The sequence below is a fragment of the Amycolatopsis sp. NPDC049253 genome, from assembly GCF_040678995.1.
In the GTDB taxonomy this organism is placed as follows: domain Bacteria; phylum Actinomycetota; class Actinomycetes; order Mycobacteriales; family Pseudonocardiaceae; genus Amycolatopsis.
In genome coordinates, this window is record NZ_JBFAQX010000025.1 from 57,672 (window position 1) to 115,342 (window position 57,671).

The 57,671-nt window shown below is 71.1% G+C and carries 47 protein-coding genes and 1 pseudogene (1 of these 48 only partly in view); 16 read left to right on the forward strand and 32 right to left on the reverse strand.

From position 1 onward, the window contains the following. The 6 genes in view from AB0K15_RS36965 to AB0K15_RS36990 are tightly spaced (at most 52 nt apart) and all read right to left on the reverse strand, a layout consistent with a single transcriptional unit that may run on beyond the window. On the reverse strand, positions 1-1,306 hold the 5' portion of the coding sequence (locus AB0K15_RS36965; protein WP_364061547.1) for an AMP-binding protein. It extends 275 nt beyond the left edge of the window; 1,306 of the gene's 1,581 nt are visible here — the first part of the coding sequence; its start codon is at positions 1,304-1,306; its stop codon lies beyond the left edge, outside the window. Next, positions 1,303-2,061 (reverse strand): enoyl-CoA hydratase/isomerase family protein, encoded by a 759-nt coding sequence (locus AB0K15_RS36970; protein WP_364061550.1) that lies wholly within the window; start codon positions 2,059-2,061, stop codon positions 1,303-1,305. Before AB0K15_RS36970 ends, AB0K15_RS36965 begins: the two co-directional genes overlap by 4 nt. Further along, entirely contained in the window at positions 2,061-3,248 is a 1,188-nt protein-coding gene (locus tag AB0K15_RS36975) for a CoA transferase (RefSeq protein ID WP_364061553.1), read from the reverse strand. Before AB0K15_RS36975 ends, AB0K15_RS36970 begins: the two co-directional genes overlap by 1 nt. Continuing rightward, positions 3,245-3,970, reverse strand: a complete 726-nt coding sequence (locus AB0K15_RS36980) for an enoyl-CoA hydratase/isomerase family protein (RefSeq protein ID WP_364061556.1) — start codon at positions 3,968-3,970, stop codon at positions 3,245-3,247. The genes AB0K15_RS36975 and AB0K15_RS36980 overlap by 4 nt, the downstream gene beginning before the upstream one ends. Then, entirely contained in the window at positions 3,967-4,905 is a 939-nt protein-coding gene (locus AB0K15_RS36985; RefSeq protein WP_364061559.1) for a hydroxymethylglutaryl-CoA lyase, read from the reverse strand. Before AB0K15_RS36985 ends, AB0K15_RS36980 begins: the two co-directional genes overlap by 4 nt. Positions 4,906-4,957: 52 nt before the next feature. After that, positions 4,958-5,449 (reverse strand): MarR family transcriptional regulator, encoded by a 492-nt coding sequence (locus AB0K15_RS36990; RefSeq protein WP_364061562.1) that lies wholly within the window; start codon positions 5,447-5,449, stop codon positions 4,958-4,960. A gap of 118 nt (positions 5,450-5,567) precedes the next feature. Here AB0K15_RS36990 and AB0K15_RS36995 point away from each other — a divergent pair, with 118 nt between their 5' ends. Further along, positions 5,568-6,911 (forward strand): MFS transporter, encoded by a 1,344-nt coding sequence (locus AB0K15_RS36995; RefSeq protein ID WP_364061564.1) that lies wholly within the window; start codon positions 5,568-5,570, stop codon positions 6,909-6,911. Positions 6,912-7,071: 160 nt separating this feature from the next. Here the strand turns inward: AB0K15_RS36995 and AB0K15_RS37000 are convergent, their stop codons facing one another. The 9 genes from AB0K15_RS37000 to AB0K15_RS37040 all read right to left on the reverse strand — a co-directional run bounded on the left by AB0K15_RS37000 (position 7,072) and on the right by AB0K15_RS37040 (position 18,136). Further along, positions 7,072-9,069 carry a right-handed parallel beta-helix repeat-containing protein gene (locus AB0K15_RS37000; protein ID WP_364061567.1) on the reverse strand — a complete coding sequence of 666 codons (1,998 nt, stop codon included), beginning with the start codon at positions 9,067-9,069 and terminating at the stop codon, positions 7,072-7,074. A gap of 201 nt (positions 9,070-9,270) precedes the next feature. Beyond that, positions 9,271-10,041 carry an SDR family oxidoreductase gene (locus tag AB0K15_RS37005; protein ID WP_364061570.1) on the reverse strand — a complete coding sequence of 257 codons (771 nt, stop codon included), beginning with the start codon at positions 10,039-10,041 and terminating at the stop codon, positions 9,271-9,273. Beyond that, a complete protein-coding gene (locus AB0K15_RS37010) occupies positions 10,038-11,105 on the reverse strand; it encodes an alcohol dehydrogenase catalytic domain-containing protein (RefSeq protein ID WP_364061573.1) in 1,068 nt (355 codons plus the stop codon). The genes AB0K15_RS37005 and AB0K15_RS37010 overlap by 4 nt, the downstream gene beginning before the upstream one ends. Further along, positions 11,102-11,956, reverse strand: a complete 855-nt coding sequence (locus tag AB0K15_RS37015) for an amidohydrolase family protein (protein ID WP_364061576.1) — start codon at positions 11,954-11,956, stop codon at positions 11,102-11,104. The genes AB0K15_RS37010 and AB0K15_RS37015 overlap by 4 nt, the downstream gene beginning before the upstream one ends. Next, positions 11,953-12,897, reverse strand: a complete 945-nt coding sequence (locus AB0K15_RS37020) for an aldo/keto reductase (protein WP_364061579.1) — start codon at positions 12,895-12,897, stop codon at positions 11,953-11,955. The genes AB0K15_RS37015 and AB0K15_RS37020 overlap by 4 nt, the downstream gene beginning before the upstream one ends. Next, on the reverse strand, positions 12,894-14,825 hold the full coding sequence (locus tag AB0K15_RS37025; protein WP_364061582.1) for a hypothetical protein: 1,932 nt from the start codon (positions 14,823-14,825) through the stop codon (positions 12,894-12,896). Before AB0K15_RS37025 ends, AB0K15_RS37020 begins: the two co-directional genes overlap by 4 nt. A 95-nt stretch (positions 14,826-14,920) precedes the next feature. Next, positions 14,921-15,862, reverse strand: coding sequence for a carbohydrate ABC transporter permease (locus tag AB0K15_RS37030; protein WP_364061585.1), 942 nt, complete (start codon positions 15,860-15,862; stop codon positions 14,921-14,923). After that, on the reverse strand, positions 15,852-16,772 hold the full coding sequence (locus tag AB0K15_RS37035; RefSeq protein WP_364061588.1) for a sugar ABC transporter permease: 921 nt from the start codon (positions 16,770-16,772) through the stop codon (positions 15,852-15,854). Before AB0K15_RS37035 ends, AB0K15_RS37030 begins: the two co-directional genes overlap by 11 nt. Next, positions 16,769-18,136 carry a carbohydrate ABC transporter substrate-binding protein gene (locus AB0K15_RS37040; RefSeq protein ID WP_364061591.1) on the reverse strand — a complete coding sequence of 456 codons (1,368 nt, stop codon included), beginning with the start codon at positions 18,134-18,136 and terminating at the stop codon, positions 16,769-16,771. Before AB0K15_RS37040 ends, AB0K15_RS37035 begins: the two co-directional genes overlap by 4 nt. Before the next feature lie 276 nt (positions 18,137-18,412). Here AB0K15_RS37040 and AB0K15_RS37045 point away from each other — a divergent pair, with 276 nt between their 5' ends. Next, positions 18,413-19,192, forward strand: a complete 780-nt coding sequence (locus AB0K15_RS37045; protein WP_364061594.1) for a FadR/GntR family transcriptional regulator — start codon at positions 18,413-18,415, stop codon at positions 19,190-19,192. 401 nt (positions 19,193-19,593) lie between these two features. Further along, positions 19,594-21,255 carry a long-chain fatty acid--CoA ligase gene (locus AB0K15_RS37050; protein WP_364061597.1) on the forward strand — a complete coding sequence of 554 codons (1,662 nt, stop codon included), beginning with the start codon at positions 19,594-19,596 and terminating at the stop codon, positions 21,253-21,255. A 9-nt stretch (positions 21,256-21,264) separates the two neighbouring features. On the opposite strand, the gene AB0K15_RS37055 is transcribed toward AB0K15_RS37050, so the two are convergent. Beyond that, entirely contained in the window at positions 21,265-23,082 is a 1,818-nt protein-coding gene (locus AB0K15_RS37055; RefSeq protein WP_364061600.1) for a GAF domain-containing protein, read from the reverse strand. Positions 23,083-23,185: 103 nt separating this feature from the next. On the opposite strand from AB0K15_RS37055, the gene AB0K15_RS37060 reads away from it, so the two are divergent. Both AB0K15_RS37060 and AB0K15_RS37065 read left to right on the forward strand, forming a co-directional pair. Then, positions 23,186-24,574, forward strand: coding sequence for an MFS transporter (locus AB0K15_RS37060; RefSeq protein WP_364061603.1), 1,389 nt, complete (start codon positions 23,186-23,188; stop codon positions 24,572-24,574). A 12-nt stretch (positions 24,575-24,586) separates the two neighbouring features. Further along, positions 24,587-26,236, forward strand: coding sequence for a tannase/feruloyl esterase family alpha/beta hydrolase (locus AB0K15_RS37065; protein ID WP_364061606.1), 1,650 nt, complete (start codon positions 24,587-24,589; stop codon positions 26,234-26,236). Positions 26,237-26,243: 7 nt separating this feature from the next. On the opposite strand, the pseudogene AB0K15_RS37070 reads toward AB0K15_RS37065, so the two are convergent. The 5 genes and pseudogenes from AB0K15_RS37070 to AB0K15_RS37090 form a co-directional block, all read right to left on the reverse strand. Further along, a pseudogene (locus AB0K15_RS37070) lies at positions 26,244-26,528 on the reverse strand (alpha/beta fold hydrolase); the annotation flags it as partial. Further along, complete coding sequence (locus AB0K15_RS37075) at positions 26,525-27,379, reverse strand: class III extradiol dioxygenase subunit beta (RefSeq protein WP_364061609.1); 855 nt, start codon at positions 27,377-27,379, stop codon at positions 26,525-26,527. The pseudogene AB0K15_RS37070 and the gene AB0K15_RS37075, both read right to left, overlap by 4 nt. Beyond that, a complete protein-coding gene (locus AB0K15_RS37080) occupies positions 27,372-27,716 on the reverse strand; it encodes a protocatechuate 3,4-dioxygenase (RefSeq protein WP_364061612.1) in 345 nt (114 codons plus the stop codon). The genes AB0K15_RS37075 and AB0K15_RS37080 overlap by 8 nt, the downstream gene beginning before the upstream one ends. A 23-nt stretch (positions 27,717-27,739) precedes the next feature. After that, positions 27,740-28,609 carry a formyltetrahydrofolate deformylase gene (purU, locus tag AB0K15_RS37085; protein WP_364061615.1) on the reverse strand — a complete coding sequence of 290 codons (870 nt, stop codon included), beginning with the start codon at positions 28,607-28,609 and terminating at the stop codon, positions 27,740-27,742. Continuing rightward, complete coding sequence (locus AB0K15_RS37090; protein WP_364061618.1) at positions 28,606-29,487, reverse strand: methylenetetrahydrofolate reductase; 882 nt, start codon at positions 29,485-29,487, stop codon at positions 28,606-28,608. The genes purU and AB0K15_RS37090 overlap by 4 nt, the downstream gene beginning before the upstream one ends. Positions 29,488-29,796: 309 nt before the next feature. Here AB0K15_RS37090 and AB0K15_RS37095 point away from each other — a divergent pair, with 309 nt between their 5' ends. The 3 genes from AB0K15_RS37095 (at position 29,797) to AB0K15_RS37105 (ending at position 33,860) form a co-directional block, all read left to right on the forward strand. After that, positions 29,797-31,200, forward strand: coding sequence for an aminomethyl transferase family protein (locus AB0K15_RS37095; RefSeq protein WP_364061621.1), 1,404 nt, complete (start codon positions 29,797-29,799; stop codon positions 31,198-31,200). Positions 31,201-31,346: 146 nt separating this feature from the next. Then, positions 31,347-32,357 carry a LysR family transcriptional regulator gene (locus tag AB0K15_RS37100; protein ID WP_364061624.1) on the forward strand — a complete coding sequence of 337 codons (1,011 nt, stop codon included), beginning with the start codon at positions 31,347-31,349 and terminating at the stop codon, positions 32,355-32,357. 129 nt (positions 32,358-32,486) lie between these two features. Next, positions 32,487-33,860, forward strand: a complete 1,374-nt coding sequence (locus AB0K15_RS37105; RefSeq protein ID WP_364061627.1) for an MFS transporter — start codon at positions 32,487-32,489, stop codon at positions 33,858-33,860. 102 nt (positions 33,861-33,962) lie between these two features. On the opposite strand, the gene AB0K15_RS37110 is transcribed toward AB0K15_RS37105, so the two are convergent. From AB0K15_RS37110 to AB0K15_RS37120, 3 genes are all read right to left on the reverse strand, one after another. Beyond that, on the reverse strand, positions 33,963-34,628 hold the full coding sequence (locus AB0K15_RS37110) for a response regulator transcription factor (protein ID WP_364061630.1): 666 nt from the start codon (positions 34,626-34,628) through the stop codon (positions 33,963-33,965). Next, complete coding sequence (locus tag AB0K15_RS37115) at positions 34,625-36,154, reverse strand: histidine kinase (protein WP_364061633.1); 1,530 nt, start codon at positions 36,152-36,154, stop codon at positions 34,625-34,627. Before AB0K15_RS37115 ends, AB0K15_RS37110 begins: the two co-directional genes overlap by 4 nt. A gap of 68 nt (positions 36,155-36,222) precedes the next feature. Next, positions 36,223-37,542, reverse strand: a complete 1,320-nt coding sequence (locus AB0K15_RS37120; protein WP_364061636.1) for an MFS transporter — start codon at positions 37,540-37,542, stop codon at positions 36,223-36,225. A 279-nt stretch (positions 37,543-37,821) separates the two neighbouring features. Here AB0K15_RS37120 and AB0K15_RS37125 point away from each other — a divergent pair, with 279 nt between their 5' ends. The 4 genes from AB0K15_RS37125 to AB0K15_RS37140 are packed head-to-tail and all read left to right on the forward strand — an operon-like array spanning position 37,822 to position 41,403. Continuing rightward, complete coding sequence (locus tag AB0K15_RS37125; protein WP_364061639.1) at positions 37,822-38,334, forward strand: Rieske 2Fe-2S domain-containing protein; 513 nt, start codon at positions 37,822-37,824, stop codon at positions 38,332-38,334. Continuing rightward, positions 38,331-39,455 (forward strand): amidohydrolase family protein, encoded by a 1,125-nt coding sequence (locus AB0K15_RS37130; RefSeq protein WP_364061642.1) that lies wholly within the window; start codon positions 38,331-38,333, stop codon positions 39,453-39,455. Before AB0K15_RS37125 ends, AB0K15_RS37130 begins: the two co-directional genes overlap by 4 nt. Next, positions 39,452-40,546, forward strand: a complete 1,095-nt coding sequence (locus AB0K15_RS37135; RefSeq protein ID WP_364061645.1) for an amidohydrolase family protein — start codon at positions 39,452-39,454, stop codon at positions 40,544-40,546. The genes AB0K15_RS37130 and AB0K15_RS37135 overlap by 4 nt, the downstream gene beginning before the upstream one ends. Then, on the forward strand, positions 40,543-41,403 hold the full coding sequence (locus tag AB0K15_RS37140; protein ID WP_364061648.1) for an alpha/beta hydrolase: 861 nt from the start codon (positions 40,543-40,545) through the stop codon (positions 41,401-41,403). Before AB0K15_RS37135 ends, AB0K15_RS37140 begins: the two co-directional genes overlap by 4 nt. Positions 41,404-41,529: 126 nt before the next feature. On the opposite strand, the gene AB0K15_RS37145 is transcribed toward AB0K15_RS37140, so the two are convergent. The 5 genes from AB0K15_RS37145 to AB0K15_RS37165 all read right to left on the reverse strand — a co-directional run bounded on the left by AB0K15_RS37145 (position 41,530) and on the right by AB0K15_RS37165 (position 47,496). Further along, positions 41,530-43,116 (reverse strand): MFS transporter, encoded by a 1,587-nt coding sequence (locus tag AB0K15_RS37145; protein ID WP_364061651.1) that lies wholly within the window; start codon positions 43,114-43,116, stop codon positions 41,530-41,532. Positions 43,117-43,147: 31 nt separating this feature from the next. Beyond that, positions 43,148-44,599 carry a UbiD family decarboxylase gene (locus tag AB0K15_RS37150; RefSeq protein ID WP_364061654.1) on the reverse strand — a complete coding sequence of 484 codons (1,452 nt, stop codon included), beginning with the start codon at positions 44,597-44,599 and terminating at the stop codon, positions 43,148-43,150. 205 nt (positions 44,600-44,804) lie between these two features. Further along, positions 44,805-45,581, reverse strand: a complete 777-nt coding sequence (locus AB0K15_RS37155; RefSeq protein ID WP_364061657.1) for a maleylpyruvate isomerase family mycothiol-dependent enzyme — start codon at positions 45,579-45,581, stop codon at positions 44,805-44,807. Then, positions 45,578-46,432 (reverse strand): fumarylacetoacetate hydrolase family protein, encoded by an 855-nt coding sequence (locus AB0K15_RS37160; protein ID WP_364061660.1) that lies wholly within the window; start codon positions 46,430-46,432, stop codon positions 45,578-45,580. Before AB0K15_RS37160 ends, AB0K15_RS37155 begins: the two co-directional genes overlap by 4 nt. Next, entirely contained in the window at positions 46,429-47,496 is a 1,068-nt protein-coding gene (locus tag AB0K15_RS37165) for a cupin domain-containing protein (protein ID WP_364061687.1), read from the reverse strand. The genes AB0K15_RS37160 and AB0K15_RS37165 overlap by 4 nt, the downstream gene beginning before the upstream one ends. 145 nt (positions 47,497-47,641) lie before the next feature. Here AB0K15_RS37165 and AB0K15_RS37170 point away from each other — a divergent pair, with 145 nt between their 5' ends. After that, on the forward strand, positions 47,642-48,406 hold the full coding sequence (locus tag AB0K15_RS37170) for an IclR family transcriptional regulator (protein WP_364061663.1): 765 nt from the start codon (positions 47,642-47,644) through the stop codon (positions 48,404-48,406). 4 nt (positions 48,407-48,410) lie between these two features. Here the strand turns inward: AB0K15_RS37170 and AB0K15_RS37175 are convergent, their stop codons facing one another. Further along, on the reverse strand, positions 48,411-49,163 hold the full coding sequence (locus AB0K15_RS37175) for an IclR family transcriptional regulator (RefSeq protein WP_364061666.1): 753 nt from the start codon (positions 49,161-49,163) through the stop codon (positions 48,411-48,413). Between the two features lie 83 nt (positions 49,164-49,246). Between AB0K15_RS37175 and AB0K15_RS37180 the strand changes: the two genes are divergently transcribed. Together AB0K15_RS37180 and AB0K15_RS37185 are read left to right on the forward strand one after the other, a co-directional pair. Further along, complete coding sequence (locus AB0K15_RS37180) at positions 49,247-50,599, forward strand: MFS transporter (RefSeq protein ID WP_364061669.1); 1,353 nt, start codon at positions 49,247-49,249, stop codon at positions 50,597-50,599. Then, positions 50,599-51,822 (forward strand): flavin-dependent oxidoreductase, encoded by a 1,224-nt coding sequence (locus AB0K15_RS37185; RefSeq protein WP_364061672.1) that lies wholly within the window; start codon positions 50,599-50,601, stop codon positions 51,820-51,822. The genes AB0K15_RS37180 and AB0K15_RS37185 overlap by 1 nt, the downstream gene beginning before the upstream one ends. Before the next feature lie 114 nt (positions 51,823-51,936). Here AB0K15_RS37185 and AB0K15_RS37190 read toward each other — a convergent pair whose 3' ends face one another. Continuing rightward, positions 51,937-54,765, reverse strand: a complete 2,829-nt coding sequence (locus tag AB0K15_RS37190; RefSeq protein WP_364061675.1) for a glycosyl hydrolase family 65 protein — start codon at positions 54,763-54,765, stop codon at positions 51,937-51,939. Between the two features lie 469 nt (positions 54,766-55,234). Here AB0K15_RS37190 and AB0K15_RS37195 point away from each other — a divergent pair, with 469 nt between their 5' ends. Next, the gene (locus AB0K15_RS37195; protein WP_364061678.1) at positions 55,235-55,942 is read left to right on the forward strand and encodes a LysE family translocator; all 708 of its coding nucleotides are present in this window, start codon (positions 55,235-55,237) and stop codon (positions 55,940-55,942) included. 24 nt (positions 55,943-55,966) lie between these two features. On the opposite strand, the gene AB0K15_RS37200 is transcribed toward AB0K15_RS37195, so the two are convergent. Next, on the reverse strand, positions 55,967-56,119 hold the full coding sequence (locus AB0K15_RS37200; RefSeq protein WP_364061681.1) for a hypothetical protein: 153 nt from the start codon (positions 56,117-56,119) through the stop codon (positions 55,967-55,969). Positions 56,120-57,671 lie beyond the last annotated feature (1,552 nt).

Below are 57,671 nucleotides of genomic sequence, written 5' to 3' on the forward strand. Positions count from 1 at the left end.
TGTCCTCGATGTCCGCGGGCGCCACGTTCTCCCCGCCGACGCGGATGATGTCCTTGGTGCGGCCGGTGAAGTGGAACCGCCCGGAGGCGTCGAGCAGGCCGAGGTCGCCGGTGGCGAGCCAGCCGTCCGCGTCGATCGTCTCGGCCGTCTTGACCGGGTCGTCGAGGTAACCCACCATCACGTTCCAGCCGCGCACCAGCACCGATCCCGGCTCACCGGGCGCGCAGTCGCGGTCGCCCTCCCACGCGCGGATCCGCACCTCGACACCCGGTTCGACGGCCATCGCGCCGGACGCGCGGATCTCTTCGGGCTCCCACCACGCCGACTGCGCCACGTTCGGCGAAGCCTCCGAAAGCCCGTATCCCGCAACACATTCGCGGGCGCCGAGCTCGTCGATCACGCGCCGGATCACCGTCGGGGACGCGGCCACCCACGCCCCGCGCAGGCACAGGTTCCGCCGGGCCCGGTCCGGGTGGTTGAGCAGCAGCAGGGCGATGGTGTCGTTGCCGGAGAAGTGCGTGCAGCGCTCGGTTTCCAGCAGCCGCAACGCTTCGCCCGCCTCGAACCTCGGCATCGTCACGAGCGTGGTGGCGTGCTGGGCCGAGGCCAGCACGGAGAGCGTGCTGCCGGCGACGTGGAAGAACGGCCGCGCCGAGTGGAAGCGGTCGCCGGGGCGCAGGCCCATGCGGGCACCGGAGAAGAACGCGTCCGCGCACATGCTCCCCTGCGTCAGCAGAACGCCCTTCGGCCGGGAGGTGGTGCCGGAGGTGTACTGGACCAGCAGCACGTCGTCGGGGGTGGCCGCCGGTTCCGGCGCCGCGCCGCCCGCCGCGAGGAAATCCGCCCACCGCGTCGCGAACGCCGGGACGTCGTCGCCCAGCACCACGACCGTTTCGAGGTCGGGCAGGGACTCGACCCCGATCTCCCGGAGCATGGCGGCGAAGTCGACGTTGAGCACCCGGGAGGCGGTGAACAGCGTCCGCACCCGGGCATGGTCGAGGGTGTAGCGCACTTCATCGGCGGTGCACCTGGTGTTGACCGGTACCGCGACCGCTCCCGCGGCCCCCACCGCGAGGAAGAGCGCCACCCAGTGCGGGCCGTTGCCGAGGCAGATCCCGACCCGGTCGCCGCGGCCGATCCCGGCCGCCGCGAGCCCGGCGCGGACCCGCTCGACCCGCCGCGCGAGCTCGCCGTAGGTCACGCGCTCCTCCGCCGTGACGACCGCCTCGACGTCCGGCGCGAGCAGGGCCGCGCGGGCCAGGACCTCGTGTGTGGTCAGCGGGCACGCGATGCGCAGCGGGGTCATTTCTCTTCTCCGTTCCCGGCGGTGAAGCGGGCCACGCCGTCGCGCCAGCCTCCGTCTGCCAGGCAGTGTTCGATGGCGGCGAGCTCGATCCGGATCCCGCGGTCGAGGTCGGTCTCCGAGCCGAGGTCGACCGCGCGCTTCGTGAGCGAGATGGCCAGCGGCGGCGCCTTGGCGATGCTCGCGGCCGTGTCGTCCCCGGCCGACGTGAGACCGTCGGGCGGGACGACCCGGGTGACGATGCCCAGGGCGGCGGCCTCGGCGGCGTCGAGCGCGCGGTTGGTGAACAGCAGCTCCTTGGCCCGGCGTTTGCCGATCACGCGCTGCAGGCGCTGGGTCGCGCCGACGGTACCCCAATGCGGCTCGGGGAACCGGAAGACGGTGCCCGCCGCGGCGAGTGCGAAATCGGCGGCGAGCGTGAGCTCACCGCCCGAGCCGACGACCGCGCCCTGGACCAGGGCGACGACCGGCACCCGGCACTGTTCGACCGCGGCGTAGGCGGCGAAGGCCGCGACCCGGCGGCGGCGCACCCACGCGGCGTCCTTGCCGGTGCGCTCCTTGAGGTCGGCACCCGCGCAGAACACCGGACCGCGCCCGCTCAGCAGCACCACCCGGACCTCGTGGGACGCGTCGATCTCCTCGAACGCCTCCCGCAGCTGGTGGCACATCGGCAGATCCAGGGCGTTGCGGGCCTCGGGACGGGTCAGCTCGACCCGCGCGATCCCTTCGCTCACTTCGAGCCGCACCCGCTCGGCCATCAGATCACCCCCGCGGCCCGCAGGCCTTCGATCTCGGTCGCGTCGAGCCCCAGGGAAGCCAGGACGTCGTCGGTGTCGGCGCCGAGCCGGGGCGGCACGCCCACGTCCGGCGGCTCGCCGCCGGTCTCGCGCAGGGGCGTGCGCAGCGCGGGGAACGGCCCCTCGGCGGGATGGGTGAACTCGCCGACGACACCGCGGGCGGCCGCGTGCGGGTCGGCGAGGGCCTCGCGCACCGAGCGGACGGCGCCGGCCGGCACGTCGGCCGCGCGCAGCTCCTTCACCAGCGCGTCCCGGTCGTGCCGCGCGATCGCGCCGCGCAGGGCCTTCATCACGCGGTCGCGGTGCTCGACCCGGCCGGAATTGTGCCGCAGCACCGGATCCGCGGCCAGCTCGTCGAGGCCCAGCACCGTGCACAAAGGACCCCAGTGCTGGTCGCTGCCGCTGATGTGCAGCCATTCGCCGTCTCCCGCCTGGAAGGCAGCAGAAGGAACCCGGCCGGGGTGTTCGGTGCCGGTGCGCACCGGGTCCTCGCCGAGGGCGAACAGCCGCGCGGCGTTGAGCGCGTGCAGGCTCAATTGGACGTCCATCATGGACACGTCGAGATGGCGGCCCCGGCCCGTCGCCGCGCGCCCGGCCAGCCCGCTCAGCACCGCGATGACCACCCAGAGCCCGGAAGACAGGTCCGCCACGGGGATTCCCGTCTTCGACGGGGGCCCGTCCGGTTCGCCGGTCATCGCCATCACGCCGGACAGTGCTTGGAAGACGGTGTCGTAGCCCTTGCGCTCGCGGTCCGGACCGGTCTGGCCGAACCCGGTCGCGGACACGTAGACCAGCTCCGGGCGCCCGGCCGACAGGTCGGCGTACCCGAGGCCCAGGCGGTCCATGGCACCGGGCAGGAAGTTCTCGACGACGACGTCGGCCCGCTCGGCCAGCCGCCGCGCGACGGCCTGCCCGCGCGGGTCCTTCAGATCGAGGGCCACGGACTTCTTGCCCCGGTTGAAGGCGAAGAAGTAGGCGCTCTCGCCGTGGGGCAGCAGCGGTTCGAAGCCGCGGGTCTCGTCGCCGGACCCCGGGCGCTCGACCTTGACGACGGTGGCGCCCAGCTCGGCCAGGATCTGGGTCGCGAGCGGTGCGGCGAGGACGCGGGAGAAGTCCAGCACGGTGATGCCGGCGAGCGGGGCGGTCATCCGCGGAACCCCCGCATCAGCGCGTTGACGTCCTGGCCCGCGCGCATCGCGGCGTCGGTCGGCAGGTCCGCCACACGGTAGAACAGGTCCTTCGCCGCGGCGATCGCGCGCGGTTGCACCTTCGCCCAGCGCTCGGCGATCTCCAGCGCGGCCGGGAGGACTTCGTCCGGCTCGACGACGCGGTTGACCAGGCCGTGCTCGAACGCTTCGGCGGCGGTGAGCAGCCGTCCCGTGCTGACCAGCTCGAACGCGAGCTTGCGGCCCAGGTGGTGGACGAGCCCGGTCATCACCAGCGCGGGCACGATCGAGTGCTTCAGCTCCGGGTACCCGAACTTCAGGTCGGTCCCGGCGACGACCATGTCGGCGCCGATCGCCAGGCCGGCGCCACCGCCGACCGCCGCACCGCGCACGGCCGACACGACCGGCACCCGCAGCTGCCGAGCCTGCACCTGCAGCTTCGCGGTGAGCGCGGCCCGTTCCAGCACGGCGTCGGGCTGGTCGGGCGTCAGGGACGAGAACTCGCCGAGGTCGGCGCCCGCGCAGAAGCCGCGCCCGGCGCCGGTGAGGACGACGGCCCGCACGTCGCGGTCGGCCCCGGCGTCCGCGAAGGCGTCGCTCAGCGCGCGGGTCAGCGCCGTGTTCAGGGCGTTGAGCTTCTCGGGGCGGTTCAGCGTGAGGACTCGGACGGGGCCGCGGTCCTCGATCGCGAGAGAGGCGGTCACGGGTTCTCCTGGTTCGGGGTCGGGGTGAATCCGGCGCGGGCCACCATGCTGTGCAGGGGCCGGCCGAGCGCTTCTTCGCAGGCGGCCGAGGCCTTGGCCAGCAGGTCGAGGTCGAGACCGGTCTCGACGCCCATCGCGTCGAACAGGCCGGCCAGGTCCTCGGTGCTGACGTTGCCCGTGAGCCCGGCGCCGTAGCTGATGGCGGCAGGGTGGCCGCCGACCCCGCCGAGCGCGGTGTCGAAGTTCCGGCAGCCGGCCTCCAGGGCCGCGACGGCGTTGGCGATGCCGGTGCCGCGGGTGTTGTGGAAGTGGGCGACGACCGGCAGCCCCGGATGTTCGCGCGCCAGCCGGGAGAACAGCGCCCGGACCGACGGCGGGGTCGCGACCCCGGTGGTGTCGCCCAGGGTGACGAGGTCGGCGCCGAGCTCGGCGAACCGGGCCACGTCCTCAGCGACGCGACCGGGGTCGACCACGCCCTCGAACGGGCAGCCGAACGCCACCGACACGACACCGACCAGCTTGAACCGGCCGCCGGCCAGCGCGACCATCTCGGTGACGCGTTCCCATTGCCCGGCTCTGGAGGTGCGGAGGTTGCGCTCGGTGTGGCTTTCGCTGGCCGAGACCAGCAGGCTCAGCTCGTCGGCGCCGCGACCGGCGTCGAGGTCGACGAGCGCGCGCCGCACCGCACGCGGGTTGGGGCAGGTCGCCTTGAACGCGACGCCCGGGCGCCGGGTGATCCGCGCCAGCACGTCGGAGGCGTCCGAGAAACCCGGCACCCGCTGCGGGTGGCTGTAGCTGGTCGCCTCGACGCGCCGGAAGCCCGCGGCCGTGAAGGAGTCCAGCAGCGCGACCTTCGTCGTCGTCGGGACGTCGACCGGCTCGTGCTGCAGCCCGTCGCGGGCGAAGCATTCGCAGATCGTGACGGCGTCGGACATCGGGCCACCTCCTGTTCGGTGGCTCCAGAACTACGCGGCGCTGTTGATAAAGTCAACAACCACGGTCGCCCGGGTGGGCCCGCTCACGTTCTTCGACGGCCAGCGCCAGGTCGGCGAGCTTGTCGAGAGCACCGCGCAGCACCGTGGCTTCCTGCGGGGTGAGCGCGGCCAGGAACTCCACGTCACGCTCGTTCGCCGCGGTGATCAGCCCCCGGTACACGCGGGTTCCCTCGCCGGTCAGGGCGAGCTGGGAGGTGCGGCCCGAGCCCGCCGTGCGGTCGACCAGGCCGCGCTCGGTCAGCCGGCTGACCACCCGGCTCATCTGCGCCTTGTCCAGCCCGGCGCGGCGGGCGAGGCGGTTGAGGGTCAGCGTGGGATCGGCGGCGATGAGCGCGATCGCCCGCCACTCGCCCAGGCTGACGTCGAACTCGCGCCGGTAGCGCAGCGCCGCACTGCGCGACATCGCCGACGACGTGCGCGAAAGCCGGTAGGAGAGCAGCCCCGAAATGGGCACGAGGTCTCGGCCGTCCGCGCGTTCCGTCATGACGCGTGATCGTAGCTTGACCGGACTCGGTGTTGACAAACACAACACCTGATGCGGAGACTGCTGCCGCACGCCCCGCCTGAAGAACACGCCCACCTGACAAGGGAGTCGAGTAGCCGTGGCCGAACGCCCCGCCGTCACCGGACGGCCCGCCGAGCAGATCCGCGCCGGCGACCGCGCCTCCACGTACCGGACCATCGCGCTGCGGGTCATGCCGCTGCTGGTGGTCTGCTACGTCGTCAGCTTCGTCGACCGCACCAACATCGGTATCGCGCAGCAGGGTCTCCAGCGTGACCTCGGGTTCGGCTCGGCTGTCTACGGGCTCGGGGTCACGCTCTTCTTCGTCGGGTTCATCCTGTTCGAAGTGCCCAGCAACGCCCTGCTCGCGCGGATCGGCGCCCGCAAGACGCTGGTCCGGATCATGGCCACGTGGGGTGTGGTGACGATCGCGACCTTGTTCGTGCAGGACGAGATCACGTTCTACCTCGCCCGGTTCCTCCTCGGCGTGGCCGAAGCGGGCTTCTTCCCGGGGGCGCTGTTCCTGCTGGCGCAATGGTTCCCGTCCGCGCGCCGGACGCGGATGACCGCGGTGTTCTTCATCGGCGTCCCGGTCTCCGGTGTGCTCGGGTCGGTCGTCTCGGGCTGGATCATGCACTCGCTCGGGGGCGCCGCCGGCCTGGCCGACTGGCAATGGCTGTTCCTCGTCGAGGGAATCCCGCCGATCCTGCTCGCCGTGCTGGTCGCCTTCTTCCTCGCCGACAACCCGGAGCAGGCGAAGTGGCTGAGCCCGGCGCAGAAAGCGCTGGTGCGGGCCGACCTCGAGGCCGACCGGCGCTCGAAGGGGACCGCGCCCGCACACCGAGGCGGCATGCTGTCCGCGCTGCGCGACCCGAAGGTCTGGATCCTCGGCTTGTGCGCCTGCGGCGCCTACACCCTGGCCAACGCCGTGTCCTACTGGACCCCGCGGATCATCGCCGAAGCCGGCGTCGGCGACGTGCTGAACCTCGGCCTGTTCTCGGCGATCCCGCCCCTGCTCGGCATCGTCGTGATGCTGCTGGTCGGCCGCCACTCCGACCGCACCCTCGAACGCCGCTGGCACGCGGCGGCGAGCTGGCTGGTGGCCGCCGTGGCCATGCTGGCCCTCGCGTTCTCCGGCGGCAGTGTCCTCGTGGTGATCGTCCTGCTCGCGGTGATGGCCGCCGCCCACTACTCGGGCCTGACGGTGTTCTACTCGATCCCGTCGATCTACCTCGACGACCGCGCGGCCGCGACGGGCATCGCGGTGGTGACGTCGATGGGCTCCATCGCCGCCGCCGCTTCCCCCTCCCTGCTGGGCTTCATCCAGTCGGCGACCGGCAGCCTCTCGCTCGGCCTGGTGATCAGCGCGGGCATCGTGCTCCTCGCGGTGATCGTGCTGCTGGTCGGCGTCAAGGCGTCGGATCTCAAGGAAACGCACCACTGAGCCGAGTTCCGCCGCGCCCGGTGTGGCGGAAGCTGGACGGTTGTTCTTCGGCGCGGCGGAGAACGCCGCGACGCCCGGGAGAGAACTCCGGATCGGAGTCGCTCCCGGGCGTCGCGGTGTGCCGGTCAGAGCCGGCGGGTGGGGGAAGTGCCGTTCGGGGTCAGGACGGGGCGCCGGGGTGCGGTTGCGGACGGATGCCCGCCTGGTCCATCACCGCTTGCGCCGCCGGGGGCCAGGTCCCGTCGGTGAGGTGGACGTTGCCGTCCAGCACGTTGTTGTGCGGGGAGCCGGTCGCGACCTGGGTGGCGCCGGTGTTGTACCAGTTGCCGGTGAAGGTGTTGTCGTTGGTGTTGTTGGTGGCGCTGGCGTTGGTGAACGCCCAGACACCGGCGTCCTGGATCACGTTGTGCGAGAGGCTGACGTAGCGCGAGCCTTCGTCGAGGTACAGCCCGACCGTGCTGTGGTTGTCGTAGATGTAGTTGTCGTCGATCACGGTGCCCGGGTCGGCGGAGAGGTTGTAGATGCTTCCGCCGTCGTGGAAGACCTTCTTGGTGCCGTGCACGAGGTTGCCACGCACGACGGTGTCTTTCAGCGTGGTGGGCGTGGTGTACACCGGCTGGTAGTCGTACAGGCCCCGGTTGCGGTAGTCCTGGCTGCCGCCGGGATCGTTGGCGCCCCAGCCCCAGCCGACGTCGATGCCGTCGTAGGCGAGGTCGGACACTTCGTTGTGCTCGATCACGGCGTGGGTGACGTAGGTGCTCAGGATGCCGGCCATGTCCTTGTAGTCCCGCGCGACGTTCGTCACGAGGTTGTCGGTGATGGTGATGTCCTTGTTCGTCATCGCCGGGTCGCTCGGGTGGTGCGCGTCGGGCTGCACCCCGCCGACGACGATGCCGGAACCGGAGTCGTCGGTGAAGGTGTTGCGCTGCACGGTGATCCCCGACGCGCCGAGGCCGATGCCGGAGGCGTGGGCGTTCGCGTCGTTGCCGATGCCGAGCGCCACCTGGCCCAGGTGGGCGAACGTGTTGCCCACGAAGGAGATGTTGCGAGCAGCGGAGACCTGGACGGCGGCGGGAACCTGGTTCCAGCCGTTGCGCGTGGCCTCGAACTGGGGGCAGCCGAGCTGGCAGGAGGTGAGGAAGTCCGCCGGCTGCGGATACGTCCCGGTGATGAAGGTGCCGCTCTGCTGGTCGGCGTAACCCACCGCGGTGCCGGGCTGCAGCCAGGTGGTGTGCTCGAAGCTCAGGCCGCGGAAGGTGACGTCGTGGACGGGCTGGGCCGGCGTCCCGCTCAGCCGGACCAACGAGCTCAGCCGCGGCAGCTCCACCTGGCTGTGCGCCGGGGTCTGCCCGGGGGCGGCCTTGTAGTAGAGCTTCCCGGCCCGGGGGTCGAGGTACCACTGCCCGGCCGTCTTCAGGAACGAGTAGGAGTTCTCCAGCAGCAGCGTGCCGCCCGCGAAGGGGTGCGCGAGGGTGTCGTAACCCCAGTTGTTGTTGTTCCACGCGGGTTGCTGCATGGTGATCGTGGTGCCGCTGATGTGCTGCACGGGCGCGTACCGGTCCGTGAAGGAGTTCTGGCTCTCCACCTCGATCCGGTTCTGGTCGGGCAAGGTGGCCAGGTAGTCCAGCGCCGGGTTCACAATGGACAGTCCGGTCGTGGTGACCGAGAGATCGGTGCGGGCGATGCTGACCGCGGCCCGCGGCGCGAGCGCGCCGTCCACGACGAGCTGGCGCGTGTCCACGCCCTTCGGGGTGTCGGCGACGTAGATGTTCGCCGCCTTGTCGTGCAGCTTCCAGCCGGTCACGGCCTGTCCCCCGGACAGGACCGGGGTCTGGCCGGGCCGGGCCTGCCACGTGATGGTGTGGCCGTTGCGGCCGGAGTCCTCGGCGGTGAACGTCAGGGGCGCCGTGAGCCGGTACGTGCCGCCGGCGAGCTCGACGGTCACGTTCGCCCGGCCGACGAGGTCGCGGGCCAGTTTCTGGGCTTTCTGCAGCGAGGCGAGGGGACGGCCGGCGCTGCCCGGGTTGTGGTCGTTGCCGTTCGGCGCGACGACGATCGTGAACCCTGGCGGTCCGGCCGCCTGCGCAGCGGGCGCGACCGCGACGGCCGCGGCCGAGACGGCGAGCGCCGTCAGCACTGTTCTGGCGGTGTGACGCATGTGCACCATCCTTGGGGGAAAGGGGAACCGGGAAGTTCGCGAGGGCGGCCGGCGAGCGAACCGCAGAAGCGCTCGGCCGGCGCGAACCGGTGGCCCTCGCGGGCGCGGGACGCGGTGTTCGAACAAGCCGGACGGCATCGTCCGCCTTTCGTCGCGGTGGCTCGCGGGAGGTTCAGGCCCGCGCCGCCGCGCGGGAGGGGTTCATCGGCCCAGCCATCCGCCGTCGACCGGGATGAGGGCGCCGTGGACGTAGTCCGACGCCGCGGAGGCGAGGAAGACGGCCACCCCGGCGAAATCGTCGGGCCGCGCCCACCGGCCGGCGGGAATGCGGTCGAGGATCGCGGCGAAGCGTTCGGGATCGGCGCGCAGGGCCTGGGTGTTGTCGGTCTCGACGTAGCCGGGGACGATGGCGTTGACGTTCACGCCCCGGCCCGCCCACTCGTTGGCCAGCGCGCGGGTGAGCCCGGCGATGCCCGACTTGGCCGCGGCGTACCCGGGCACGTTGATGCCGCCCTGGAAACTCAGCAACGAGGCGGTGAACACGATCTTGCCCCGGCCGCGCTCGAGCATCCCGGCGCCCACGGCACGGGTGAGCGCGAACTGGCTCGTGAGGTCGACGGTGAGCACCCGGTCCCAGTCGGCGTCGGAGTGCTCGGCCGCCGGAGCGCGCGCGATGGTGCCGGCGTTGTTGACCAGGATGTCCACGGGCCGCCCGAGATCGGCGAGCGCGTCCGCCAGATCCGCCACGGCGGCCCGGTCGGTGAAGTCGGCGCTCAGCGCGGTGCAGCGGCGGCCGAGCGCGGTCACGCGGGCCTCGACCTCGCTGCCGGACGGCTCCTGGTTCGCGCTGACGGCCACGATGTCCGCGCCGGCGGCGGCCAGCGCCTCGGCCATGCCGAGGCCGATCCCGCGGCGGGCGCCGGTGACCACCGCGAGCTTGCCGGTGAGGTCGAAGGCGGACAGGCCGGTCACCGTGCCTCCTGCCCCGCGCCGGTCCGGCAGTCGACGAGCACCTTCATCACGCCGGCCCCGCTTTCCAGCGCGGTGAAGGCCTCCGTGACGCGGTCGAGGGGTTCGATCCGCGAGATCAGCGTTTCGGCCGGGATGACCCCGTCGGTGAGCAAGCCGACCGCGGTGGTGAAGTCCTCGCGCTCGTACAGGCGCGCGCCGAGCAGGGTGAGCTCCCGCCAGAAGAACCGGTGCAGGTCCACCTCGCGGGCCGCCGGGTGGATCGCCACCTGGACCAGCCGGCCCCGCGTGGCCAGCGCGGCGACCGCCGTGGTCACGCCCGCCGCCGCGCCGGACACCTCGAACGCCACTTCGGCACCGGCGCCGCCGGTCCACTCGTCGAGGGCGCCGGCGAAGTCGCCGGCCGCCGGGTCGAGCGCGGTGAGGCCCAGCCCTTCGGCGACGGACCGCCGGTACGCGTCGGGTTCGGCCAGCACGACCGACGCGCCCGCCCGCCGCGCGACGAGCGCGATGAGCACACCGATCGGTCCCCCGCCGACGACGAGTGCGTGCTCCCCCTCGCGCAGCTGGGCACGCCGCACGTCGTGCACGGCGACCGCGGTCGGCTCGACGAGAGCCGCGTGGTCGAGCCGCAGGTCGCGGGGCAGCGGCACGAGCGTGTCCGCGGGCACCGTCCAGCTGTTCTGCAGCGCGCCGGACGCGTCGATGCCCAGGAAGACCAGGCGGTGGCACACGTGGGTGTGGCCCGCGCGGCAGGCGGGGCATTCGCCGCACCACCGCAGCGGCAGCACCGTGACGGGGTCGCCGGGCCGCCAGTCCGCGACCCCGGCGCCGACCTCGGCGACCCGGCCGGACATCTCGTGCCCGATCACGGCGCGCGGCGAAACCCGCCCGTCCATGTCGCCGTGGAAGATGTGCAGGTCGGTCCCGCAGATCCCGGTGTAGGCCACATCGACCCGGACGTGGCCCGGCGCGGGTGGCTCGGTGTCGCTCGGCTCGACGACCAGGGCTCGGGCGCCGGCATAGGCGACCCGGCGGGCGGCGGTGCCGCGTGTCAGGGAGGTCATTCGGGGTCCTTTCGTGGTCCCTGCTCGGCGCTGCGCACCCGGTAGGTCCGGGCGGCGTTGTCGTGGAAGACGGCTTCGGCATCGGCAGCCGGATGAGCGGCGAGTGCGGTGCGGACGAGGTCGAGCCACGCGTCGTGGTCGGTGGCCAGCGTCAGCACCGGCCAGTCGCTGCCGTAGAGGCAGCGGCCGGGGCCGAACACGTCGAGCGCTTCGCGCAGCGCGTCGACGACGGCGCCGCGGGCGGTGCCCGGCGGGGTTTCGGTGGCCAGGCCGGAAAGCTTGCAGAGCACGTTGCCGCGTCCGGCCAGCCGCCGCAGATCGCGGCGCCACCGGTCGTAGCCCGGTCCGCCCGGCGTGGGTTTTCCCAGGTGGTCCAGGACGATCGTGGTCCGTGGGCAGGCGGTGGCCAGTTCGGTCAGCTCCGGCAGCTGGTGCTGTCGGACGCAGGCGTCGAACGGCAGGCCGGCCTCACCCAGCAGGCGGACTCCCGCGCGGAAGCCGCGGTCGCCGAGGAAACCAGGCGGTTCGTCCTGCGCGTTGCGCCGCACCCCGACGACGAACGGATCGTGCTCGTCGACGAACTCGCGGGCCAGCACGGGATCTCCGAGCTCGACGTGGGCGACGATCCCGCGGATCCACGGGTGCCGGCGCGACTCCTGCCGGATCCACGCGATCTCGGCGGCGGCGTCGGCGGGCACCCGGCCGGCCTCGACGACGATGACCTCCGCCCGGCCCGGGAACTGCTCGGGGGTGCGGGGGCGGTCGAGCCCGGCGACGCCGTCGAGCCACGGGTAGCGCAGCCGGCGCGGATCCCAGAAGTGCACGTGCGAGTCGAGGACGGCGGCGGTCACGACCGCTCCCCCGGGTGCTGGTTCTCCGGGCGCCCGTTGGCCCACCCGCGGTCGCGGACGGGTTCGAGGCAGGCCTCGATTTCACGCACCAGGTCCTCGTCGAGAGGCTCGTCCAGCCATCGGACGTCCCGCCGCACTTCGTCCGAGTCCGCGGCACCGACGATCGTGACCGGGAAGTCCCCGGTGCTCACCGCGTACTGCAGGGCCACGCGCGCCAGGTCCGCCCCGCGTTCCCGGCACACCGCCGCCGCCTCGGCGCAGCGCCGCAGCACTTCCTGCGGCGCGGGGTGCCAAGGCGGTGCGCCCTGTTGCGTCAGCGCGCCCATCGCCAGCGGCGCGGCGTTGAGCACGGCGGTGCCGAGGCGTTCGAAGCCCTCCCGCCACTCGGCGAGCCGCCGGTTCTGCAGCGTGTACTGGCAGTAGGAGATGATGGTGTCGACCGGGGCCCGTTCGGCGACGTACGCGAGGGCCGGCAAGGGAAAGCCGGTGATCCCGACCGCGCGTACCAGTCCCGATTCCTGCAGGGCACGCAGGGCGGGCAAGGTTTCGCCGGCCACCTGGTCGAGATCGCCGAACTCGATGTCGTGGCACTGCACGAGATCGAGGTGGCCGGCGCCGAGCCGGGCCAGGCTTTCGTGCACGCTGCGCGTGACCCGGCCGGCGCTGAAGTCGAAATCGGCCTGCCCGTAGCGGCCGACCTTGGTGGCCAGCACGTAGGCGGACCGCTCCACGCCGCGCAACGCTTGTCCCAGCACGGTTTCCGCGACCGTCTCCCCGTAGAAGGGCGACACGTCGAAGAACGTGATGCCGAGCTCGAGTGCCGTGTGCACGGCGTCGATGCCGCGCCCGCGGGCCGGGCCGGTGAGCCGCCCCAGGGGTGCGGCGCCGAAACCGAGCCGGGACACCTCCAGCCCGGTGCGGCCGAGCGGGGCGCGGTTCATTCGGGTTCGCCCGACGGCATGGCCTCGAAGGGCGTGGTGTACGAGGGCGTGCGGGCCCGCAACGCCAGCTCCAGCGTCAGGCTGATGCGGGTGGACGGGGGCAGGTCGACTTGCAGCCACGGACCGTCGAGCTCGATCGACGAGGACGTCACGACCGGTTCGCGATGGCCGTAGTCGTACAGGTCGCCGATCCACGACGGGTCGTCGCAGACGCTGTAGCGAGCCGTCCGGACGTGGTGCTCGGCGAACGCGCCGGCCTGGACGATCACCGACCGGGTCGAGAACGGGTCGAGGTTGACGAGCTCGACCACCGTTTCCTCCGGCTCGATGCGCGAGACGAGTGCCGCGACCGACGGGGGCAGACCCGGGCGGCCGGCGATCGCGTCGAAGTAGCGCACGCGGGCCTGCTGCAGTCCCCCGTTGTAGACGACCTGCGGGCCGCCCCACGTGAGCTGGACCAGCGCCTCGGTGACGACCGGGTTCGACTGCTGCCAGAGGTGGATGTCGGCCTCGGGGACGTCGAGGCCGCGGTAGCGCTCCATCCGCGCCAGCCGGTGGCGCACCTGGGCCTGGGCCGCCGCGAGGATCCGCTCGGGGTAGCCGGGGTTGTCGCCCGACAGGTAGGCGAACCACGGCTCCTCGTGCCCGGCCTCTTCCTTGCTGCGGAAGGAACGCACCGTTCGCCAGTCGTGGCCCGCGGCGGCACGCAGCCGTTCGAGGCGCTCGCGGTCCTCCCGGGCCCCGGAGTGGTGCCACAGCGCGGCCGGCACACCCATCAGCATCGGGTTGTGGTCGAACCACCCGTGATCGCCGTAGCGGTAGGGCACGTGCAGCGTGGGCGTGTCGACGTCCGGGCCCAGCTGCACCGTCCACTTCGACTGCAGGCTGGAGTCGGCGTCGGTGAAGGCCATGACCTTGCCCTGGCCGATGATCGTGTCCAGCGCCGGGCGCACGAGGTCGGTGTAGCCGTCGTCGCCGGTGGCCATGGCCGCGGCCAGCGCGGCGACGATCGCGGCGTGCCCCACGCTGTACCACCCGTGCGGCCAAGACCAGCCGTAGTGCCCGCCGTACCACCGGCCCTCCAGCAGGCCACCGACCGTGCCGTCGGGAGCGACGTTGTCGGGCAGGACACCGCCGTTGGCGGCGGCCCGTTCGCGCCAGGCACCCACGTAGTCGGCGAGCCAGTCGCGGTAGCGGCGGTCTCCGGACAGCAGCAGGGCGTTGAAGACCAGTCCGGACACGGCGAGATTGACCGCGGTGTCCCCCACTCCCATGCGGCGGCGCATCTGCTCGCCCAGCCGCGGATCGGGATCCGCCGCCGGCTGCCCGGCCCCCGCCGGCACGAGCCACTCCAGGGGAAAGCCGTACATCCGCGCTTCCTGGGGCAGCCAGGGGTACGAATCGCCGTCGAAGAGCCCGTCGCGCGCGGGGTCGCTGCCGTTGTGGGGACGGCGGATGATGCGGTGCTCCGGGTCGTAGTTGCCGTGGGCCGGATCGACGTACAGCTCGGCGAACCGCAGGGCGCGCTCGCGCCACCGCTCGGGCGCGGCCATGCACAGGAAGTACAGCAGCAGCAGGCTTTCGCCTTGGTGGAACCAGTCGTAGCCGCGTTCGTACTCCTCGCTCAGCATGCCCAGCTCGGTCAGCTGACGGGTGACACCCTCCCAGTGCCGCTCCGCCTCGCCGAGCAGGTCGTCGGCGCCGCCGAGCAGGTAGAGCTGGGGCCAGTTGAAGAAGGTTTCGTAGAAGTCGTCCACCCCGTCGCGGGTGGTGAGGCCGCCCCGGTAGACGAGGCGCCCGTCCGGCCCCGTGTAGTCACGCGCGAACGTGCGCCAGGCCGTGTCGAGCAGGTCGAACAGCTCGCGCTGCGCGATCGCCCAGCCCGGGGGTTCGAGCAGCGGTACCGAGGCCGTGATGACGGGAAACATCGAAGATCTCCATTCGGGGGCGGCCGCCACCCGCGGACGGCACCCGAGGTGCCGCCGCGCGTGTGGACGGTGGTTCCGCGTCGAGCCGGGGTGGGCTATTCCTTCGTCGCGCCGGCGAGCATTCCCGCGACCAGGAAGCGTTGCGAGAACAGGAAGACGAGCAGGACCGGCGTGATCGCGAGCAGGGTCGCCAGCGCCAGCTCCGGGCGCTGGACCGCGGCGGTGCCGACGGTGGGGTTGAACTGCGGGACCGCGTTGAGGAGGTTGCCCAGGCCCACCTGGACGGGGAACTGGTCGCTCTCCGGCAGCAGGACGTAGGGCAGGAAGTAGTTGGTCCAGTTGGCGACGAAGCTGAAGAAGCCGACGAGCGCCACGACCGGCATCGCCAGCGGCAGGGCGATGTGCCGGAACACGCCGAACTGCGAACACCCGTCGAGTTCCGCCGCCGCGATCAGGTCACGCGGCAGCGAGGTGCTGAAGTAGATGTAGGTCAGGTACACCCCGAACGGGTAGAACGAGTACGGCAGGATGATCGACCACATCGAACCGATGAGGTGGACCGCGTTCACCTCGAGGAACAGCGGCACCACGAGGGTCGCGTTCGGCATCAGCATGACCACCAGGGTGGCGACCAGCAGGGTGCGGCGGCCGCGGAAGTGGTTCATCGCGAGGGCGTAGCCGGCCGGGATCGCGACGCACAACGTGATGACCAGCGCGATGAACGAGTACACCGCGGAGTTGCCCAGCCACTGGAAGATCGCATTGTCCTGAAAGGACGTCAGCGCGGTCCAGTTGTCCGCGAGGGCGTGCCATGAACCGAATGAAAGCGGGTTGCCGTGCACGAGCTGGTCGTCGGTCTTCGTGGCCGCCAGCAGCAACCACACGACCGGCAGCACGAAGAACACCAGGAACAGCACGAGTACCAGAGCCGACAGCGGGTTCGGCCATCGCCGGGCACCACGCCGTGGCCGCCCGGCGGACGAGCGGACGCTGCCCGCCGAAGTGACCGCTGCCGGGATACGGGTGTCAGTCGGCATCGAAGAACCCCGATCGGGCCACGAACACGCCGGCGACCACGAGACCGATCACCAGGAGCTCGACCGAGATGGCCGCGGCCGTGTTCACGTTGTTGTTCTGGAAGGCGAAGTCGTAGGACAGCTGGTTGAGCGAGTAGTCGCGCCCGGCGACGCCGACACTGGCCTGCGAAAGCAGCTGCGGTTCGACGAACAGCTGCGTCCCCCCGGCGAACGCGAGGATCGCCATGTAGACGATCCACTTGCGCAGCAACGGGATCTGGATGTGCCACGCCGTGCGCCACGCACCCGCGCCGTCGATCCGCGCCGCTTCGAGCAGGTCGGGAGAGATGTTGTTCAGCGCGCCGTACATCACCACGATCCAGCCGCCCGCGCCGGTCCAGAACGCGATCAAGGTGAACAGCACCGGCAGGTGGCCCGGCGCCACGACCTCGCCGAAGGTGCTGAAACCCAAGGCTCGCAGCAGGAAGCTCACCGGGCTCACCGTCGGGTCCAGCACGAACAGCCAGACCATCACGCTCGCCGCACCGGCGAGCGCCCCGGGGATGTAGTATAGGAACCGCAGGACGCGGCTCACCCCGGCCGAGCGCACGCGGTGCAGCACCAGAGCCAGCCCGACCACCAGCACCACCAGCGAAACCAGCCAGCACACGAGGTACAGGGCCACGTGGCCGATCGCGGACAGGTAGCGGAAGTCGCCGGCGGCCGCGACGAAGTTCGCCAGGCCCGCGAAGTTGTCGCCGGCGTCGGTGAACGCGAAGTACACCGCGTACACCGTCGGCACGACCCCGAACGCGATCAGCAGCACCACGTAGGCGGCGACGAACAGGTGCCCGCCCCGGCCCGGCCAGGTCGCCCGCCGTCGTCGCGACGGGCTCCCGGCCGGGCGGGCGGTGGTGGCCACGGTGCTCACTGACTGACCTCGTAGCCGTCGGACCGCGCGTAGTCGGTGACGGCCTTCTGCCAGTCGGGCAGCATCGACACGATCGTCTTGCCCGCGGTCAGCCCGGGCGTGACGGTCGCGGCCCAGATCGCCTCCTGGCTGAACTGGCCGTAGCCCCAGCCCGGCCACACCTGTGCGGCCGCGGTCTGCAACGGCCCGGTGATGTCACCGGAGTAGTAGCCACTGGACGTCTGCTTCGCGAGCCAGGTCTTCGCCGCGGGCGCGTACGCCGGGTAGCCCGGCGAGACCTTGCCCTGGTACTCGTCCGAAGTGGACACCCACGTGAGGAAATCGGCGGCGTCCTTGAGGTTGGCGCTGTGGGCCGAAAGCAGCCAGGTACCGCCGCCGACGTTGCCGACCGAAGGCGCGTTGTCCCCGGCCCACTGCGGCAGCGGAGCGGCCGCGATCTGGCCCGCGGGCGTCTTGAACGCCTCGTTGAAGATCGAGCCGCCGAACCACGAAGGCCCGGGCATCATGAGGACCTTGTCGGCGGAGTTCTTGTCGAAGTCCGAGCTGAACACGCTGCTGGTCGCCATGGTGTGGTTCTGGACGAGGCTGTCCAGCAGCGCGGCCATCCGCGTGCACTCGGCGCTCGTCGTGTCGACCTTGACCGCCTCGGGCCCGGTGATCCGGTTGGCGCCGCACTTGCTCGCCCACAGGTAGATCTCCGGGGTGAAGTTGTCCCCCGCCGTCCCCACCAGGTAGCCGGGGTGCTCGGTGGCCAGGCGCTTGCCCAGGGCCTGGTACTCCTCCCAGGTCTTCGGCACCTGATAACCCCACTGCTTCATCAGCGGCGCGTTGTACCAGAGCACGGTCTGGGCAAGATCGTTGCGCAGGCAGTAGAGCGTGCCGTCGACCAGGCACGGATCGTTGGCACCCGGGGCCCACCCGCGCAGGGTGGCGTCGGGGATCAGGCCCTTGTTCAGCGGCGCGGTGAAACCGGCCTGCACCGCCCAGGACGCTTCGTTGTTCTGGGAGCTGAACACCACGTCCGGCCAGCCGCTGCGGGTGCGGTTGAACAAGCTCACCTTGGTTTGCAGGTAGTTCGAGCCGTTCGCGTCGCCGTCGTAGGTGACGATGTCCATCTTCACCGCCGGGTGGGCCTTCTGGTACAGCTGCGCGGCGGGCAGCCGCGTCGAGTCGACCCAGACGGTGAGCTTCCCGCCCGTCTGCTGCACCGGCTGGAACCCGTTCTGCGCACCGGATCCGGTCCCGCCGTTGCCGCACGCGGCGACCGCGGCCAGCACGGCGGCGACGCCCAGCGCGAGGCCCGCGAACCGGGCGCGGCGGTGGGTTGCTCTCCTGGCGCCGGCGGCATCGGCTTTGGCTGTCATGACTACTCCACTCCATCGTGGGGACCGCAGGTTGTACCCGAACGGACAACGAGGTGCCGGTTATGTGTCCGACACATCTGAGGCCGTCGGTCGCTTCGGAGGTCTATAAGAGCCCGTGACAGAGCTTCCGTCAAGAGGTACGGACCGGTTTTCCTCAGAGCGGGCAGGCAAAATGAGTAGTACTCATTTCTCACAACTGCGCCGACGTGTACGATCCTTGAAGTCGTGAGGGGCAAGTCGTACCCTCGCGTTGACCGAACCGAAGGAGGCGAGTGGGTGGACGGCGTGCCCGCACCGGTCGAACCCGACCCCAGTGGTGACGACCGGGTGGCAACCCCGCCACAGGCCGCGTACCGGCCCGGGTACGAGGTCGTCGCCGAGCAGATCCTCCAGCTCATCGCGCAGCTGCGGCTCCAGGCCGGTGATCGCATGCCCACCGAGAACGAGCTGGCCGCACAGCTGGGAACCTCGCGCACGGTCGTGCGCGAGGCGGTCAAGATCCTCTCCGCGATCGGCCGGGTGCGCGCGCAGAAGGGCCGCGGGCTCTACGTCGCCGACGACGAAGGCATGCTGGGTTCGGCGCGCTGGGGCAGCTTTTTCCTGCCGACCGACCTCGACCACGTCTACATGCTCTTCGAGTTCCGGCGGGTGCAGGAGATGACGGCGAGCCGGCTGGCGGCGACCCGGGCCACCCCCGGGGAGCTCCGGTCGATCGAAGCGGCCGCGGAAACCTGCCGCCAGGGGCATCTGACCGGAGAGGCGGCGCTGTTCGACCGCGGGGACGACGAGTTCCACCTCGGCATCGCGGCCGCGTCCCACAACCAGTTCCTCCTGGCCGCCGTCCGCGAAGTCCGGCGGCTGCAGCACCAGTCCAGCACGATCGGCCTGCGCGGCACCGTCGGCGGGCACGCCGCCGAGGCGATCGACGAACACGCCGCCATCTACCAGGCGATCCGCGACGGCGATTCGGAGGCCGCCGCGCAAGCCGCCGCGGTCCACCTGGACAACACCCTCGAGGACTACCGCCGGGAAATCCGGCGGCGGGTGTTCGGCTGACGCGCGAGGTTCAGCTCGCCCCCACGGCCGACCGACCGGCGGAGCCGTCCGGTCCACCGCCGGCCTGACCCCGGCAACCTCTGCCTCGGCCAGGGCGCGTGAGGGCCCGGCTTTCGGGGCGCCTCGAGGCCTGCGTTGTCGGCCTGCGCCAGCCTGGGCCCGAATCTCACTGGGATCAGCCGGCGGACAACGGCGCGGCCTCGGTGCGCAACACCGATCACAGCCGTCGGCCGGCCCGTTCCGGGACCGAGCGGAGTGTGGGGATTCTCCTCCGAAACCGGCGGGCGAGTGGATGGTTCCTCCCTCTGGTCGGCACTGGACCGCGCTTAAGGTCTCTTGCGGCGGTGAGCGGATGCCGCCCGTCTCCTGGGGCGAAACCCGCCGGCCGAAAGAGAAAACCCATGCCTGAGCAGTCCCCCGTCTCCCCTCCCGCCGAGGCGACCGGCGCAGTGGAAGGGCTGATGCAGCCTCGGCCGCTGACCATCGCGCACATCCTGGAGCGCGCCGAGCGGCTGTATGCGCACAAGCACGTGACGACGGCCGGTGGCGAGCGGCTCACCTACGCCGAAGTGGCGGACCACGCCCGGCGGCTGGCGACCGCGCTCGACTCCCTCGGTGTCCCGGCCGGTGCCCGCGTCGCCACGTTCGCGAGCAACAGCCGCCGCCACTTGGAGCTCTACCTGGCGGTACCGGCGACCAAGCGGGTGCTGCACTCCCTCAACATCCGGCTCTCGGCGGAGCACCTGGAGTACATCGCCGGCCACGCCGAGGACGACGTGGTGTTCGTCGACCGCGGGTTGCTGGCGAGGATCTGGCCCAGCGCCGGGAAGCTGCCGCGGGTGCGGTACTGGGTGGTGCTGGCCGACGGCACCGGCGACCCGATCCCGGCGGACCCCCGGATCCTGGACTACGACGAGCTGATCGCCGGTGCCGAGCCGTTCGCGGGCTCGTTCGAGGAGACCTTCGAGCTCGCGGACGAGAACCTGGCCTCCGGGCTGTGCTACACCTCCGGCACCACGGGACCGCCCAAGGGTGTGCTCTACAGCCACCGCTCGACGATCCTGCACTGCCTGGGGACGCTCGCGGCCGGGCTCATCGGCCTGTGCGAGAGCGACGTCGTGATGCCGATCGTGCCCATGTTCCACGCCAATGCGTGGGGCCTGCCCTACGGCGCGATGATGGCGGGCGCGTCCCTGGTGCTGCCCGGCGCGTCCGCGGAGCCGGATCACCTGCTGGGGTTGATGGAAACCGAGCGGGTCACCGTGGCCGGCGCCGTTCCGACGGTGTGGACGAGCCTGCTTCCCGAGCTGCGCCGGCACGATCTGAGCGCCACCCGGTTTCTGCTCGGCGGCGGTTCGGCGGTGCCCCCGGCGTTGTCCGAGGCCTACCGCGCCGCGGTCGGGGTGCCCGTCACGCACTCCTGGGGGATGACCGAGATCAGTCCGGTGGGAGCCATCGGCGGCACCCGCACCCAGCACCGGGAGGCGACCGAAGCGGAGCAGGTGGCCGTGCGCGCCGCGCAGGGGCAGCCGCTGCCGCTGGTGAACGTGCGGATCGCCGATGTCGAGACCGGACGGGAACTGCCGCGCGACGGCAACGCGGTCGGCGAGCTCCAGGTCGCCGGTCCGTGGGTGGCCGGCGGCTACTTCCGGACCGACGGCGGCGAGAGCTTCACCGGCGACGGCTGGTTGCGCACGGGCGACCTGGCCACCATCGACGCGCACGGGTACCTGCGGCTCGTGGACCGGATCAAGGACCTCATCAAGTCCGGTGGCGAGTGGATTTCCTCGGTCGAGCTCGAGGCCGCCCTCTCCGCGCACCCCGACGTCGTCGAGGTCGCCGTGATCGCCCGCCCGGACCCGCGCTGGATGGAGCGCCCCGTCGCCTACGTCGTCGTGCGCGAGGGCAGCGCCGCCACCGCCGAGGACCTCACCCGGCACCTCACGCCCAGGGTCGCGAAATGGTGGCTGCCCGACGAGTTCGTCTTCATGACCACACTGCCCAAGACGGGCACGGGCAAGCTGTCCAAGACCGCGCTGCGGGAATCGCTGCGCCCGGCCTGAACCGGTCCGTCACGACGAGGTGATCGCGCGCAGCCCGTGCAGCCGCAGTCCGAGCTGCAGTTCCAGGTCGTCGTTGTCCCGCCAGTCCTGGCCGAGCACGGTGCCGGCGCGGTCGAGCCGTTTGAGCAGCGTGTTGACGTGCACGTGCAGCGCCCGCGCGGTTGCCGCGACGTTGGCGCGATGGACGAAGTAGGCGGTGAGCGTGCCGACGAGATCGCTGCCGCGGCGCTGGTCGTAGTCGAGCAGCGGGCCGATCGAGCCGGCGATGAACCGGTCGAGCTCCCGGACCCGTTCGGGGTCGAAGACCATCGCGTAGAGCGCGTACCGGCCCGTGGTGGCACCCACATCGGTGTGCCCGAGCGCGCGCATGACCGCGCCGCAGCGGCCGGCGAGGGAGAAAGCACGTGACCAGTCGTGGTTGGCCACGCGTTCGGCGACGACCACGACCGGCCCACCCGCGGCGCGGCGCAGCCGGCGCTGGACTTCCTCGACGGTCTGCTCGTCGTCGGCGCTGGGCAGGATCATCGTGGCCCGGCCGAGGTGTTCTCCGGCCAGTCCACAATGGTCTCTCGCGATGTCGTGCAGGTGGCGCGAGAGTTCGGTCGAGGACGACGTCGCGGACTCCGCGACGAGGACGAGAGCCAGGCGGTCGGGATCGATGCCGCGGGCACGGGCCCGGACGCGCTGGGCCGCGCCGATCCCGGGGCTGCCCACCATGAGCTCGGTCAGCAGCTCTCCGCTCAACCGCTCACTCGCGTCGGCGACCGCACGCTCCTTGAGGATCAGCAGTCCCATGACGTGCGTGGCTCGCTCCAGGGTGCGCAGGTCGAGATCGGCCACCTCGCCGGCTTTCCGGCTCCACGCCAAGGCGCCGAGGTGGCTGTCGCCGGCCCGGATCGCCACCACACTGCGGGTGCCGCCCGCCCGGTCGACCGAGGTCGTGCAGCGCCCCGAACGATGCGCGGTCCGGACGGCCTCGGTCAGGTCCGCCTCCGCCGGGGGCGGGCTCGGATCCACTCCTGAATCCCGGTGCACGACCACCGCGCCGGTCCGGTCCAGCAGCGTGACGCTGCCCCCGAGCTGGTCGGCCAGCAGCTGCGCGACATCGCCGGGCGTCCCGCCCTCCAGCACCGCGCCGGTCAGCACTTCGTGGGTCGCTTGCGCCCGTTCCATGACCGCCATGTGGTCCTCGATCTTCCGGTACGCCACCCGCAGGTCCTGCAGGGCCGTCCGGCTCGCCTCGTAGAGCCTGGCGTTGTCCAGCGCCACCGCGGCGTGGTCGGCGAACGCGATCAGCAACGCGATCTCGTCGGCTTCGAAGGACCGCTCGGTCCGGTCGGCGGCGAATAGGGCGCCGACGGCTTCCCCGCGGATGACCAGCGGCACGCCCAGAAGCGCGACGAGTTTCTCGGTGCCGACCAGCCGGTCGAAGTTCGCGTCGTGGTCGATCACCGTCGCGGACGCGTAGTTGCGCACCCAATACGGCCTGCGGGACGCCAGCACCTTGCCGCCCAGTCCCACATCGGCCGGGATGCACGCCGCGAGGAAAGCCGCGGAGATCGTCCCTTCCGAGGCCCGGGCCGAGAGCTTGCCGTCGTCGCCGACCAGTGACAGGTAGGTGAAGTCGGTACCCATCAGATCGTGGGCGTGGTGGACGATCGACTGCAGGACCTCGTCGAGTTCGCCCAGCGCGGTCAGCGACTTGGCCGTCGCGTACAACGACGCCAGTTCACGTTGGCGGCGCAGCAGCGACACCGACTCCGCTTGCTCAGCCCGACCACCGGCCACGATGCCGTCCTCCTCCGCGCGGGTGGGCGAAAGTCCCACCGAATCGGCGTGAGGTGTGGGTGATGCACACCTCATCCGCAGAGTAGTGGCTCCTTAATATGACCGCCATCACGTGCCGATGTCCTCGACGAAGGCGGGATCCATGACCAATCCGATCGCCCATCCCACCGGACAGTCCGGTGATGTCGGCGCCGACCTTTCCCCGGCCGGGCGGCGGGCCTTTCGCAAGCTCCTGGCCGCGGGACTCGTCGGCAGCTCGATCGAGTGGTACGACTTCTTCTTGTACGGCACGGCCGCCGCGCTCGTGTTTCCCCACGTGTTCTTCCCGAACGCCTCGGCTCTGACCGGAACTCTGCTCGCCTTCAGCACTTTCTGGGCCGGGTTCCTCGCGCGGCCGATCGGCGGGGTGCTCGCCGGGCACCTCGGCGACAAGTACGGGCGCAAGCCGGTCGTCGTCACCTGCCTGGCGGTGATGGGGGCCGCGACCTTCCTGATCGGGTGCCTGCCGAGCGCCGGCTCCGTCGGTGCGCTGGCCCCGACGCTGCTGGTCGTCCTGCGTTTCGTCCAGGGGCTCGCGACCGGTGGCCAATGGGGCGGCGTCGTCCTGCTGCTGACCGAATCCGCCGGCCCCAAGCGGCGTGGTTTCGCCGGAACCTTCGGCCAGACCAGCGTTCCCGTCGCCGTGATCATCTCCAACGTGATCTTCGTGGCCGCCAGCGGCTTCATGCCCGACGACGCCTTCCTCAGCTGGGGCTGGCGCATCCCGTTCCTCGTCAGCGTCGTCATGTTCTCGGTCGTCATCTACATCCAGTCCAAAGTGGAGGACACCCCGGAGTTCCGCGCTCTGCAGGAGAAGGCGGCCCAGTCCGGCACCACGGTGCTGAAGGCTCCGCTGGCGCAGGTCGTGCGGAGCAAGTGGGGCACCATCCTGCTCGGCTGCGGGCTCCTCTCGGCCACCAACAGCCTGTTCTACGTCAGCATCTCCGGGCTGCTCAGCTACGCGACCGACGCACTGGGCGTCAAGCGTGACCCCCTGCTCGCCGTCGTGCTGGCCGGCTCTGTGGCGATGCTCGTGGTCATCCCGTGGTCCGGGCACCTGTCCGACCGGGTGGGTCGCCGGCCGCTGATCCTGATCGGCGGCCTCGGTGTCGCCGTCTGGGCCTTCCCGTACTTCTGGCTCGTGGGCACCGCGTCACTGGCCGCGATCTTCGTCGCCGTCGTGGTGGGTTTCGTCTTCCAGTGCCTCACCTACGGCCCGATCGCCAGCTTCCTCGCCGAGCTGTTCGCGCCGGGCGTGCGGTACTCCGGTGCGTCGCTGGCCTATCAGCTCTCCGCGGTCATCGTCAGCGGTGGCACGCCGTTCCTCATGACCGCGCTCATCGCCGCGACCGGGAGCACCGTCCTGGTCGCCGTCTACATCTTGCTGATGGGGCTGATCACCTTCGTCAGCGCCTGGTTCCTGCCCGAGACCAACCCCGCCGAAGTCCGCAACGATCCGCACGCCGTTCCGGGCGCGCACCTCTACCGCTGAGAAGGGAACAGCGTGAGTGCAACAACGGTGAAGGGCGCGATCGCGCTGGCGATGGCTCTGGTGCTGGGGGCCGCCGGCCTCGGCTCCGGGTCCGCCGCCGCCGGGCCTTCCTCGACGACGCCGGACTGCACCGGGCTCGCCGGTCTCCGGATTCCCGCGTCGGTCATGAGCCTGCCGACAACCGGCGGGCGGGTCGTGTCCGCTTCGGAGACCACCAGCGTCCTGAGTGGACAGACGGTCGAGTACTGCCACGTCGACGCCGACCTCTTCCCCGTCGACCCGGCCGCGCCCGACATCAAGATGAGCGTCGACCTGCCCCGCGGCTGGAACCGGAAGGCGCTCATGTTCGGTGGCGGCGGCTTCGACGGCACCGTCCCCGACCTGACGGCGAACGTGCCGTTCGGCCCGGTCGGCCAGCCGGTGCCGCTGGCCCGCCACTACGCGACGTTCGCGAGCGACTCCGGCCACCAGCAGGACCCGGCCGCCCCTCCGTCACTGGACGGGGCGTTCGGCGTCAACGACGAAGCCCTGACCAACTTCGCGGCCGGCGACGCGCTCAAGAAGACGCGCGACGCCAGCCTGTTCCTCATCCGGCACGCCTACCGGGCCACGCCGGCCGAGGTCTACTTCGCCGGCGGTTCGACCGGGGGCCGCGAGGCCCTCATCGTCGCCCAGCGGTGGCCGACCGCGTTCGACGGCGTGATCTCCGCGTACCCGGCCTGGAACAACCTCAGTGAGATCCTGGACCTCGGGTACCTGGCGCAGATCCTGTCCCGTCCGGGAGCTTTCCCCGAGCCCGCCAAGCAGACGCTGCTCTACACCAGCGTCGTCCGCGCCTGCGACGACCTGGACGGGGTCGCGGACAACGTCATCTCCGACCCGAGCGGCTGCCACTTCGACCCGCACTCGCTCCGGTGCCCCGGCGGCGCCGACACCGGGCCGGCGTGCCTGTCCGACGACCAGATCGCCGCCGTGACCGCCCTGTCCTCACCGTTCCGGTGGCCGTACCCGGTCGCCAGCGGCGAGACCCAGTACCCCGGTTTCCCGTTCCTGTCGGGCGCGGACCTGCGGACGCCCTTCCTCGGGTTCGGCACCACCGCGCCCGCGAATCCCATGCCGGTGACCAGCGGCTACGGGATGCAGTACTGGGCTCAGTGGGTCAAGTACTTCCTGACCCGCGACCCCGGCTACAACCCGCTCGACCTGGATCCCCGCAACCCGGGCAAGTGGCTCGGGCGGATCAGCCGCCTGTCGACGGTCGAAGACCGCAACAATGCCGACCTCGGCCCGTTCGCCCGCGCCGGCGGCAAGCTGATCCTGCTCCACGGCGCCGCGGACGAACTGGTTTCCCCCTACTCCACCAGCGACTACTACTCCCGCGTGCGCACTCTGCTCGGCCCCCGACCGACCGACGCTTTCCTGCGCTATTACGTCGTGCCGGGGTCGAACCACGCGAACTCGGGCACCCCTGCCTTCGCCGCGTCGTGGGATTCACTGTCCGCACTCGACCAGTGGGTCCGAAGTGGACAGTCTCCCGTGAACCCGGTCGTCACCGACGCTAACCACGGCAACCGCACCCGTCCGCTGTGTGCCTATCCGCAATGGCCCCGGTACCGGGCCGGCGACCCGGGCAGCGCGGCCAGCTTCGTCTGCACGCGCTGACGGCACCGGCGAGGCGCTCGGGCACCCGATCGGCGACGCCGGTGACCACTTGCCCGGCGTAGCTGTGCCCGACCAGCACGACGTCGCTCAGGTCGTGTGCCTCGAGCAGGCCCACGACGTCCTGGATGTGCGTGCCGAGCCCCACCGCGGGGCTGAGCAGGTGGGCGCGGTCGCTGAGCCCGGTCAGCGTCGGTGCGAAGACCTCGTGACCGGCCGAGCGCAGCGCAGGGGCCACCCGCTGCCAGGCCCAGCCCCCGTGCCACGCTCCGTGCAGCAGGACGAAAGCGGTCATGCGGGTGCTCCCCCGTTCTCGAACAGCGCCAGCCCGGCCGCGGTGTTGGACGCCGGCACGTGGTAGGTCTCGTGGATCCGCGTGATCCGCTCGTCCATCGCGCCCCGCATCACCAGCCACATGATCAGCTCGATGCCCTCGGTGCCGGCCTGGGCGACGTACTCCTCCCGCGTGAGCCGCGCCAGCGCCTCCGGGTCGGTCTCGATCTTCTCCAGGAACATGCGATCGAACGGGGTGTTGATCAGGCCCGCGCGGGCACCGGCCAGCTGGTGCGACATGCCGCCGGTGCCGAACACCGCGACGCCGAGGTCCTCCGGGAACGACCGGATCGCGCGGCCGATCGCCTGCCCCAGCGCGTAGCAGCGGGCGGCCGTGGGTTGCGGGTGCCGGATGACGTTGACGAGCACGGGCACCACCGGGCACGGCCACTGCTCGCCCGGATCCGGGCAGTACACCGACAGCGGCACGGTGAGGCCGTGGTCGACGTCGAGGCCGTGGAAGGTCGCGATGTCGAAGGAGTCGTCGACGAGCCGGCGGACGAGGTGCTCACTCAGCTCCGGAGCGCCGGCGACCGGCGGCACCGGACGGCGGCCCCAGCCCTCGTCGGCCACTTCATAGGACTCCGCGGTGCCGACCGCGAAGGTCGGGACCAGGTCGAGATCGAGCGCGTTGGCGTGGTCGTTGTACACGATCACCGCGACGTCCGGCCGGTGCCCGGCCATCCACTCCCGGGCCGGGGCATACCCGTCGAACAGCGGTTTCCAGTACGGCTCGGCGGTTTTGCCGTTGTCCATCGCGGCGCCGATCGACGGGACGTGCGAAGTCGCGAGGCCCCAGATCACCCTAGCCAAATTTCCGCCCTCCCGATCGCATCGCCTCGGCGAACTCCTCGGCCGTCATCCCGGTGAACACCCCGCCGAGGTACTGCATGGACTTCCCGTCCAGCATCGCCAGTTTGTAGGTGTAGAAGACGGATCCGCCGAGTTCGAGCATCCCGGTCCAATCCCGTTCGAGGATCGCCTTCTTCTGCTCCGGCGACAGGCCGAACTCGTCGCAGTAGGCCGATTCGTCCTCGGTGAACCGCCGCCGGTTCCGTTCGTCCTTGAGCGACAGGCACATCTTGTTGAGCGCGTACCCCTGCCGGCTCGCACGCAGGTCGAGCGGGTAGTCGTCACGGGCCTTCGTCATCGCCACTCCCTTCCGTTCCCCGGCTAGAACACCACGGTGGTGGAGCCGTCCCGGACGACGCGGTCGTCGCAGTGCCACGCCACCGCGCGGGAGAGCACGAGCCGTTCGACGTCCGCTCCCTTGCGCTGCAGCTCGGGTACCGAGTCCCGGTGCGACACGCGGATCACGTCCTGCTCGATGATCGGCCCCTCGTCGAGGTCTTCGGTGACGTAGTGCGCGGTCGCGCCGACGAGCTTCACCCCGCGCTCCTTCGCCCGCTGGTACGGCCCGGCGCCGACGAACGCCGGCAGGAACGAATGGTGGATGTTGATCACCGGCACCCCGACCTCGGCGAGGAAACCGGCGGACAGGATCTGCATGTAGCGCGCCAGCACCACGACGTCGACGTTGCCCTTGAGCAGGTTCAGCTGTTCCTTCTCCGCGGCGGCCTTGTCCCCCTTGCCCACCGGCACGTGGAAGAACGGGATGTCGAAGCCGCGCACGTCGTCACCCAGGTCAGGGTGGTTCGACACCACCATCGGCACCGTCATGTGCACCTCGCCCCGGCGCTGGCGCCACAACAGGTCGAGCAGGCAGTGGTCCGCTCGGGACACCAGGATCGCGGCCCGCTTGCGCCGCCTCGCCTCCACCAGCCGGAACTCCAGCCCCAGCTGTTCGCCCAGGCGCGTTTCCAGCGCCGCGTTCAGGCCGGCCAGCCGCGAAGGCAGGTCCGCCAGGTGGAAAACCGTGCGCTGGAAGAACCGGCCGCCGGACGGATCGCTCGTCGCCTGGTCGAGCGAGACGATGTTGGCGCCTTCGTCGGTCAGCACCCCCGACACGGTCGCCACGATCCCCGGCCGGTCCGCGCCCTGCACGATCAGGCGCCCGTAGTCCTCGTGGGTGGGCCCGGTCACGCGTGGGCGTCCTTTCCCTCGATCCGGGCGAGCAGCTCCTGCCGCCACGCCTCGGTCTTCGCGAGCTCGTTGAACGTGAAGACGTGCAGCCCGTGGACGTTGCCGCCGCGCGGCGCCTCGGCGGCGAGCTGCCTGGCCAGTTTCGTCGGTTCGTAGGCACGCGGCAGCAGCAACCGCCACATCAGGTTCTGCTGCTTGCGCAGGAACCGCGCCGACTGCCCCAGCCCGATCCCGGCCGAGATCCGCACGAGCTTCTGGCGGTTCACCGGACCGGGCAGTCCGATGTGGACCGGCAGGTCGATCCCAGAGTCGGCGATTCCCGCGGACCACGCGCCGGTGACCGCCGCGTCGAAGCAGATCTGGGTGATCACGCGGGTCGCGAGCGGAGCCTTCTGCCGCAACGCCCGATCGAGCGCGGGGGCCGGGATCTTCGCGTGGCCTTCCGGGTAGCCGCCGATCCCGACGTCGGTGAACGGGTGGCCCAGGTCCTGCATCGCCCGCAGCAAGGCGTACGCGTCGGCGAACTCGCCCGCCGGCTTCGGCGCGTCACCCCCGATGACGAACACCGACCGCACCCCGGCCGCACGCAGGCGGTCGACCACGTCGGCGACGTGGGCGCGGTCGGTGAACTGCCGCGCCGGCAGATGCGGAGCGACCTGGTAACCGTGCCGCAGCAGGCGTTCGGTCAGGTCCAAGGTGGCGTCGATGCCCTTCGCCTCGGTGACGGTGACCGTCAGCGGGACGCCGACCGGCACGTGTTCGAGCACAGCCGATTCGGTGCCACGGAACGGCATCACCTCGTAGCTCATGGTCCGCACCAGATCGGCCAGGTCCGGCGGCCGGCGCCCCGAGCCCGCCACCTCCTGCTGGATGGTCATGCGCTGCCCTCGTCTCCTCGTCCCGCAAGCGCTGCCTGCCGCGCCGGCCCCCAGTAGAACGGAACGCCGGCCGTTTTTCGTCCGGCAGGGAGGCCGAGTTCACCGCGACAAATGACGGGGTGTCCGCCCCGCGCGGTCCGCCCAGGACGAATGACGTAGCCGAGACCGGCCTGCAGGGCCTCACGCTCGGCGCCCCCGCGGCCTAACGTCCAACGGGGCAGCCCAGGACCGGCGAGTGGTCCTCGGCCCTCCGGTGGCGTGCGACCGCCACCGGGACCCGGACACCAGTCGCACGAGAACGGACCGCACATGAGCGCGAAAAGCCTGCAGGACGTGGTCGATCAGACGGGGAACACGGTGGACCTGCTCCGCAGTTCCCAGCTCGGCGCCTACATCTACCCGGTCGTCCCGGCCGAGTTCACCAACTTCCGCCGCGAGGTGCTCGCCTGGCGGTCCACGGCCGTGCTGTTCGACCAGACCCACCACATGGTCAACCTCTTCCTCTCGGGCCCCGACGCGCTGAAGCTGATCTCCGACACCGGCATCAACAGCGTCGCGAAGTTCCCGGTCGACTCGGCCAAGCAGTTCGTCCCCGTCTCGCCCGGCGGCGGGGTGATCGGCGACGGCATCCTGTTCCGGCCGGCGGCCGAAGAGTTCGTGTTCGTCGGCCGCGCCCCCGTGGCCAACTGGCTCACCTTCCAGGCGGGCCGGGGCTACGACGTCGAGCTGAAGCTGGACCAGCGGTCGCCCTCGCGGCCGTACGGCAAGCCGGTGACCCGGGATCTGTGGCGCTTCCAGATCCAGGGTCCGAACGCGTGGCCCGTGATCGAGAAGATCCACGGCGGGCCGGTGGAGCAGGTCCGGTTCTTCCGCATGGGGCACCTGAACGTCGCCGGCCGGCAGGTCCGGACCCTGCGCCACGGTATGGCGGGCGCGCCCGGCCTGGAGCTGTGGGGCCCGTACGAGACCTACGACGAGGTACGCGAAACCATCCTGGAAGCCGGCCGTGAGTTCGGGCTCGAGCCGGCCGGGGCGCGCGCGTATTCGTGCAACACGCTGGAATCCGGCTGGATCCCGTCGCCCTTGCCCGCGATCTACACCGGCGAGCAGCTGCGCCCGTACCGCGAATGGCTCGGCGCCGAAAGCTACGAGGCGACCAACGCGCTGGCCGGCAGCTTCGTGTCCGACCGGATCGAGGACTACTACCTCAACCCCTGGGAGCTCGGTTACGGCTCGTTCGTCAAGTTCGACCACGACTTCATCGGCCGCGACGCGCTCGCCGCGATCGACCCGGAGAGCCAACGGCGCAAGGTCACCCTCGCGTGGAACGCCGAAGACGTGGGCACCCTGCTCGCCTCTCCCGTCGCCCCGGAAGGTCCGGGCTACCAGTTCTTCGACCTGCCCAACGCCAACTACGGCTCGTCGAACTTCGACTCGGTGCTCGACGCCGACGGCAACCGGATCGGGTTGTCGCTGTTCACCGGCTACAGCGCGAACGAGCGCGCCGCCCTGTCGCTGGCCACGGTCGACCCGGACGTGCCGCTCGGCGCGGAGGTCCGCGTGGTCTGGGGCGAGCCGGACGGCGGGTCTCGCAAGACCACCGTGCAGCCGCACGAGCAGTTCTCCGTCCGGGCCATCGTCAGTCCCGCGCCGTACTCGGCGATGGCGCGCGAGAGCTACCACCCCGGCTGGCGCTCCGCCGTCACCGTCTGAATCCGCCGTGCGCACACCGCGGCCCCGCGGCGGGACCGGGCTTTCGCCACACTGCCCGCCGCGGGCCGGCCGTAGTACGGTGGCCGGGGCCGTCGCCCTCCCCGGGACGGCCCGTACCGCACGTGACCGCCCGGTGGTGATCAGACGTGGCCCGACGGGGTGTCGGCTCGCTCGCGAACATCGACCTGAACCTGCTCGTCATCCTGCGGGAACTGCTGCGCGAGCAGAACGTGACCCGGGCGGCCCAGCGGGTCGGGGTGACCCAGCCCGCCGCCAGCGCCGCACTGGGGCGGCTGCGCCGGCACTTCGGGGACGACCTGCTCGAACGCACGCGCTCCGGGTTCGTCCTCTCCCCGCTCGGGGAGAAGCTGGCGGCCGAGATCGAACCGGTGTACCTGAGTCTCGAACGGCTCTTTTCGCCCGAACCGGAATTCCACCCTGAAGGCACCGAGCGTGAATTCACCATTCTGACCAACGACTACGTGCTCGCCGCGTTCGGCGAACAGCTGTCGCGCACGCTCCACGCGGCGGCGCCACACGCACGGCTGAGCGTCAAGGTGGCCAAAGGAGAGCTGCCGGCGGACCTGCCGGAAACGCTGCGCGGAATCGACGCGATCATTTCCGCCCCGAAATCCGCGTTCAAGGTCGACGAAATCCACGGGCGGGAATTGTTCCGCGACCACTGGTCGTGCGTCGTGGCCGCGGACAACCCGATGGGCGGGCAGCCCCGGCTCGCGGACCTCGAACGGATGCCGTGGGTGATCCCCAACCACCCCGACGACGGGTACCCGGCGAGCTCACCGCTCGCGCCCGTGCTCGCCGAGCTGAGCACGCAGCCGCAGGTCGCCGTACGGGTGGACAGCTATCAGGCGACGCCGTACTTCGTGGCGGGCACGGACCGGGTCGCGGTGATGCAGCACCGGCTCGCCGCCCAGTTCGCCGACCGCGGTGATCTGCGGATCCTGCCCTACCCCGGCGATCCGCCCCCGATCGTCGAGATCCTCTGGTGGCACCGCAAGAACACCGACGAACCCACGCACACGTGGCTGCGCGCCGTGCTTTCCACGGCCGCGGACGGCCTTCGTGAGCCCGAACGGGGTATTCACGGCGGTTATGCGGCGGGTGCAGACGATTTATTACCGAACCCCGCTCCGTGAGCCACATACTGGCATTCTGCGAAACACGGTGAAGCACACTGGCCCGAGCACACAAAGGAGTGTGCCTTGTCGAATTCAACGACGAGCAGACCGACTATCGACGTACTCCCCCTGATCGAGAACCAGAAAGTGGGGAAGTTCTGGACCGCGCTCTTCTCCGTATCCTGGCTGGTCGCGTTTCTGGACGGCTTCGACCTGCAAGTCATCTCTTTCGCGGGCCGCTATCTGAAACAATCGTTCGACCTGACCAACACCGAGCTCGGCACACTGGGCACCGTGGGGGTCGTCGGGACCCTGCTGGGCGGGATCGTCATCGGCTACCTGGGCGACCGGGTCGGCCGCAAGCCCGCCATCGTCGTGTCGGTCGCCGGGTTCGGGATCTTCATGGTCCTGGTCGCCTTCGCGCAGAACTACCCCCAGCTGGTGCTCCTGCGCCTGATCACGGGGCTGTTCGTCGGTGGCGCGCTCCCGCCGGTGTGGGCGCTGGTCAGCGAGTTCGCCCCGATCCGGCTGCGGTCGACGTCCGTGGTGATCGTGATGGTCGGCTACAGCATCGGCAGCGCGTCGGGCGGGCCGCTCTCGAACGTGCTGATCCCGCGCTTCGGCTGGCAGTCGGTGTTCCTCGTCGGTGGTGCGGCGTCACTGGTCGTGCTCGCCGCGGTGGTGCCGGCGCTGCCGGAGTCGGTCAAGTTCCTGGCGCAGAAGGGCCTCGCCCCGGACCGGATCAAGCGCACGCTGCTGCGCGTGCGGCCCGGGCTGTCGTTGCCGGACGACGCGACCTACGTCGTCGGGACCGACGTCGTCGAGCGCAAGCAGTTCACCCCGGCGGCCCTGTTCCGCGGGCGGCTGGCGGTGCTCACCACGCTGGTGTGGGCGTCCTACTTCTGCTCGGCGACGGTCGTGTTCTACCTGACGTTCTGGGGCCCGATCCTCAACGAGCAGATCGGCTTCAGCGTGTCGGCGGCCGCCACCCTCGCCGCGGGAACTTCCGCGGCGGGCGCACTGGGACAGGTCCTGATCGGCCGCTTCATCGACCGCCGCGGGGCCGGGACCATCGCGATCATGCCGCTGCTGGCGGTGCCGTGCCTGCTCGTGATCGGGTTCGTCCACCTCTCGGCACTGGCGTATGTGTTCGTGCTGCTGCTGTCGAACGTGTTCATCATCGGCGGCCACGGTGGCGTGATCGGCATTTCGGGCATCTTCTACCGCCCCGCGATCCGGGCCAACGGCTCCGGCTGGGCGACCTCGGTGTCCAAGCTCGGTGCGATGCTCGGCCCGTGGCTCGCCGGGGTGCTCCTGGACCGCGGCCTCAGCGCCCAGGGCACCTTCTTCGTGTTCGCCGTGTTCCCCCTCGTGATGATGACCGCGCTCTTGGTGCTGGGCCGCTTCCAGCGCCGTCTCCCCGCCACCGCGGACGGTTCGCTGCGTCCCGTGCCCACGGCCGCCGGCGGCGCCACGGACGCGGCCCGGCCCCCTCGCGAGGAGACCACCGCGGCCGGCTGAACCACCGGAAACCGTGGACGACGGAGGGCTTCCCCAGCGCCCGGGAAGCCCTCCGTCGCGACGAGGAATCCCGTCTCAGCGCGGAAATCCCGGTGCCCGAGGTCACCCGGGCGGCGGAGTCAGTCCCTCCCGGATCGCCAGCAGCGCCGCCTGCGTGCGGGACGAGAGCTGCAGCTTGCTCAGCACGTTGCTGACGTGCGTGCGCGCGGTGCGCTCGCTGATCACCAGCGTGTCCGCGATGTCGCGGTTGGCGAAGCCCCGCGCCACGAGCACCAGGATCTCCCGCTCACGCGCGGTCAGCGCCGACAGTCCGACCCGCGGCGCGGCCATCCGCCGGGTGAGCTGCTTGGCCACGGCCGAGTCGAGGTGGACCTCACCGGCCGCGGCGGCGTGGATGGCCGTGGCGACCTCCTCGGGCTCGGCGTCCTTGAGCAGGTAGCCCGCGGCTCCGGCGGCGAGCGCGGTGTGCACGCGTTCGGCCTCGCCGAAGCTCGTCAGGACCACGACCTTCACCTCCGGGTACTCCGCGAGGATCCGCCTGGTCGCGTCCGCGCCGTCCATCCGGGGCATCTGCAGGTCCATCAGCACCACATGGGGCAGTGGCCGCTCCAGCGTCCGCCACTCGCGCAGCAGCTCGATCGCCTGCTCCCCGTCCCCCGCCTCGCCGACGACTTCGAGGGCCGGCTCGATCTCGACGAACGCCCGCAGCCCGCGCCGCACCACCACGTGGTCGTCGACGAGCACGATCCGGATCACTTCGGGGCTCATCCGCCTGCCTCTTCCCACACCCGCCGCAGCGGCACCGCCGCCCGCACCGTCCAGCCCCCGCCGGGGCCCGGCCCCGCCGTGAACCGCCCGCCCCAGCGCTCGGTGCGCTCGCGCATGGACACCAGGCCCAGCTGCTCGCGGCTGCCGAGGGGCTCGTCGCCGCCGGCGCCGTCGTCCCGGATCCGCACGACGAGGTCGCCGGCCTCGGCGCGGAGACCGACCTCGACGGTTGACGCTCGGGCGTGCTTCACGACGTTGTGCACCGCCTCGCAGACGATCCGGTACAGGTCCTCCTGCACGTCGAGCGCGCCGGTCATCCGCAGCTCGTCGGCCGCGACCACGTCGATGACCAGCCCGGTCCGCACGCGCACACTCTCGGCGTGCGCGCGAACGGCGGCCACGAGGCCGTGTTCGGCGAGGTCCAGCGGACGCAGCTCGAACACCAGCAGCCGCAGGTCGGTGAGCGCGCCGGCGGACAGCTCGGCGAGCTCCTCGGCGATCGGGCGGATGTGCTCGAGCTCGGCGTCGCGACCGTCGAGCCGGCGGCGCAGTGCCTTGGCCTGCATGCGCATCGAGAAGAGCTGCTGGACCACCGAGTCGTGCAGATCGCGGGCCAGCCGGCGGCGTTCGTCCGACTGCGCCCGCGTGCGGGTCTGGGCCAGCAACGACGCCGTGTCGATCGCGACGGCGGCGTGGTCGGCCATCGCCTGCAGGAACGCGAGCGAGCCGGCGCCCGGATCCTCCCCGGCGCGGTAGTAGGCGTTGATCACGCCGACGGTGCGGGCGCGGACCACCATGGGCATCGCGACGAAGCCGTCCCAGTCCGGCCGGTTCATGATCTCGTGCAGCGGCTCCCACGCCGGGTCGGCCATGATCGCGGCCTTGCGGTGCGTCTGCACCACCGGCTCGCCGCCGACGAACGCATCGAAGAAGCGCACGTGCGCCCCGAGCCGCCGGCACGCGCTGAGGCGGTCGACGAAATCCTCGGCCGGACCGAACCCCGCCATGCCGAGGATGCGCAGGTCGGCCGCCGGATCGTCGAGCGCCAGGATCTGCACGGCGACGATGTTGGCCGTCATCACCATCTCGCGGGCCACCGCGTCGAGGGTGGCCCGCAGCGAGAACGCCCCGGCCACGCTGGACGCGGCTCGCGCGATCGCGGTGAGCCGCTCCTGCTGGCGCCGGACATCCGTGCGGTCGCTGAACCAGACCGCCTGCCCGCCGCCGGACAACGGCGACAGCCGGTACTCCAGATCCAGGACCCGTCCGCCCGGCACCGGCCAGCGCACGGTCTGCCGGCCGCCGTCCGGCGCCACCGCGGCGGGCTTCACCGAGCCGGGCGCCACGGGGCCGGGCGCCACGGGGCCGGGCGCGAACGGCGCCGGCTCGCCGATCAGGTCGGCCGGGGCCGAACCGAGCAGGGCCGCGGCCGAGTCGTTGAGGGCAGCGAAACACCCCGCGGCGTCGAGCACGGCGAGCCCGTCGGCGGACACCGAAACAAGGGCGTGCAGGGCTTCCGGCGACAATTCCGGCCTGGTTCCGCTCGGACTCCGTTGCCCTGGCATGGCCCCATTATGGGGTGCCGCAGCGGAAATCACGCCGATGGCCGCACCGAGGCGGCGGACCGGTCTTCCGTCAGGGCCGCCCGCCGGACGCTCAGCCCGACCGCGGCCACCAGGCTCACCAGCGACAGCGCGGCGACGTAGAGCGCGACGGCGGTCGACGATCCGCTCGCCCCGAACAGCGCGGTCGCGACGAGCGGCGTGACGGCGCCGCCGACCATCCCGCCGAGCTGGTAGGCGATCGAAATCCCGCTGTAGCGCACTCGCACGTCGAAGATCTCCGTGAACAGCCCGCCCTGGGCCCCGGCCATGATGCCCTGAACGAGCGCGGCGACGGCGAAGGAGAGGAACGCCGGACCCGCGGCGCCGGTGTCCACCAGCAAGAACATCGGCACCGGCCACAGCACGGCGGTCACCGCGCCCAGCACGTACACCCGCCGGGAGCCGAACCGGTCGCTCGCGAGGGCGGCCAGCACGATCGCGCCGATCCAGATCGCCGTCGAGGCCAGGATCAGCCAGAGCAGGGTGGTCCGGTCGAACCCGACCACGGTCGTCCCGTAGGTGAGCATGTAGACGGTCACGGTATAGCCGATCGCGGGCGGAGCGATCGAGGCCAGGCTCGCCAGGACCAGCGTCACCGGCTGCCGGCGGACCAGCTCGGCGAGCGGCGCCCGGTTCGTGGCCCGCTCCCGCTTGGCCTTCGTGAACTCCGGTGCGTCCTGCAGCCGGCTGCGCACCAGCAGCCCGCCCACGACGAGGACGACGCTGAGCAGGAACGGGATCCGCCAGCCCCAGGCCAGGAAGTCGTCGTCGGACAGGCCGGACACGGCCAGGAAGGCGAGATTCGACGTGAGCACCCCGACCGGCACGCCGAACTGCGCGAAGCTGCCGTAGACCGCGCGGCGGCGCGGGGTGGCGTGCTCCGAGGCGATGAGGACCGCGCCGCCCCATTCCCCGCCGACCCCGAAGCCCTGGAGCACCCGCAGGAGCACGAGCAGCAGCGGAGCGCCGACGCCGATCGCGGCGTAGGTCGGCAGGACGCCGATGAGCGTGGTCGTGCCGCCGGTCAGCAGCAGGGTGAGCACGAGCATCGACCGGCGCCCGATCCGGTCGCCGAAGTGCCCGATCACCGCGCCGCCGAGCGGGCGGGCGACGAAGCCGACCGCGAACGTCGCCAAGGCCGCGAGCGTGCCCGCGGTGGAGGAGAATTTCGGGTAGAACACCGATCCGAACGCCAGTGCCGCCGCGGTCCCGAAAATGTAGTAGTCGTACCACTCGATCGACGTGCCGACGAGGCTCGCGGCGATGAGGGTCTTCTTCGACGGACGCGTCGACGGTGCTGGTTCGGCCATGGATCCGTACTCCTCGCGGGCGGTTCGGCCCGTGCGGCACACCGGACGAACCGGACCGCACGTCCCACCGAGGAAAGCAGAGAACGGCGTGGCGGGCACGGCCGCGACGGCTCATCCGGCCTACGTCTTTTGTCGCGGTACCACTGATCGAGACCGTCCTTTGAGGACAGTCACGCCGCTCGTGCGAATAAGCCGAACGAGTGCGTATTCACGGCGTTGATGTCGCGTATCCCGACTTTCTGCTTCCGCCTGCCGAGGCGGCTGCTTACAGTCCGAACCGTGAAGATAGTCGTTTCGCGGCTCGACGAGTTCCCGCCGGGCGAACGCCGGATCGTGCAGGCGGGGCGCAGGTCGATCGGCGTGTTCCGGGTCGGTGACCGCTTCTACGCGATCAACAACCACTGTCCGCACATGGGCGGGCCGCTGTGCCTCGGCCGCACGAAGCCGTGGGTCAGCTCCGCCGGGCCGGGCGAGTACGCGATGGCCGAGGAGGAGGCCCTGGTCGCCTGCCCGTGGCACGGCTGGGAGTACGACCTCGAGACCGGCCAGTCGTTCCTCGGCCCCGGCGAGCCGCCGGCCCGCACGTACACGGTGTCCGTGCAGCCTCACGTCGAGGCGGGCACCGTCGCGCCCGATCAGGTCTCGGCTCCGGAGCCCGGCGCGAAGGGCGGGCGCCGGCCCGGCCCGTACGTCACCGAGACCTACCCCGTCCGCGTCGAGGACGCCTACGTGGTGGTCGAGACCAGCCCACACCCGGCGGCCAGGCCGGGCCCAGTCGGAGGTGCGTCATGACCAGCACACTGCCCAGCGGTACGTCGTCGCCCGGCGCCGCGGCCGCGCGGGCCGGGTACACGATCGTCGACACCGACATCCACCCGAGTGCACCGGCCGCGGACATCCGGGCCCGGTTGAGCGGAGCGCACCGGGAACGCTGGGAGCTGTTCGGCGGCCGGGTGCCGAACCCGCCGGAGTTCTACCCGCGCGTGCGCAACGCCGGCTTCCGGCTCGACTCGTGGCCCGAGGCGGGCGGCATCCCCGGCAGCGACCTGGGTACCACGCAGGCGCAGCTGCTCGACGAGTTCGGCGTCGACCACGGAGTCCTGATCCCCTTGCAGGGACACACCTTCGGCGCCGAGGAACCGCGGTACTCCGCGGCCCTCTGCGGCGCGCTCAACGACTGGCTGGCCGAGGAGTGGCTCGCGCCCGAACCGCGGCTGCGCAGCTCGATCGCCATCCCGACCGAGTCGCCCGACCTCGCCGCCGACGAGATCGCGCGGCGCGCCGGCGACCCGCGGTTCGTGCAGGTGCTCCTGCCCACCGGTGGCGAGACCGGGTTCGGCTCGCGCCGCTACTGGCCGATCTACCGCGCCGCGGTGGAGGCGGGTCTCCCGGTCGCGGCGCACACCGGCGGGATCGAGCAGCACCGCGGCGCCGGGTGGCCGTCGTTCTACCTCGAAGAGCACGTGTGGAACGGCAACATGATGGCGGCGCTGGTCACGAACCTGCTGTGCGAAGGCGTGTTCGAGGATTTCCCGTCGCTGCAGGTGATCTGCGTGGAGGGCGGGATCGTCTGGGCCGCGCCGCTGATGTGGGCGCTCGACGAGGCGTGGCCGCGGCTGCGCGCCGATGTGCCGCACCTGCGCAAGCCGCCTTCGGAGTACCTGCGCGAGCACCTCTGGTTCACCACGCAGCCCATCGAAGAGCCGGACGACCCGCGCCACCTCACCACCGCACTGGAGCACGTCGGGATGACCGATCGGATCATGTTCGCCTCGGACTACCCGCACTGGGACTTCGACTCCCCGCGGCTGGCGCCGCGGCTGTTCCCGTCCGGCGCACGGGAACAGATCATGGGGGCCAACGCCTGCCGGCTGTACGGGTTGCCGGCGCGAGCTTCGGAGGGGACGCGATGAGCCTGTCGTCCGTGTCGTCCGAAGAGACCACGATCGGCACCGGCGCCGTCGACACCGACGTGCACTGCGCGCCGGCGTCGCTGGCCGAGCTGGCCCCGTTCCTCGACCAGTACTGGCGCGAGTACCTCGTGGACGGTGGGCAGTCGCTCTCCCCGTCGCAGGGCGGGGCGTACCCGCCGCTCGCACCCACCAGTGCCACGCCCGCCGCGCGGGCCGCGGGTCTCCTGCCCGCGACCGAGGTCGAGCAGGTGCGCTCCGCGGTGCTGGACGCGGAGTCGCTCAGGCTCGCCGTGCTGAACTGCACCACGTCGTTCCACTGCAACCGCAACCCGTACTACGAGGCGGCGCTCACCCGCGCGGTCAACGACTGGCTCGTCGAGAAGTGGCTGAGCCGCGACGACCGGCTGCGGGCGAGCATGGTCGTGCCGACCCTCGACCCCGCGGCCGCGGTCGCCGAGATCGAACGCCTCGGCAGCCACCCGCAGATCGTGCAGGTGCTGCTCCCGGTGCGCACCGACGCTCCGTGGGGCAACACCCGCCACCGCCCGCTGCTTCGCGCCGCCGCCGAGCACGGTCTCGTCGTCGGCCTGCACGCGTGGGGGCGGATCGGCCAGGCGCCGACCCCGAGCGGGCTCACCCACACCTACCTCGAGGACTACCTCGCCAACTCCCAGATCCTCGTGCAGGCGCAGATCACCAGCCTGATCACCCAAGGCGCCTTCGCCGACCTGCCCGAGCTGCGGGTGACCTTGCTGGAATGCGGGTTCTCGTGGCTGCCGGCCCTGCTGTGGCGGTTCGACAAGGACTGGAAGGGCGTCTGGCGCGAAGTGCCGTGGCTGACCGGAAAACCTTCGGAGGTCGCGCGGCGGCACCTGCGGCTCACCACGGCGCCGGCGCACCTGCCGCAGGACCCGGTCCAGGTCAGGCAGGCGCTCGACCTCTTCGACGCGGGCACGATGCTGATGTACGCGAGCGATCACCCGCACGACCACGGCACCGGCGGGCAGCGGCTGCTGGCGGCGCTGACCGACGGCGAACGGGAGCGGGTCGTGGCCGGCAACGCCGGCGCCTGGTACTCGTTCGGCGCGTGATCCTCGAAGGTTTCGCGGACCGCTCCGTCTCCACGCCCTCGGGTGGCCGGGTCCACGTCCGCATCGCGGGCTCGGGTCCGCCCGTGGTGCTGCTGCACGGTTATCCGCAGACGTCCGCGATGTGGCACCTGGTCGCGCCGGCGCTCGCGCGGGACCACACCGTCGTCCTGGCGGACCTGCCCGGATACGGCGACAGCGTCGCCCCAGCCGGCGCCGGCGTCGCGGCCTTCGGGAAACGGGCGATGGCGGCCGAGGTGGTGGCCGTGATGGCCGCCCTCGGGTTCGCCCGCTTCGCGGTGGCCGGCCACGACCGCGGCGCCCGCTGCGCGTACCGGCTCGCCCTGGACCACCCGGCCACCGTCACCGCGCTCGCCGTGCTGGACATCCTGCCGACCGCCGACGTCTTCGCCCGCGTCGACGCGGCGTTCGCCCGCTCGGCCTGGCACTGGTTTTTCCTGGCCCAGCCGGGCGATCTGCCCGAACGCCTCATCGCCGCCGACCCCGACGCCTTCTTCCTGCGCGGAAGCGAGCACCTCTTCGCTCCCGAAGCACTCGCCGCGTACCGCGCCGCCTACCACCGGCGCGACGTGGTGCACGCCCTGTGCCAGGACTACCGGGCCGGCGCCACCGTGGACATCGCCGACGACGAGGCCGACCGAGGCCGGCGCTTCATCACCTGCCCCACCCTCGTTCTCTGGGGCCGCCACGGCCCGCTGGGCCGGGAGCCCGCCGTGCTCCCGACGTGGCGCGCCTGGTCCCCCACCGCCGACGGCCACGCTCTCGACTGCGGGCACTACCTCGCCGAAGAGCGCCCCGCCGAGACCCTCACGGCGCTGCGCACCCTGTTTCGGCCGTGACCGCCGCTGGTGCGTGTCTCCGGGGGGGTACCGATCTCGCGACCGTGGCGGGGTCCCGCCGGGTGGCGGGACCCCGCCACGGGTCACGGCGGGATACGGCAAGAACGGGTCACTGCCGACGGGTGCCTACGCCCCCGGTTCCTCCGCCGGCTTGACCGTGCGGCCCAGGGTCGCCGCGGCGAGCACCGCGGCGACGACGGCCGCGATACCGCTGATGAGGTAGCCCAGCGAGTAGCCGTGCCCGAGGGCGTCCACGGCGAGCCGAACCGCCGCGGCTTGGGGCGCCGTCGGCGGGGCCGAGTTCACCGCGAGCGGACCGCCCGCCTTCGCCACGGCCGCGGCGGCCGCTTTGGCGTGCTCGGGCAGCGCGCTGGCCGCGAGCGAGGTGGTGAAGTCCCCCGCCGCCCGGCTCAGCGCCACCGCGCTGATCACGGCCGGGCCCAGGGTGAAGCCGAAGTCGCGCAGCAGGCTGGTCGCCCCGCTCGCCATGCCCGCGAGCCGCACCGGCACGGTGTTGACCGCCACCGCGCTGATCGACGTCACCGTCAGCGCGAACCCCAGCCCGACCGCCAGCAGGGGCCCCACCAGCGAGCCCAGGCTTCGGTCCGTGATGGGCACCGTCGACGCCCAGAGATCGCCGACGCCGGTCAGCAGCAATCCGCCGCTGAGGATCCAGCGCGGGCTGACGTGCTCGATCAGCCGGGAGGTCAGCGGGGCGACCACGAGCGTCACCCCGTTGAGGACCACGAACGCGGCCGCGGCGAGCAGCGGGCTCTGGTGCTGGACCGGACCGAGCCGGATGCTGGTGCTGTAGGCCGTGGCCACGAAGCTGAACATGCCGACCACGGTCACGAAAGCCGACACCGTGAACGCCCGGTTGCGGAACACGTCGAGCCGCAGCAAGGGGGCTGGCGAACGCAGCTCGACGACCACGAACAGCGCGAGGAACACCGCGGCGATCACGAACGCCACCACCACGGCCGTGCTGCCCCAGCCGTCCGTACCGCCTTGGATGACCGCGTACAGCAGCGCGAACAACCCGATCGCGATCGTGATCTGGCCCGGCCAGTCGAGCGACCGGCCTTCGGGAGCGCGCGAGTCCGCCGCGAACAGGCTCACGACGCCGCTCAGCGCGGACAGCACGATCACGACGACGAAGGCCCACTTCCAGGATCCGTTGTCGGCGGAGATGCCCGAGATCACCGGGGCCAGTGCGGCCCCCGCGGCCAGCGATGCCGCCCACAGCGTGACACCCCGCGCTCGTTCGTGGCCGGTGCGGGTCCCGATGGCGACCATGGCCAGCGAGGTGGGGAACAGGGCGGCCGCACCGAGTCCGGCGATCGCCCTGCCGGTCCACAGCTGGGCCGTTCCGGCGGCGGTGGTCGTGACGAGGTGCCCGGCGATGAGCGCCACGGCCCCCAGCACCAGGAGCCGTTTGCGGCCGAACTTGTCGCCCAGCACGCCGAACGTGAGGGCGAGCGCGGTGACCGGGAGCAGGGAGGCGTCGGTGATCCACGCGATCTCGCTGCCGTCGGCGTGCAGCCGGCTCTGGAAGAGTCCGTTGAGGACGGTCGGCATCGCGATGGTGATCTCGGCGACGCACACGGCCAGGCAGGCCGCGAACAACGTCGCGAAGCCGAGTTTCGCATCAGGTCTTGACTTCGGAACGGCGACCACGCTGGCGCCGTCCTGTTCGTAGGTCGAGGAACTCATCTCCGCTGTCCTTTCAGCGTCGGTCCCAGGATCAGGAAGTGGGCAGCCGGTCGAGCAGCTCGGCGAACTTGGCCGCGACGCGGTCGCGCAGCTCGGGTGAGGCCTCCGCGACCGCGGGGAAATCGCGGCCGAACGGGCGGACCGCGGTGATCAGCGCGCGCGAGTTCGTGGTGGTCGCGCGGTCGAGGCGCGGATCGAGCGGGCCGCTCCACGTGCCGCGGATCAGGTCGATGTCCTGAGCCGGATCGCAGCGCGTGGACATGGCCCACAGCACGTCGAAGGTGTTGGTGGGGTCGATGTCGTCATCGACGACAACGACGAAGCGGCCCAGGTACGAGCTGGACTGGCACGAGGCGGCGAGCAGCGCGGCTTGCTTCGCGTGTCCCGCGTAGGCCTGCTTGATCGAGACGACGGTGAACATCCGGGCCGCGCCGGCCTCGTGACACCACACCCCCTGGACCCCGGACAGGCCCGCCCGCTCGATCTCGTCCCACACCATGCCGGCCTTCATCACGCACTTGCTGTAGGAGAAGTTCGACGGCGGGCGGATCGGCGACGCGACCGTGAGGATCGGGTTGTCCCGGTGGTAGACCCGGCGAACGCGGACCACGGGCTGCTCGCTGCGGCCACCGGCGTAGTAGCCGGTGAACTCGCCGAACGGTCCCTCGGGCGCCGTCTCGCCGGGATGCAGCTCACCTTCGATCACGAACTCCGCGGCGGCGGGCATCGGCAGCCCGTACAGTTCGGAACGGACCACTTCGATCGGGGCGCCCCGGTGTCCGCCCGCGTAGTCGTATTCGGACAGTCCCCAGCGCAACTCGTTGCCGGAAGCGAGGAACAGCAACGGGTCGTGGCCGCACGAGATCAGCACCGGGCAGGGCTTGCCCTGGGCGAAGTACTTCTCCCGGATCTGCCGGCCCTGCTTGCCCGGCGAGATCCACAGCCCGGTCCGATCCGGGCCCTGGACCATCGACCGGTAGGTGCCGATGTTGACCCAGCCGTCGTCGGGATCCTGCATGACGACCAGGTCGTCGGTGCCGAGGTAGCGCCCGCCGTCGAGCTCGTGCAGCCGCGGCGCCGGGATCGCCGTCAGGTCGATCTCACCCTCGCGCAGGACGTTCTCCAGCACCGGGCCGCTGTCCACTTCGGACGGCGGAATCGGCTTGTGGGTCTGCATCCGTTCCCGGTAGGAGTTCACCGCGTCCAACGGGTGGTCCGGCCGCGGGAAGCCCATCGTCAGCGCCAGCCGCTGCGCGGAGTTGGTCGCCCCGGAGAGCACGCGAAAGCCTTTGCCGTCGCCGGTGAGCTTCTCGAACAGCAGCGCCGGAGCGCCCTCGCCGCCGCGATGGGCGACCAGCTCGATCAACGTGCCCAGCTCCAGGTCCGGATCGGCCTCCGGGACCCGGACGAGCTGGCCGAGCTTGTCGATCCGGTCGACCAGCTCTCGCAAGTCCTCGTGGGGTTTGGGATAGTCGTTGTACACGCCTCACTCCTTTTGGATCGACGGTAGGCTGAAGCCGTCCGATCCCGGAATCTTGCCGTCCCACAATTCTTCTGTGCGGGACGGCACGATTCACTTCGGAGGTGGCCCACCTCGAAGAGGAAAAGATCCCACCAAGTCCACAGTAGACCGGCACGGAAGAACCCACTCCGAGCCGGAGCCGTCGTTCCTCGCGCGCAGGACGTCGTCAGAACCAGCGCGGAAGCGCCGGAAACTCGCCACTTTCCGCGGCCACACCGGTGGTTCCGCGGCCGGTCACCCAGCGCACGAGATCCGGCAGATCGCCCGAAACGGTCGTGCCGCCCTCCCCCAGGACCACCGGCGCCCGGCCCGTGGGGGCGAGCACCAGGTGCACCGGCTCCTGCCGCCGTCGCCACCCCCGCAGCACGTCGGCGAGCAGCTCGCCGAGCAGATCGCCGGGGAACTCCCGGGTGGTCGCGCCGTTGGCCAGGTCGAGGGCGTGCACCCACACCTCACGGGTGCGCATCCACGCCGTCTCCCGGACGGGCACCAGCCGGCCCAGCGCGGTGCGGACCTCCGCGTCCCAGGAGGTGTCCGGCAGGTCGCGCCACTCGGTGTCCAGATGCGCGGCGGCGTGGGCGACCAGGCTCCGCAACGCACGGGCCGGCAGCGTTGCCCCCGAGTCGATCTCCGCCTGCCGTTGCTCCGCCGAGGCGTACATCGGGGTCTCGGCACCGGTCCGCGCCCAGGTCAGCAACCGGGTCAGGGCCCGGGCGTTGTAGCCGACGTGGGCGAGCACGTGCCGGCGGGACCAGCCCGGCAGCAGGCTGGGTTCGTCGAGCTCGGCGTCGGACAGCTCACCGAGCTTGCGCGCGAAGTACGCCGTGCCCCGCCGGGCCCAGAGCAGTTCACGAGCGGGCGCGTGGGGCGAGTCGTAGCGGGCGCCGGGCCCCTGCCGTTCCCGCAGGGCCGCGCGCGCCGCGTCCTCCGTGGTGACGCTCATGCGCCGGCCGCGGCTCGTTCCGGCCCGCCGCTCACCTTTTCCGCCACCGCGACGTTGACCAGCTCGCCGATCCCGTCGATGCGCGTGGTCAGCGTCTGGCCTGGCGCCAGGTAACGCTGGGGCTTGCGCGCGTGCCCCACGCCGCCGGGGGTGCCGGTGGCGATGACGTCACCCGGCTGCAAGGTGACGATCGTGGAGATGTAGCGGACGAGTTCCACAGCGTCGAACACGAGGTCGTCGAGCGGAGTCCGCTGCAGCTCCTCGCCGTCCACGGACGTGACGAGCCGGGCACCGGCCGGAAGCTCGTCCGGTGTCGCGAGCACGGGCCCGAGCGGCGTGCTGTTCTCCCACGTCTTGCCCTGGAACCACTGGGCCGTGCGGTACTGGTAATCGCGCATGGTGACGTCGTTGAGCACCGAGTACCCGGCGATGGCCGCCACCGCTTCGTCCGCCGAGGCCCGGCGCACGCTCGTGCCGATGACGACGGCGAGCTCACCTTCCCAGTCGACCCGGTCGGATTCCGGCGGCAGCAGGATCTCGTCGCGCGGCCCGACCAGAGCTTCGGGGTACTTGGCGAACAACGTGGGGAAATCCGGGAGCTCGCGGCCCATCTCGAGGATGTGGTTGCGGTAGTTCAGCCCCACGCACACGATCTTGCCGGGCCGCGGCACGACCGGCGCGAGATCCGCGGCGGCGAAGTCGTGCCGCGCACCGTCCGCGGCCGCGGCCCGGTCCAGGCCGCCCTCCCGCAGCAGGGCACCGACATCGGTGAATCCCGTCTCGATCGCCGTCGTGCCGTCAACCCGCACGGCGGCGGTCGTCGCGCCGAGCCGGATCGTCGCCAGTCTCATCGGTCTTCTCCTTCGACGTGGGTGCGGTGGAAGTGCAGGCGCTCCATGATCGGAGCGTCCGAGAAGCGGAAGAGGTCGAACGCGCTCTCGGCGCGCAGGGACCAGGGCACCCAGGAGGGCACGACGAACAGGTCGCCCTTGTCCAGCCGGTGTTCGACGCCGGCCAGGACCACCTCGCCGCGGCCTTCGAAAACCTGGAACACACTGGAGCCGACCTCGCGCCGCGCCCTGGTCTCGACGCCCGCTCGCAACCGGTGGAACTCGGCCCGGATCGTCGGCATGACGTCGCCGCCGGTGGTCGGGTTGACGTACCGCACCGCGGCGTGGCCCGGCCCGGCGGTCGCGGGCTGGCCCTCGTCCTCGAGCAGGAGCTGCTCGGTCAGAGCCGCGTCGGTGTGTTCCCAGCGGTACGCGGCGATCGGCGAGGACACCGTGTCCTGGAGCCCGGAGAGGGGACGCAGGCCCGGATGCCCCCACAACCGCTCGCTGCGGGAGAAGTTCGGCGTCGCGTCGTCGGTGACCCGATCCGCGCCGAACTCGAAGAAGCCGACGTCGGCGTAGTGGCCGAACGGGATGTCCAGGCCGTCGATCCAGGCCATCGGCTGATCGGTTTCGTTGTGGTGGCCGTGAAAGCGCCAGCCGGGCGTGAGCAGGAAATCGCCGCGGGACATGCGCACCGGGTCACCGTCCACGACCGTCCACACGCCCTCGCCCTCCACGACGAAGCGGAACGCGTTCTGGGAGTGCCGGTGCTCGGGCGCCACCTCCTTCGGGCCGAGGTACTGGATCGCCGCCCACAGCGTCGGGCTCGCGTAGGCGAGACCGGGCAGGCCGGGATTGGCCAGCGCGATGGCGCGGCGCTCACCGCCACGCCCGACCGGCACCAGGTCCCCGGCGCGCTGTGCCAAGGGGTAGAGCGTCGACCACCGCCACACGTGCGGCACGGCCTTCGGTTTCGGGTGCATCGGCATGAGGTCGTCGATCTGCGTCCACAGTGGAATGAGGTGCTCGGACTCGAAGTCCCGGTACAGCTCGGCCAGCTCCGGACTGTCCCCGCCGGTCATCTCGTTCGCGGCCGGGCCACGGCCGACCACCTGCTCCGTCTCCGGTGACATGCGCGCTCCTCTGGTGTTCGGCGGCGTACGGCCGGTCTTCCCGGAGCGTAGGCAGAGTCTTCCGGACAACGCAAAGGCGACGTATGGTTTTTCTGTGGAGCAGAATTCCGGAGCGTACCGAATCGAAGCCGTCGACCGGGCGTTGACGCTGCTGACCCTGCTGTCCCAGCACGGCCACGTCACCGTGACCGAGGCGAGCCGGGAACTGGGCGTGGCGCCCTCGACCGCGCACCGGCTGCTGTCGACGCTGTGCGACCGCGGGTTCGCGGTGCGCGGCGACAAGCGGCAGTACCGGCCCGGCCCGGAGCTGCTCGCACTGGCCACCCCCGGCTGGGCGCCGCCCCTGGCCGACCGGGTTCGGCCGTACCTCGAGCGCCTGCACGCGGACGTCGGCGAGACCGTGCACCTCATGGTCCGCGCCGCGGCAGACATCCGGTTCGTCGACGGCATCGAGAGTCACCACCCGCTGCGGGTCGGCCTGCGGACCGGCGCGCGAATGCCCGCGTACTGCACGTCCGGCGGCAAAGCGATGCTGGCCGACCTCGACCCGGCGGACGTCACCGCACTGCACGCCGCGGGACTGCCCCCTTGGCCCGGCGAGAAGATTCACGACGTCAAAGCGCTGCACCGGGAGCTCGCCGCGGTGCGCCGCAACCACTTCGGCCTCAACCAGGACGAAAGCGAAGCCGGCGTCACGGCGATCGGCGCGTCGATCGGGGTCATCGACGGTCAGCCGGCCGCGCTGGCGATCGCCGTGCCCACGGCGCGGTTCGCCTCGGCCGGCCCGGAGGCGATGGCCGCACACCTGCTCCGGACCTGCGGCGACGTCCGGGAGGCGCTGACCGCACGGGCCCGGTGACGCGTCACAGATCCGCCGAGGCCCGCCGGCAGTGTTCCTCGATCGCCTTGGCGAGTTCCGGGATCCGGGACCGCGGGCACCGTGGGCTGGGCAACGCGACGGCGAACGCCGCGAGCGCCCGCCCGCTGCCGTCCCGCACGCAGGCACCGATCGCCACGATGCCGCGGTCACTCTCGCCGTAGTTGGTCGCGTACCCGCGGCGGCGGATCCCGGTCAGCTGCTGCAACAGGGCTGCCCGGTTGACGGTGCCGCTGCCCGGCAGGGCGGGCAGGTCCCGCGGGTACAGCGCGGTGAACTGCTCCTTGGACAGCTCGGCCAGCAACGCCTTGCCGCCCGAGGTGACGTGTGCGGGCAGTAGCATCCCGGTCCGCGCCCCGACCCGGAGGATCTGGGTGCTCTCCACGCAGTCGAGGAACCGGGTGCCGTTGCCCTCCAGCACCATCAGGTGGCAGGTCTCCCCCAGTCCCTGACTCAGCTCCGCCAGGTGGATGTGCAGCGCCGCGCGCAGATCCAGCGGCGAGGGACCGGGCCGCACCATCCGCTCGAACGCCGGCCCCGGCCGGTACACCTTGTGCGAGTCCTGCACCGCGAACCCGCGGTGGCGCAACGTGATCAGCAACCGGTGTGCGGTGGACCGGGCGACACCCAGCTCGTCCGAAGCCTCGCTCACCCGAAGCCGCCCGCGCTGGGCCAGCAGTTCCAGCAGCCGAAGCACGTTGTCGGCCGACTCGACCAGGTATCCCGACTCGTCCCGCATAGCAGAATTCTACAACCCGCAGATTCCGATGGGTGGTCGCGCGAACTTAAAGTCCAGGCACAGCCCTCAAGGAGGAGGTCGTCTTGCCCGCCGCCACCATCGACATCCGCACGGAACTGCGGACCGCTCCACTCCGGCCCTTCCACTGGTTGCTGGTTCTGCTCGTCGCCCTGGCGACCCTGTTCGACGGATACGACACCTTCATCCCGTCGTACATGATCCACTTCGTGGTGAAGCCCTGGCATTTGTCCGGTGGGGCAACCGGTTTCCTGGTCTCGTCCGCGTTGATCGGGTTCGCCGTCGGCTCGCTGGTCCACGGCGTCGTCGCCGACCGGATCGGCCGCCGTCCCACCCTGATCGCCGGCCTGCTGATCGCCGGGGTGTTCAGCGTGCTGACCGGCCTCTTCGGCACCACGTTCCCGGCCTTCGTCACGCTGCGCGCGGTGACCGGGCTGGGCCTGGGCGTGCTGCTGCCGCTGGGCACGGCATACGTGAACGAATATCTGCCCGAGCGCGTGCACAACCGGCTCACCGTGCTCGGCGGCACCGGCTTCGCCCTCGGCGGCGTGCTGGCCGCGGTCCTCGGCGTCGCGCTCACCGAAGGCGGGCACTGGGAATCGCTGTTCTACGTGGGCGGTGCCGCCGCGGTACTGGGCGTGATCTACCTCGCCGTGTTCCCCGAATCAGTGGAATTCCTGGTGGCCGGCGGAAAACAGGAGCAGGCCGTGCGTCTGCTGTCGCGACTGCGGCCGGACCGCGCCCCGTCCTACCGCGAACACGGGCTGTCGGTCGACCGGCAACCCCGGGACTGGCGGCTCGTGCTCGCGCCCCGCTTCCGGACGCGAACCGTGGCGCTGTGGGTGTCGTCGTTCCTGTTGCTCTTCGGCGTCTACGGGTTGTCCACCTGGACCCCGCAGCTGATGATCGCGCGCGGCGAGACCTTCGCGACCGGCTACACCTTCGGCGCCGTGCTGCAAGGGATGTCCATCGTCGGCGCCCTGCTCGGCGGCCTCGTCGCCGATCGCTACCTCGGCGCCCGGCGCAGCTTGATGCTCTGGTGCGGCCTGGGCGCGGTGGCCACGCTCGTCGTCGCCGTCGGCGGCTCGACGGCGGTGAACATCGTCGCGATCGGGTTCGCGGGGCTGTTCATCATCGGTGGCCAGTTCCTGCTCAACAACATCTGCGCGGCCACCTACCCGGTCCAGGCCCGCGCGACCGGCGAAGGCGCGATGCTCGGCTTCGGCCGGGTCGGCGGCATCCTCGGCCCGTCGATCGGCGGCGCGCTGCTGAGCGCGTTCGGCGGCAGCGCCGTGCTGTTCGTCGCGGTCGCCGTGGCCGCCGTGCTCGCCGTGGTCAGTACGTCCTTCGTGCTCGTTCGTCACCAAGCACCCCGCCGGGCCGTCCCGGCGGCACCCAGAGAAGAAATGGAGCACTGATGTCGGAAGTCGTCATCATCGGTGGAGGCATCGGCGGCCTTACCCTGGCCCTCGAACTGCACGCCGCCGGCGTCGACTGCACGGTCCACGAAGCGGTCGACGAGCTCTCGGCCGTCGGTGTCGGGATCAACCTGCTGCCGCACGCCACCCGGGAACTGACCCGGCTCGGCCTGGCGGACGAGCTGTCCGCCGTCGCGATCGAGACCGAGAGCTCGCTCTACTTCAACCGGTTCGGCCAGCGCATCTACACCGAGCCGACCGGCCGGACCGCGGGCTACCCCTGGCCGCAGTTCTCGATCCACCGCGGCGACCTGCACGACATCCTGGTGCGCGCGGTCCGCGACCGGCTCGGCCCCGACCGGCTGCTCACCGGCCGGCGCTGCGTGGCGGTCTCCCAGGACGCCACCGGGGCCACGGCGGAGTTCGAGCAGGGCAGCGTGCGCGGCGCCGTCGTCGTGGGCTGCGACGGCGTGAACTCCGTCGTCCGCCGGCAACTGCACCCGGACCAGAGCACCCCGGTGTACTCCGGCTACAACATGTGGCGCGGGGTCACCCCGTGGCCCGCGATCCTCGGCGGCGCCAGCATGATCCGCGCCGGCTGGCTCGCCACCGGAAAGCTCGTCGTCTACCCGATCCGCGACCGCGTCGACGCCGAGGGCCGCCAGCTCGTCAACTGGGTGGTGGAGATCGAGACGCCCCAGCACGCCGACCGCGACTGGAACCGCACCGGCCGGCTGGAGGACTTCCTGCCCGCCTTCGCCGACTGGCACTTCGACTGGCTGGACGTGCCGGCCCTGCTGTCCTCGTCCACGACGATCCTGGAATACCCGATGGTCGACCAGGAACCGCTGTCCTGGTGGGGCACCGGCCGCGTCACCCTCCTCGGCGACGCGGCACACCCCATGGTCCCCAGGGGTTCCAACGGCGCGGGCCAGTCCATTTTGGACGCCCGCAAGCTGGCCGCCGAGCTCGCCGGGACCAGCGACGTGGTCGCCGCTCTGGCCGCCTACGAGGCCGACCGCATCCCGGCCACCGCCGCGGTCGTCCGCGCCAACCGCACCACCCCACCCGACGCGATCCTGCGCGAGGTCTACGAACGCACCGGCGACCGCCCCTTCGACCGGCTGGAGAACGTCGTCGACCCCCAGGAGCTGGAAGCGATCCTCACCAGCTACAAGGAGATCGCCGGGTACTCGCTGACAGAGCTGTCGGCCCAGGGCTGACCGGGCCCGGTGCCCGGGGACGGAACGCCGGGCGGCTCGTGGCGCAGCCGGCCGAGGGTCCAGGCTGCCGCGCCCTCGGCCGGAGTCCCTGGGGAGTCCGGCCGAGGGTGCTGGTCAGGAGCCGCAGTCCGTGGCGTCGCCTGCCGGGTGCCTGGTGGGCACCTGCAGCACGGCCCCGGGCCTGACCTGGCGCACGTCGTCGCTGCCGCTGCCGACTCGGACCGGGAGCGGCGGACCGGAGCGCAGGGTCAGTTTCGTCGTTCGCGCGCCGACGGACAGGTCGAACGAGCGGCCGTGCCACTTGATCCCGGTGAGGTCGACACCCGGCAGTTGCGGCGGCAGGAAGGGATCGACGGTGACGGCGTCGGTTCCCCAGCGCAGCCCCGTGAACCCGTAGAGGAACTCCTGCAGATAACCACCCTGGCCGGTGGTGAAGTCGAACGCTCCGCCGGTGCGGGTCTCGTACCACTGGTCGAACGGCGCCGCCAGGTACGGGTCCGCGCTCTTGCGCAGGGATGTGTAGACGTCACAGCCGGGTGACCCGAGGGCGGCGCCGGCGATCGTGGCGATCGCGTCCGTCATGGACGGGCCGTTGAGGTCCGTGCGCTGCTGGTAGTAGTCGAGGTCGTGCTGGGCGAGGCCGGGCGACATCGGCACCGCCAGCGGGTACTGCAACAGCGTGACGTCGGCCTGTTTGATCGTCTGCCCGGAGTACCCGTCGAACTCGGGGTGGATGTTCGCCGTGGTGTCGACCGGGATCTTCAGGCCGTCGGCGACCTTGCGCCAGGCCGGATCGGCGGCCCGGCCGAGGATGCCCGCGGCGCGGATCGCGATGCGCAGCGAGGCTTGCGCTCCGGCGTTGGTGGTCACGCTGTTGTCGACGTTGTCGTGGTACTCGTCCGGGCCTTTGACGTCCCTGATGGCGTAACCGCCGGCCGGGTCGGGGACGGCACGCGTGGCCCAGTAGTCGGCGATGCCCTGCAGCACGGGCCAGGCCTTGTCCCGCAGCCAGGTCTTGTCACCGGACGCTTCGTAGTACTGCCACTGCGCCAGGGCGATGTCGGAATCGATGTGGATTTCCTGCTTGCCGTCGGGGGACCAGTCCGGGGTTGTCTCCTTGCCGGTCAGCGCGCTCTGCCACGGGAACTTCGCGCCCTTGATCGGGTGGTCCGGAGTGGACAGTGCCGCAGCCGCGGCCCGGGCCGCCGGCAGGCGCTGCTGCCGGTAGGTGTTCGCGTCGGCGGCGATGTCGGGGTACTGGGCGAGCAGTGCCGGGTACATCCACGTCTCCGTGTCCCAGAACACGTGACCGCTGTAGCCGTCCGAGGACAGACCGCCCGGGCTGGCGCTCCAGACGACGCCGGCGCGCACGCTCGCGAGCAGGTAGAACATCGACGCGTGGACCTGCGCGGTCATGGTGGGGTCACCGGGGATCGAGATGCTCGACTGCCACAGGTGCGACCAGGCGTCGCGGTTGCGTGCCAGAGCCCGCTGATAGCCGTCCGCGGCGGCGTGGGCCGAGGTCTTCGCGGCGGCTTGCTGCGGAGTCGCGGCGGCGAGCGGCCGGTCGGTGTCGACGCTGGAGGCGACGCCGACGTACTTGGTGATCTGCAACGGCTCTCCGGCGCGGACCGGGAACGTCGCTCGCTGTCCGGCACCGCCGTCACCCGGGTCGGCGATCGCCTGGGTCCGCACCGTCTTCCCGCCGACACGCAGAACCGAGTTCAGCCCGGCGGTGACCAGGTTCCCGTTGCTCACGACGGTCTGCGACAGTGTCGCGGTCTTGCCGTCCACGCGCGGGTCCGTCGTCGAGGCGTGGTCCAGGCCCCGGCCGTCGAACTCGTCGACGACGGTCGCCGTTCCGCTCCAGTGCGGAACGGCCTGCACGCTCACCGTGCCCAGGTGGCCGTCCGCGCGGTTGGCGTTGACCTCGTAGGCGAAGCTGGTCGTGTCCCCCGCGGGCGAGGTCCAGTCGAACGACGTGGTCAGCACACCGGTGCGCAGGTCCAGCGACTGCCGGTACTTCGTGGTGGTGCCGACCGTGGCCGGGGCGATCTGCGTCGGTGGCTGCGCGCCGTCCGGGGACAGCGCGAGGTAGTCGACGTTCACCCGCGCGGTGTCCCCCTCGGCGACGGTGACCTCGAGCGTGTTCGCGCCGGCGGTCAACGTCACCGGCACAGTCACCACCGCCCAGTCGTCCCAGCCGGCCAGGCTGGGCACGGACAGTTGCCGGAACGTGCCGTTCACGCCGATGTGGATGGTCTGCGGGCTGCCGCTGCCGTTGCCGTACCGCACGGCCAGCGTCGCCGGGCCGGCCGGCGCGTCCCGGATCGGGATGACGCCGCCGCCACCGACCGTCGGGGTGTCGTTGCTGTTCAGGCCGGCCAAGTAGCTCCCGACGATCGAGCCGGGGTGGGAGGATTCGAGGAACGCGCCCCCGGAAACCGTCCCGTACGCGGCCGGGCACAACTGGCCGAACCCGCAGGACCAGCCCTCGATCCCGTAGACGTCGCCGCCGCGGCCGAACCCGAGCGTGGTCCAGGCCGGCAGGCTCGCCCGCTCCTCCTGCCCCGCCGAGGGCGCGCCGTAGAAGCCGGCGAGCTGCGACTGGGTGACGATGGGCGTGGTGCTGTACCCCTGGCCCGCCGCGGGCACCCGTGCGGCGAGGTAGCCGTTGCCGACGAACGTCGGGGAGTAGTTCTTCGCCGTGTCACTCGTGCTCAGCACCCAGCCGTCGCTCCCGCCGCCGCCCGGCCCGGGCACGGGGGCAGGGGCGGCCGAGGCCGGCACCGTCACCAAGCCCAGCAGCAGACCACCGGCCGCCAGCAGGAAGCCCGCCCTGCCCCGGAGCCCACCCGAGCGGACACGCCCCCACGCCCGCCCGCGGCGCGAGGCGCGAAGCCTCGCTCTGCCGGCTCTCGCGGCCTCGCCGTGCATCTTCATCGAAACGGCACCTCCTCGCGGCGGAACGCCCGGCGGCGAGACAGGCCCGCCGCTCCCCGAGCGGACTGGCCACGTTCCGTTACCCACCACGGCGTATATGTTGCGGGCAACAACATATAGGTGGGATGGGGGCTGGTAAAGAGACCAGAGCGGTGCCGACGGAGGAGCCGGGAGTCACCCCGCTCGTGCGCCGACGCGTGTCAGACCCGCGCTGTCGGTCCGGCCGAGGTCCGGATCAGGTCGCGGGCAGAAGGTCGACCACGCCCGTGGCGTCTCAGCGGAGTTCAGGTCCTGCCGGTCGAACCGCTGCTGCGGGCTGCCGACGAAGTTCGCTCTGTTCAGGCTCGGCATGTGTTTCGGCGCCGCACTACATGCTCGACCTCATCGCGCCGGACGACAATGTCCACATCGGACTCCGGCACCCTGGTTCCAGGGTCTCCATCGAGCGAACCGGACAGCCTTCGTCACGTTGCTCGATCGCGAGCCGATGATCGAATTTCCGTGGCTGGCGCTTCGGTTCCCGTGGTTGGATGAATCCATGAACGGCCATCTCCTTGTCCTGTACCTGGTCGCCACCTTCCTGGCGATGATCGCCCCGGGGCCCGACATGATGTTCGTTCTGGCTTCCGGAGTACGGGGCGGACCCCGAGCAGGACTGATGGCGGCACTGGGGGTCGCCTCCAGCGAGGTCGTCCACATCACCGCCGCCGCGGCCGGGCTTTCGGCCCTGTTCGCCGCCGCGCCGACCGTCTTCACCGTGCTGCGGCTCGCCGGCGCGGCATACCTCGGTTATCTCGGCTTCCAGGCCCTGCGCAGTGCCTGGCGGCCCGACCCGCTCTCGGTCGTGCCCGCCGGCGCGACGGGGTCCATCAGCGGCCACCGCGCTTATCTTCGCGGCGCGCTCACCAATTTGGTCAACCCCAAGATGGTGACGTTCTCGGTGGCGTTCCTGCCCCAGTTCGTCGACCGGAGCCTGGGACACGTCTGGCTCCAGTTTCTCGTGCTGGGCCTGATCTTCTTGGTCTTCGAGATGGTTGTCGACGGCACCGTCGGCCTCTTCGCCGGTCGCATCGGCGGGGTGCTGGCCCGCCGGCGTCGCGCCCGCCAGGCCGTCGACGCGAGCTCCGGCACCGTCATGCTCGCCCTCGCGGGGAAGCTGGCCCTCGAGCGCAACTGACCCCGTGCGACGGCCGCACCGGACTCAGGTGCCGGTGAGGTCGGCGCGGTCGAGCAGCTGCCACAGCGCGCGACGGCTCGCGGCGTCGGCGCGGCCACGCGGGAGTTCGACCAGCGCGGTCTCGGCAGCCATCGCGATGAGGAGGCGCGCGGCCGGCGCCGCGGGGTGCCAGCCCATGGCGCTTAGGTCGGGGGCGGCGAGCCGGGCGAAGGCGTCGTTGCGCGAGGCGACCTGGTCGGCGACGTTTTCGTCGTTGCGGGCCTGCAGAAGGAGTGCTTTGATGCCGCGGTCTCCACAGCACAGCCGGCCGGTGATTTCACCGTGGTGAACACGGCGAACACCGCCGAAGGAACCGAATACCGCATCGTCGGCTCGGTTCCCCTCCGGGCGCCCGCCCGGTCCCACCGACCTTGGGCGACGGCTACGGCGCGCTATTGCGCTCAGCCAGGGAATCCACATCCGGTTAGGGGCTCAATGGCCGCAAACAGGTGCTCGGCGACGACTGACAGCGGACTGCCGATGACACTGCCGGCAGCAGAATTCGGCAACCCACCATGCGAACGTGGTCGTCGTTCCACGCCACCGACATCAAAGGGACCGACCATGAACCGACTCCGTCGTATTGTCCGGAATTCTGAAGATCTGGTACGCCGCCGTTCAATGCCAGATCGCCCGAATCGGGCACTACAAAAGCCACTGCGACGCGAAGGCGCATCTGGTAATTTTCAGGGCAGCGGCGAGGTATCCGTCCCTTCCCGAACTGTTTTGAATGGCGGAAGCTGCCTGAAGACCGGAAGATGTGGGAAATTCGGCTAACCGTCTGTGCCACAGAGAAGCAAGCCAAGGAAACCAGGGACCGGACTTCCCGGCTGCTGCGCCCCGATCCGGAGCACGTACCACCTTGCCTGGCCCCTTGGTCGGTGTCCATGACCGAGGCATCCGACGCCGACAAGCAAGAACCATATGCAACGCTGTTGAAGCAAGCCGAAATCGAAGACAAGATGCGATCCTGAAGTCCGGACAGGTCGACCTGAGACCCAGGGGCACTCATCGACACCGGCCGGCGCTCAACCGAAGATTCGACTGCGATCCGAATCCGCCCCCGCGAACAACACGTCGACGAAATCTTCTTCCGAGAACAACGCGGCCATCTTTCCATCAAAGCTGAAACAAGTGGGCCGACCCATCGTGGCCCGATTCGACCGCACAGAAGCCTCCTGCGGAGCGCGGCACAGAAGCAACGCTCAACGCCTCGCCCGCGCCTCCGGTGCCCTCGGGGCCCAGCACCTCCTCCGGCGCCTCAGCGACGGTCATGAGATCAGTCGCACTCGGACAATCCCTTGGGTTCCCAGCGCTGCGCTAGCTGTTGACACCTCGCCAAGAGTCCTGTGAAGATCAACTAATGACCGCGTTTACGCAGGCCAGAGGGCATAAGTAGGCTTGAGGAGTGGGCCGGGTCGGGCTCGAACCGACAGCCAGGGGATCATGAGCCCTCCTGGGGTCAGCGGTGTGCTGACCTGCGAAAACGCAGGTCGTTGGCGAGCGTTACGGCCATAATCCCTTGGGTTTCGCAGAGCCAACGTCCACCGCGCCCCCGCGGAATGGCACCTCACCGAGCATGGAGCACGCCGCAGCCCATCACTCCTCGACGTCCTGGGCGATCAGGTCTCCTGAGTACTACTTGCATCACCAGTCAAGATTGCCGAAAGTTTGATCCTTTCCGATCCCG

Excerpts from the sequence above, each read along its gene's own strand:
- AB0K15_RS36970 (WP_364061550.1), bottom strand. The coding sequence starts at position 2,061 with ATGGCCGAGCGGGTGCGGCTCGAAGTGAGCGAAGGGATCGCGCGGGTC.
- AB0K15_RS36975 (WP_364061553.1), bottom strand. The coding sequence starts at position 3,248 with ATGACCGCCCCGCTCGCCGGCATCACCGTGCTGGACTTCTCCCGCGTC.
- AB0K15_RS36985 (WP_364061559.1), bottom strand. The coding sequence starts at position 4,905 with ATGTCCGACGCCGTCACGATCTGCGAATGCTTCGCCCGCGACGGGCTG.
- AB0K15_RS36990 (WP_364061562.1), bottom strand. The coding sequence starts at position 5,449 with ATGACGGAACGCGCGGACGGCCGAGACCTCGTGCCCATTTCGGGGCTG.
- AB0K15_RS37000 (WP_364061567.1), bottom strand. The coding sequence starts at position 9,069 with ATGCGTCACACCGCCAGAACAGTGCTGACGGCGCTCGCCGTCTCGGCC.
- AB0K15_RS37010 (WP_364061573.1), bottom strand. The coding sequence starts at position 11,105 with ATGACCTCCCTGACACGCGGCACCGCCGCCCGCCGGGTCGCCTATGCC.
- AB0K15_RS37020 (WP_364061579.1), bottom strand. The coding sequence starts at position 12,897 with ATGAACCGCGCCCCGCTCGGCCGCACCGGGCTGGAGGTGTCCCGGCTC.
- AB0K15_RS37025 (WP_364061582.1), bottom strand. The coding sequence starts at position 14,825 with ATGTTTCCCGTCATCACGGCCTCGGTACCGCTGCTCGAACCCCCGGGC.
- AB0K15_RS37030 (WP_364061585.1), bottom strand. The coding sequence starts at position 15,862 with ATGCCGACTGACACCCGTATCCCGGCAGCGGTCACTTCGGCGGGCAGC.
- AB0K15_RS37040 (WP_364061591.1), bottom strand. The coding sequence starts at position 18,136 with ATGACAGCCAAAGCCGATGCCGCCGGCGCCAGGAGAGCAACCCACCGC.
- AB0K15_RS37050 (WP_364061597.1), top strand. The coding sequence starts at position 19,594 with ATGCCTGAGCAGTCCCCCGTCTCCCCTCCCGCCGAGGCGACCGGCGCA.
- AB0K15_RS37060 (WP_364061603.1), top strand. The coding sequence starts at position 23,186 with ATGACCAATCCGATCGCCCATCCCACCGGACAGTCCGGTGATGTCGGC.
- AB0K15_RS37080 (WP_364061612.1), bottom strand. The coding sequence starts at position 27,716 with ATGACGAAGGCCCGTGACGACTACCCGCTCGACCTGCGTGCGAGCCGG.
- AB0K15_RS37090 (WP_364061618.1), bottom strand. The coding sequence starts at position 29,487 with ATGACCATCCAGCAGGAGGTGGCGGGCTCGGGGCGCCGGCCGCCGGAC.
- AB0K15_RS37095 (WP_364061621.1), top strand. The coding sequence starts at position 29,797 with ATGAGCGCGAAAAGCCTGCAGGACGTGGTCGATCAGACGGGGAACACG.
- AB0K15_RS37110 (WP_364061630.1), bottom strand. The coding sequence starts at position 34,628 with ATGAGCCCCGAAGTGATCCGGATCGTGCTCGTCGACGACCACGTGGTG.
- AB0K15_RS37120 (WP_364061636.1), bottom strand. The coding sequence starts at position 37,542 with ATGGCCGAACCAGCACCGTCGACGCGTCCGTCGAAGAAGACCCTCATC.
- AB0K15_RS37130 (WP_364061642.1), top strand. The coding sequence starts at position 38,331 with ATGACCAGCACACTGCCCAGCGGTACGTCGTCGCCCGGCGCCGCGGCC.
- AB0K15_RS37135 (WP_364061645.1), top strand. The coding sequence starts at position 39,452 with ATGAGCCTGTCGTCCGTGTCGTCCGAAGAGACCACGATCGGCACCGGC.
- AB0K15_RS37145 (WP_364061651.1), bottom strand. The coding sequence starts at position 43,116 with ATGAGTTCCTCGACCTACGAACAGGACGGCGCCAGCGTGGTCGCCGTT.
- AB0K15_RS37155 (WP_364061657.1), bottom strand. The coding sequence starts at position 45,581 with ATGAGCGTCACCACGGAGGACGCGGCGCGCGCGGCCCTGCGGGAACGG.
- AB0K15_RS37160 (WP_364061660.1), bottom strand. The coding sequence starts at position 46,432 with ATGAGACTGGCGACGATCCGGCTCGGCGCGACGACCGCCGCCGTGCGG.
- AB0K15_RS37165 (WP_364061687.1), bottom strand. The coding sequence starts at position 47,496 with ATGACCGGCGGGGACAGTCCGGAGCTGGCCGAGCTGTACCGGGACTTC.
- AB0K15_RS37175 (WP_364061666.1), bottom strand. The coding sequence starts at position 49,163 with ATGCGGGACGAGTCGGGATACCTGGTCGAGTCGGCCGACAACGTGCTT.
- AB0K15_RS37185 (WP_364061672.1), top strand. The coding sequence starts at position 50,599 with ATGTCGGAAGTCGTCATCATCGGTGGAGGCATCGGCGGCCTTACCCTG.
- AB0K15_RS37190 (WP_364061675.1), bottom strand. The coding sequence starts at position 54,765 with ATGAAGATGCACGGCGAGGCCGCGAGAGCCGGCAGAGCGAGGCTTCGC.
- AB0K15_RS37200 (WP_364061681.1), bottom strand. The coding sequence starts at position 56,119 with ATGGGCTGGCACCCCGCGGCGCCGGCCGCGCGCCTCCTCATCGCGATG.